The sequence below is a fragment of the Reyranella sp. genome, from assembly GCF_036558665.1.
Taxonomy (GTDB): domain Bacteria; phylum Pseudomonadota; class Alphaproteobacteria; order Reyranellales; family Reyranellaceae; genus Reyranella.
On sequence record NZ_DATBFE010000110.1, the window covers coordinates 1 to 51,500 of the forward strand.

Here is a 51,500-nt window from a genome sequence, read left to right on the forward strand (position 1 = left end):
CGAGTATGTCGGCACCGGCGCTTCCGTTGCCGCCTTCAACACCGAGGTGGCACCTTTCGACGACGTGCGCGTGCGGCGTGCGCTGGTGATGGCGCTCGACCGCAAGAAGATGTCGCAGGTGCTCACCAACGGCCTTGCCCGGCCGGCGACCAATCCGTACGGCGACGGCTCGTGGGTCAAGTGCAAGGACGACGGCGCGCTGCCGTTCGATCCCGACAAGGCGCGCGCGTTGATCAAGGACTACGGCAAGCCGGTCGAGTTCAAGATGCTGGTGACCGCCACGCCGCGCGGCCGCGCCACCGGCCAGGTGCTGCAGCAGCTCTGGAAGCAGGTCGGCGCGAAGATGGAGATCGAGCAGCTCGACCAGGCAGTCATCGTGCCGCGCGCCTTCAAGCGCGAGTTCCAGCTCACGCCCTGGCGCATCGCCGACCTGCCGGACCCGGCGCCGCAGATGTATGCCGACTTCCATACCGGCAGCCCGGTGGCGCTCGCCAACTACTCCGATCCCGAGCTCGACCACCTGCTCGAGCACCTGAACGACACCGCCGACCAGGCGAAGCGGGCGGAGGATTTCTGCGCCATCGCCCGCCTAGTCAATCGCGAAGCGATCTGGTTCTGGTTCTTCCAGAATACCTACTACGCCATCGCCAAGGCGCACGTGAAAGGCATTCCAAAGCTCTACAGCGGTGTCATCGACGTCTCGGGCGCGTGGCTGGACTAAGGCGTGTACTCATGAATTCGCCGATGCGCGACCAGCGGAACGCGGCGAAGCGCCACCACCAATCCCCAGCTCAGGATGACAGCACCGACACAGACGATGCCGGCCTTGGCAATCGGGCCCAGCGCGACCGCGAACAGTGCGAACTGGAGCCAGACGACGATAGGGTAGTGAACAAGATACATGCCGTAGGAACTGGCGCTGAGGCTGTCGAAGACAGGCTGGTGCGCGACCGCAAAGCGACGGAAGAGTCCAATGAAGGCGAAGCTGATTGTACCGCAGCACAGTACGAGTGTGAGGTCGTTCAGAAGCTGCACGGTGAGAGGCAGGGGCCGATGCGCGCCAGCTACCGGCAGGATGAGCGTCACGATGACAGCGAGCCGCAACGCAAAGGCGGCAAGCCCGGCTGAAAGCCAAATCGGCCAGCGCCGCGCCAGCGCGGCAAGAAAACCGGACCCGGTGGCCGAGGCGCCGATCTGGATACCGGCCAGAAAGTAGGCAGCATAGAGCAGCGGGCGGCTCGCCTGGAACGAGAAGGGGCCGAACGTGAGCCAACGCTCCGCGCCGAAGGCCAACTCCATCGGGACATAGACCACTGCCGAAACGACGAGGAGAACAGCAACGAATGCCGGCGGACGACGGTCCAGGCCGAGATGCCACGCGGTCCGCGTGTTCGCGGTGCAGCGGCATCGAACTCCATAAAGCCCGGCTGCGACAGCATCGAAGACGAGCAGCAGCCAGATGAACCAGGCGGGGCCGCTCGGCCAAAAGCCAAGCGATAGCCAGGCGCGGACGTAGGCGAGGAAGCCCGGGTCGGCGCCGGTCACCGCATAAGATGGGTAGTAAGCAACGGGCGCCAGTATTCCCGCGGCGACTGCGAACGGGAGGCCCAGCCGCAAGATCCGATCGCGCAGGAACCTCGCACTCCCTTTCCGCTTCAGGCTTGGCCAGACGAAGAGACCTGAGAGCAGGAACATGAGCGCCATGAAGAACGTGTCGTTGAAGATGGCAAGGAGGTCGAACCCGGCCCAACGTTGGGGATCGACGATCGGCGCAGGCAAGATTCTGAATGTCCTCGATTGCGCAGGCCACATGACCGCATATGCCAGCACCGAATGATGGAGCAGCACGAGGAGGACAACGAACGCGCGCAGGTAGTCGAAGCTGGCATCGCGAGCCTTGGCCTCGGGAAGAGCATTGGCCTCGCCCGCCGGAATCGAGGCTTTGAGTCGCGGGAAGAACGACGCAAGCGCGGGCCGCGTCAGCATCCAGGTGAGCGCCAGGAACACCAGTGCCTGGACGCCTTGTTCGATGCGCATCCACGCGGGGAATGGGCCAGGCAGCGACGCGACGCCGACAAAGCCGACGGTGCCGAGGATCGCAATCCACTTCGCGCGTACATAGGCCCAACGCCGGCCGCGGCGCATCTTCATGCCGCACAACAGCATGAACAGGCTGACGACGAGGATGATCGTCGACCGGACCCAGACCGCCGGCGGAACGCTTTGCCGCAGAGCAAAGGCTACCGAGAGCAGCGAGACGCAAAGGCCGAGATTGATCCATTGTGCACCAATCACGGGCCGAAGCTGGGCGTGAAGCGCACGGGACGGCGTCGTCATGAGGATTGCTTCCGGGTGGCGAGGGCGAAGACTGTTGCCAGTTCCCTGCCATGCAGCTTGACGTCGAGGTCGGGCTCACGCGCCAACAGGGGCGGCACGCCGTCGATGGCCTGGATGATCGTCAGCGCCATCACGCGCGTATTGAAGCGGCGGAATTCACCGGACCGCTGACCAGCGCGCAGCAACTCTTCGAGGTTCGCGGTACGCCCGGCGAGTGACTCGGGACCGATGACCAGGCTGCCGTCGGCGCGGCGCGCGCTCATCGCGATCTCGACGAGGGCGATCAGCTGCTTGCGGTGAGCGTCGATGAATTCCAGGTCGGACTCGATGTAGGCGCGCAATCGTCCGGCCGCGGACGTCTCGGCCAGGATGCGCGGTTCCATATGGGCGCGGCCTGCGGCGACCACCTTCTCGACTATGGCGTCAACAATCTCCTCCTTGTTGGGGAAGTGATAGGTGATGACGCCCTTGCTGACGCCGGCCCGCTTGGCGATTCGGTCAACCGAGGCCTTGGCAAACCCCACTGCGGCGATCGTGTCGATCGCACAGTCGACGATCTGCGCGCGGCGTGCGGTCTCGGTGAACGACCGGCTCTCTGCCGGAACAGATCTGGTTCTAGCACGCATGTACTGATATTAGTACAATTGTACTATTCCGTCAAGGTCGGCGTTCCAGGGCAGCGGAGCTGATCGACCAACGAGTTGCCGCTTCTGATCCTTCCCGGATTTGGTGCGACTTCCGCGCGCGGCGACGAAGGGCACGCGCCCGGCTCCAAGGCGTGCCCGCTGCTTGATTCGTTTGTACCGGCCAAGCCGGGGAGGCGCGGTCCTGCCAGCTTCGACGGACTTTGCGCTAGAGATAGGGCTGCAGCAGGCGGGCGGCGCTGTTGCGCAGGCGCAGTGGCAGCGGATCGGCGTCGAGCGTGGCGAGATCGAGCCGGCGGCCGGTGTGCGTCGCCTCGGCGAGACGGCGTGCAAAGCCGGGATTCTGGATCTCGACATTGAGCTCGAAGTTGAGCCGGAAGCTCCGCGTGTCCCAGTTCGCGCTGCCGATCAGCGACCAGGTGTCGTCGATGGTCATGAGCTTGGAATGATCGAACGGCGGCGGCAGCAGCCAGACCCGGCAACCCGCTTCCAGGAGCGTGCGCATCGGCACGCGACGCGCCCAGTCGAGCACGATGTGGTTGGACTCCTCGGGCACCACGATGTCGACCGCGATGCCGCGCATCGCCGCCAATCCCAGTGCCGTGGTCAGGACCTCGGGCGGCAGGAAATAGGGCGTCACGATCCGGATCGAACGGCGCGCGCAGGAGATCGCGTGCAGCGCCACGAACTCGATCTGCTCGAGATCCTCGTCCGGCCCCGAGGTGATGGCGCGGGCGACGACATCACCGGCTGCGTCGAGATCGGGGAACCAGTCCTCGTCCCCGAGCTTCTCGCCGGTCGTGAACAGCCAGTCGTCGGCGAACACCTCGGCAAGCTGCTCCACCACCGGCCCTTCGATCCGGAAGTGCGTGTCGCGCACCGGATGCGGCGGCTTGGACGCGAGCAGGTTCTCGCGGCCGATATTGATGCCGCCCACGAAGGCGGTGCGGCCGTCGACGATCATCAGCTTGCGGTGGTTGCGCAGGTTCAGGAATGGCATGCGCCAGGGGAAGTACGAATGCAGGAAGCGCGCCACCGGAACCTGCGCCTCGCGCAGACTCCGGTACGCCTCGTTCACGAAATAGCCGCTGCCGATGCCGTCCAGCAGGACGCGCACCTGCACGCCGCGCTGCTTCGCGCGCGCCAGCGCCTCGATGAAGGGCCGGCCGGCGAGATCGTCGCGGAAGATGTAGCTTGCGAGCCCGACGCTGCGCTCGGCCGCATCGATCGCCGCCAGCATCGCGGGATAGGTCTCGTCGCCGTTGCGCAGCAGCTCGGCGTGGTTGCCCGACTCGGCGGGCAGGCCGGTGAGGCGGCCGATCGCATATTCGAGCGGCGTCAGCGGACCGGCCCCGGGATCGCCGGGCGTTGTCTGGTCGACGACGAAGAGGTGCGAACGCTCGCTCCGCAGCCGCCGGGCGCGCCGCTTCACGCGGTTCACGCCCATCGCGAAGTAGAGCAGGCCGCCCACGAAGGGCGACAGCCAGGCGATCCCCATCCACGAGATCGCCGCGCCCACATTGCGCTTGTAGAGCAGGACGTGGATCGTCACCCAGCCCGCGATGACGAGGTGCGCCAGCGCGGCTGCTTCGGTGACGAGCCAGGCGAAGTGGGCGCCGGTCACACTGGGCTTGCGAGGGCGCTCAGGCCGCCGTCGCCTTTATCGCCTTGCCGGTGATCTCGATCATCTCGTCGATCTGGCTCTTCTCGACGATCAAGGGCGGCGACATGGCGATGCAGTCGCCGGTCTGGCGCACCATCAGGCCGAGTTCGAAGGCCTTGACGAAGGCCTCGTAGCCGCGCGCACCCGGCGCGTCCTTGCGGCCTTCGAGGTCGATGCCGGCGGCGAGGCCGAGATTGCGGATGTCGGTGACGCCCGCGCCCTTCAGCGAATGCACGCCGTCCTCCCAGTACTTCGAGAGATCGGCGGCGCGCTGGAACAGGCCCTCGTTCTTGTAGATGTCGAGCACGGCGGAGGCCGCGGCGCAGGCCAGCGGATGGGCGGAGTAGGTGTAGCCGTGGAACAGCTCGACCGCGTTCTCCGGCCCGTTCATCAGCCCGTCGTAGATGTGCTTCCTCACGAACACACCGCCCATCGGCACGGTGGCGTTGGAGATGCCCTTGGCCACCGTCATCAGGTCGGGGATGACGCCGAAATATTCGGCGGCGAAGGCGGTGCCGAGACGTCCGAAGCCGGTGATCACCTCGTCGAAGATCAGGAGGATGCCATGCCGGTCGCAGATCTCGCGCAGGCGCTTGAGATAGCCCTTGGGCGGCGGCAGGTAGCCTGTGGAGCCGGCGCAGGGCTCGACGATCACGGCCGCGATGGTCGAGGCGTCGTGCAGCGCCACGATGCGCTCGAGCTCGTCGGCAAGCTCGACGCCATGCTCGGGCTCGCCGCGCGTGAAGGCATTGCGCCGGGGATCGTGCGTGTGCGGCAGGTGATCGACCCCCGGCAGCATGGCGCCGAACCATTTGCGGTTGTTCACCATGCCGCCCACGGAGATGCCGCCGAAGCCGACGCCGTGATAGCCGCGCTCGCGGCCGATCAGGCGGGTGCGCGTACCCTGCCCGCGCGCGCGCTGCCAGGCGAGCGCGATCTTGAGCGCGGAGTCGACGGCCTCGGAACCGGAGTTGCAGTAGAAGGCGTGGTCGAGATCGCCCGGCAGCATCGCGGCATGGCGCGCCGCGAGCTCGAACGACCTCGGATGGCCCATCTGGAAGGAGGGCGCGTAATCCATCTCGTCGAGCTGCTTCATGATCGCGGCCTTGATCTCCTCGCGGCCGTGGCCGGCGTTGACGCACCACAGGCCCGCCGTGCCGTCGATCACCTTGCGCCCTTCCGGCGTCCAGTAGTGCATGCCCTTGGCCCGGGCCAGCAGCCGCGGGTTCTTCTTGAACTGCCGGTTCGCCGTGAACGGCATGAAGAAGGCGTCGAGGTTGTTGGCGGTGGGCTGCGTGCTGGGCGGCGGCGACATGGCGGGACCTTTGATTGGGGAACGATCGACCCGAATTAATCTATCACCTGTCCCGCGCTGCCACCACGCGGCCCCTTCATCCTCCTTTGAGAAATTCTGGGGCGATGGGGTCAGCCCGGCGGAATGTCGAAATGCAGTACATCTTCGCGTACGCCGAGCTTCTCATAGAGTGCCACCGCCGGATCGTCTCCATAGTCTGCCTGTACGAAGACAACCCAAGCCTGGCGCGTAGCGGCGATGGCCTGCAGGCGCACGATCAGGGCCGTGGCTATGCCGCGTCTGCGATGCGGCTCCGCAACCGCCAAGTCATAGATGTAGATCTCGCGTCGAGCCCTTTCGAACTTGTCGAGTTCATAGGCAACCAGCCCACCCACCACGGCGCCGCGGGCCAACGCGACGAGGGCGATGACGTGATCCTTGCCGAGCAGGTCCCGCAGATAGGTGTCGCTCGGCGGCGCGCCGCCATAGGTCTCCGGGTCGCCGAAGGCCTCGCCGAACAAGGTGTTGAGCTTGCGAAGGAGCGGCGCATCCGACGGCGTCAGACGGCAAATCTCGATGGGCTCGCGCATGCGCCGCGGCTTTCACTTGCTGACGTCGATCACCACGCGGCCGCGGATCTCGCCTTTCAGGATCCTGGGCGCGAGGCGCATCAGGTCGGAGAGGCCGGCGTCGCTCACGGTGCTGTCGAGCTGGTCGAGCGGCAGGTCGCTCGCCAGCCGGCGCCATGCCTCCTCGCGCGGCGCTTTGGGAAGCATCACCGAGTCGATCCCGTACACGGTCACGCCGCGCAGGATGAAGGGCAGGATCGAGCCCGGGAACGCCGCGCCGCCGGCCAGCCCGCACACCGCTGCGGCGCCGCCATACTTCACCTGCGCGAGCGCGCGGGCGAACATCACGCCGGAGACGGTGTCGACCAGGCCGGCATAGCGTTCGGAGAGCAGCGGCCGGTCCGGTGCTTCGGTGAGCTCCTTGCGGTCCATGATGGTCGCGGCGCCGAGCGACATGAGATAGTTCGATTCCCGTGGCCGGCCGGTCGCGGCCACCACCTGATAGCCGAGGCGCGCCAGGATGGCGACCGCGATCGAGCCCACGCCGCCCGCCGCGCCCGTCACCAGCACCTCGCCCGACTCGGGGCGCACGCCATGCTTCTGCAGCGCCATCACGCAAAGCATCGCGGTGTAGCCCGCCGTGCCGATCGCCATCGCGTGCCTCGGGGACAGCGAATGCGGCAGCTTCACCAGCCAGTCGCCCTTGACCCGCGCCCTGGTGGCATAGCCGCCCCAGTGCAGCTCGCCCACGCGCCATCCGTTCAACACCACCTTGTCGCCGGGCCTGAAGCCGGGATGGTCCGACGCCTCCACGGTGCCGGCAAAATCGATGCCGCCGACATGCGGCCAGGTCTTCACCAGCCCGCCACCCGAGGTGAGGACGAGGCCGTCCTTGTAGTTCAGCGTCGAATATTCGACCGAAACGGTCACGTCGCCCGCCGGCAGGCGACTGTCCTCCAGGGTCTCGATGGCGCCGGCGACCTTGCGGTCGGCTCCCTGGGTGAGGACAAGCGCGCGGAACGGCATGGGCGACTCCTGACTGTTGCCATTGGCCAGCGTACGAAACGAAGACCTCCGGGCAAAGGGTGCCAATGATCGCCATTGACTACGATCAATTAATTGATAACAATCATCATATGAACAGAATAGCATTCATTACTGGTGCGACCCGCAATCTCGGTTTTTCGCTGGCCGAGCGTGTGGCGCAGCGGCTCGAGCCATCCGACACTGTGTATCTGACCGGCCGCGATGCCGTTCGCGTTGCGGAGTCCGTTCGGCGCCTCTCGGGTGCGCGTGCGCAAGTGCGCGGCGAAGTGCTCGATGTCTCACAACACGGGGCGGTGGAGCACTTCGCGGCCGTGCTGGCGGAGCGTCATGGCGGCGTCGATATCGTCTTGTCCAATCACTACACGCGGGTGCAGCCGGAGGAGAATCCGGTCGAGGTCATCGATCACTACGTCGAGACCAACAATCTCGGCACCACGCGCGTGCTGCGCAGCTTCGCGCCCCTCCTGCGCGACGGCGGACGGCTGTTCGTCGTCGCAAGCCGCGCCGGCAGCCTGCGCGCCCTGGCGCCGGCGCTCCATGCGCGCTTCCAGAAGCTGCAGTCGCTCGACCACGTCGACCGCGCCATCTGTACCTGGCGCGACGAAGTTCGCAGCGGACAGGCGGCGGGGCGGGCCTGGCCAGCCTGGATCAACATTCCCTCCAAGATCGGCCAGGTCGCCGCGGTTCGCGTACTGGCGGGCCAACGCCGCGCCGATGATTTGCGTCGCGGCATCCTGATCGCGGCGATCTCGCCCGGGTTGATCGACACCGGCGCATCGCGGGCGTGGCTCGACATGCGCGGCGCCGCCGCGCCGGACGAAGTCGCCGGCCCGATCGTGGATCTCGCCCTCGCCTCCGAAACCGATGAGCACTTCTACGGCGAACTCGTCCATGTGGGACGGCAACCGGATCCATTCGGTGCGGTGATGGCAAGCAGGTCGATCGTGCCGTGGACATGAGCGGCCGGCCTAGATCGGCCGCGCGAAAGTCTGTCGGGCGGCGCCTGCCGGGCGAGGAACCGCGCCTTGGCATGCTCGTGAAGCGAGCCGAGCAGGCGATGATCCGCGCCAAGAGCGCGACGTTGAAGACGGTGGGCTTGACCTCGGCGCAATACGTTGCCCTGGTCGAGCTCGATCGGCAGCCGGGAGTCACGGCAGCGACGCTCGCACGCGCCTGCCTGGTCACGCCGCAGGCAATGATGATCCTGCTCAAGACCATGGAGCAGCAGGGTCTTGTCGGCAGGTCGTCGCATCCGCGCCATCCCAATGTGCTCGAGCTGCATATGACCGATGTCGGACGCGAGGCGCTTCAGGCGGCGCGCGAGCGGGTGCAGCCGATCGAGCGGCGCGTCTTCGACGTCTTCTCGGCAAAGGAGCTCGTCGTCTTTCGCGAACATCTGTCGCGCTTCATCGACGCCTTCGAGAAGGAGTAGGGGAAAGTCCGTAATACGGACTTCGGCCACTTTGGCGATGCGCGCCGGCCAGGGTGGCGTAGGTTCGCAGCACACGGAGGAAACGCCCCATGGCCTATCAGTCGATCGAAGTGCGCAAGCTCACGCCCACCATCGGCGCGGAAATCTTCGGGGTCGATCTCGGCAAACCGCTCGGCAACCAGCAGTTCCAGGAAGTGCACGGCGCGCTGATGGAGAACCTGGTGATCTTCTTCCGCGACCAGAAGATGACGATCGAGCAGCACAAGGACTTCGGCCGCCGCTTCGGCCCGTTGCATGTGCACCCCAACGCCCCCATCGCCTTCCCCGAGCATCCCGAGATCCTGGTGATCAAGGCCGACGAGAAGTCGAAGCGCGTGGCCGGCGAGGAGTGGCACTCCGACGTCTCGTGTGATCTCGAGCCGCCGATGGGCTCGATCCTCTACCTGACCGAGGTGCCGCCCGAGGCCGGCGGCGACACGCTGTTCGCCAACATGTACCGCGCCTACGAGACGCTCTCCGAGCCGATCAGGAAGCTGCTGCAGGGGCTGACCGCGCTGCATGACAGCTCCAAGGCGCACTACTACCGCGCCAAGGCGACCGACCGCGACGACATCAAGTTCCCCAACGCCGAGCATCCGGTGGTGCGCACCCATCCGGTGACCGGCCGACAGGGCCTCTACGTCAATCGCGGCTTTACGCTGCGCATCCCGCAGCTCAGGAAGAACGAGAGCGATGCGCTGCTCGAGATGCTCTACCGCCACATCGAGACGCCGGAGTTCCAGTGCCGCTTCAAGTGGCAACCGGGCTCGGTGGCGTTCTGGGACAATCGCTGCGCCCAGCATCACGCGATGTTCGACTACTTCCCGCACCGCCGCTACGGCCACCGCGTGACGGTGTGCGGCGACAAGCCGTTCTACCGGGCGTAGCCCGCCGACGGCGGAAGTTCGATTCCGGCGGGCTTGGCGTCCCGGCCGCAAGCCCGGCACGTCCAGGTGCCGCCTCCGGTGTCGCAATAGCAGTCGACCCGGTCGCGTGAACTCGAGAGACGGAGCACCTCATGACCTGTCGCACGATCGCCCTCGCCGGCGCCCTGACCCTGCTTGCCGCCACTTCCTTTGCACAGCAACCGATGACCTTTCGTCTCGAGAAGGGTGATCGCAATCCCTCCGTCTGCGCCCAGGCCGATGCCTCGATGTCGCGCCCGCAGACGGTGACGATTGCCATGACGTCGCCACCCTCAAGTCGAACGGCGGCATCAACGACAAAGCCAGGATGGTCAGCCCCGGCATCTACAGGACCAGGTGGTCGCTGAGCGGTCTCACCTACGACATCGAAGTCAACACATCCGGCTCACCCGCGACACTGTCCGTGGCCGAACCCAAGCTCGGCTGCAGGTGGTCAGGCAAGGCCGCCTAGGCCGACCGGCATTCGGAGCCCGCCGAGTGAAGAGCCGGTTGTGCGATCTCATGATCCATGGCGGTTCGAAATCGCAGGCGGGAACGGCGGAATATGAGTAGGCTGGCAAACGACAGCTGATGGAGCACCGCGCAAGGACGGCTGATCCAGGGGAGGTGATGCTGTGATCGCAGTGCGTTCAATCGCAATAGCGGTCGTCCTGTTGGCGGCGGCCTTTCACGAAAGGCCGGTCCATGCGCAAGAAGCGGCCCCGCCGAACATGCCACAAGAGCAGTTCGACGCGCTGGTCAATGCCATCAGCAGATCCGTCCTTGAAAAGTTGAAGTCGGAGGGGCTTCCCGCGCAAGGAGCGGCGCCGGCGAAGCCGGCTCCATCCGGCGCCGCTAGCCACGAGGAACCGGACGAGATCTCCCGCTTCCTGCAGCAGGCTGCGACGGTCATGCAGGCAACGCCGGTGTTCGGCGAGCATCTGGCGGCGATCCCGCCGATGCTGGACGAAAGCGCCACGGGCGGACGCGGCCCGGGAAGGCTCCTGCTGGTTCTGACGCTGGCCGTGGCTGGCGCGCTGGTGGCGGAAGCGCTTGTCCGCGCCGCACCTGGAACGCTGCGACACCGGATTGCCGCGGGCGCGGCGGCCGAGCGCGGTCTGCGATCGCTGAACCAGCTCGGACTCCTGGCGCTGCTCGACGGTCTTGCCGTCCTTGCATTCTGGCTCGTCGCCCGCGCCGCAATCGCCACCTGGTTCGCCGGCGCCGGTACGCAGGACCGGTTCGCGGCCGGCATCCTGATGGCGGCCCTCCTCTGGCGCCTCTATGCGCTGGTATTCCGCCTTATCCTGAGGCCCGGGCTGCCCGCGGCACGCTTGTGCAGGATGGACGACCACGAGGCGCGCACCTTGTACCGGCGGGTGTCGGCTGTCCTGCTGTTCGCGATCGCCGGACGCCTGTTGTTCTACGTCGTTGAAACGACGAAGCCTCCGCCCGAGGCCATTGCCGCCAGCCGGGTGCTTACCGCGCCGATAGTCCTGGCCGTCTTCGGATGGCTCGTCGTGCGTTCGAAGGAAGCCGCGCGGCAATGGTTCGGCGGCCTCGGCGTGGTGGCTCCCGTCGCGGGCTTCATCGGCCGCCATTGGGTAGGGCTCGGTGTGTCGTTCTTCACGGCCGCGGTCGCTACCCAGGTGTACGGCGCCATCTCGGAACATCTCGACGTGCCGAAGGCCTTGATACTCACCCTCACCCTGGTGGCAGGCTTGCTGATCTTCGAGACGCTGATGCAGGCGCTGGTACGGCGCCTCGACTCGCAGCTGGCAGGATTCACGCCGGCCGGCGATACGCCCAAGCTGCCCGATGTCATCGCGCGCTGCGTGCGGGTCGCGGTCCTGATCGGCATCGTCGTGGCGATCGCCGAGAGCTGGGTCGTCAACGTGTTTCGCCTGGTTGATGCAAGCGCATGGAAGCAGCTCGCCCGCTCCTCACAAACCGCCGGCATCACCCTCTTCACCGCCTTCGTGCTCTGGGAACTGTTCAACTACGTTGCCAACAACTATGTGGCCCGCAAGACGGCACCCGGCTCCATGGCATCGGCGATGTCCCGGCTCGGCACCCTGATGCCGATGCTGCGCGTGACGGTGGGCATCATTCTGGCGACCGTGGCCATCCTGATCGCGCTGGAGAATATCGGCGTCAACGTCACCCCGCTGCTGGCCGGCGTGTCGGTTCTGGGCCTCGCCCTCTCGTTCGGCAGTCAGACCCTGGTCAAGGATATCGTCTCCGGCATCTTCTACCTGGCTGACGACGCCTTTCGCGTCGGCGAATACATCGCCTGCGACAAGGGCCAGGGCACCGTCGAAAGCTTCACCCTGCGCTCCGTCCGGCTGCGCAATCAGAACGGCCAGGTTCACACGATACCGTTTGGCGATCTGGGCCAGATCTCGAACTTCAGCCGCGACTGGGCGGCTGTGAAATTCGACCTGCGCGTCGCCCGCGACACCGACCTCGAGAAGCTGCGCCAGGCGACGAAGAAGATCGGCGCCGAGATGATGGAAGTGCCCGAGCTGAAAGCCGAGTTGCTGGAGCCGCTGAAGATGCAGGGCGTGGCCGAAGTCGCCGACAACGCCTTGCTCATCCGGTTCAAGTTCACGGCGCGGCCGGGCAATCCCGGAATGATCCAGAACGAGGCGGTGACGCGCATGCTCCGAACCTTGCCCGCTCTCGGCGTCGAGTTTGCGAAGTAGGCCGAATGCCCATCCCGGCGCTTCAGCCACGGGCGGGACAATCGCCCGCACCAGGTTTCAGGCCGTGCGCGCGAGCCGCGTGCGCCAGGCCGAGGGGCTGAGGCCGAAACGCGCGCGGAACCATCGCGAGAAAGCACTGAGATCGGAAAACCCCAGCAGGTCTGCGACCGCGGTCAGCGGTCGCTCCCTGCTCTGCAGGATGCGGGTGGCGATCTCGGTGCGCACCGACTCGAGAATATCGGAAAAAGTCCGGCCCTCTGCGGCAAGCTTGCGATGGAGCGTGCGGCGGTCGACGTCCAGTTGACGCGCGACGTGCTCGATGGTGCAGCGGCCGGCGGGGAGCTGCAGGCGCACGAGCTCGCGCACCTTGTCCTCCATGGTTGCGTTCGGCCGCGCGAGCATCGTCTCGAGCTGCAAGCGCGCATAGCGCGCGAGCGTCGGGTTCGCCGACGGAACCGGGTGATCGAGATCGCGCCGCCGGCAGACGATGCCATTGAAGTCACGACCGAACTCGACACGCGTGCCGAAGATCCGTCGATGCGTTCTGCGATCGGCAGGCGCGTCGTGCGTGAACTGCACGAGCGGTCGCCAGTCCGCGCCAAGCAGCGAGCGCAGCACGCGGTAGAGCACGCCCACCGCCAGTTCGATGCCCTGGCGCACCGGTGCCGGCCGCGTCAGATGCAGTTCGACGCTGACGATCGCATCGTCACCGAGCTCCTCCATGCGGATGAGCATCGCCTCGTTGTGCACGCGTATGTAACGCGCGAGCGCCACCATCGCCTCGCGTACCGTCGGCTCCTGGCAGACCAGCAGGCCGACCGGGCCGAGCACGGCGAGCGAGCGGGTTTCGGCGAGGCGCAGACCGAAATCCTCGACTTTCGCCGCCCGCGCCGACGCTTCGAGCAGTCGTCCGAGCGCACCCGTCGGCATCTTGATGTCGGGGTCGTCGAGGCAGCGGCTGTCGATTCCCACCGCTGCAAGCATCTTCAGCGGCGGCAGCCCTACCGATCGGGCTACCTCCCGATAGGAGGAGAGGCACGCGCTGCGGATCAGGTCGGTCATCGGAAGCCCTGTCCCGAAATGTCAAATGACCGGCCCCCGATTGTCAAACGCCGATGCCGTCGAGGGTCTAAAGCGACACCCACAACCGGCGGCGGGTGAGCGCTTGCCGGACAGCAAATCCGAGGGAAGCGCCCATGTCCGTTGCCTCCGCCGATGCCGGCGTCGAAATCGCCCTGAAACCGCGCGAACACTGGCTGGTGCCGCCCCGGCAGGCCTGGTTCGCCTTCGGCATGGCCTTCCTGCTGATGACCTTCGACTACATCGATCGTCAAGCCGTGGTCGCGATGTTCCCCGCGTTGAAGGCCGCCTGGGGGCTCTCGGACAAGCAGCTCGGTGCGTTGATCTCCTCGGTGTCGATCGCCGTCGCGGTCTTCTCCTTTCCCATCTCGCTGTTCGCCGACCGGTGGAGCCGCGTGAAGAGCATTGCCGTCATGGCCGGATTCTGGAGCATCGCCACGATCGCCTGCGGCTTCACGCGCAACTACGGCCAGCTCCTCGCCGCGCGCAGCATGATCGGGCTCGGCGAGGCCGGCTACGGCTCGTCGGGCGCCGCCCTGCTCACGAGCATTTTCCCCGCCGCGCGTCGCGCCACCGTCCTCGGCGGCTTTCTCTCCGCGGCATCCGTCGGTTCGGTGCTCGGCGTCATCCTGGGAGGTGTCGTCACCGCGCGTTGGGGCTGGGAAGCCGCCTTCGGCGTGGTCGGCATTCCGGGCCTTGTCCTCGCCCTGATGTTCCTGTGGGTCCGCGACTATCGGACGGTGCCGCTGGTCGACGCCGGTGCGCTTAGGATGGGCGCCGCCGCCGTGGTGCGCGCGCTCGTCAAGCCACGCTCGGCTCTGGCCGCTTACCTCGGCGGTGCGCTTCAACTCCTGCCGGTGTCGACATTGCTGGCCTGGTTGCCGAGCTACTTCAACCGCTTCTATGGCCTGAACGTGGAGCAGGCCGGCATGAAATCGGCGATGGTCATTCTGCTGGCCAGCATCGGCATCGTGGTGTGGGGATATGTCGCCGACCGCATGGCGCACGCCAATCGCCGCGCCAAGATGCTGGTCCCCGCCGCCTGCATAGTGATGACCGCCCTGCTGCTCTCGCCCGCCTTCGGACTGGTGCAGCCTGGCGCGATGCAGTTCGCCATGATCCTCGCCGGCGGCTTCATGATGACGGCGGCGGCGGGCTCGCTGCCCTCGGTCGCCATCGACGTCATCCATCCGGGCTTGCGCGCGACAGCCGCGGCGATGGTGACGGTCGTGCAGAACCTGTTCGGGCTGGCCGCTGGTCCGTTCATCGCCGGCGCGCTCTCCGATGCCTTCGGCCTCGGCACGGCGCTCGCCCTGATGCCGCTCTTCTGCCTCGCCTCGGCTGCCGTCGTGATCGCGGGCGCCCGCGCCTATCCCGCCGATCTCGACCGCGCCGACGCCATCCCGGCCAAAGTCGTCGTCTGAAGGAGGAAGCCATGCCCGATACCGTCGATCCGGCCAGCACCACGCCCGTCAGCGACCGTCTTCGCGCCACCGGAAACTTCAATTCGGCGTGGAACGAGATGGCCGACCTCGATCCGGTCTGGCTCGAGAAGTTCCTCGACATGGCGATGACGCCGGTCGCCACGGGTGTGCTCGACCCCAAGACCTACGAGTTCCTGGCCATCGCGGTCGACGCCTCGTGCACGCATCTCTATGCGCCCGGCGTGCGCCGCCATATCCGCAAGGCGCTCGATCTCGGTGCCACCCGGGAGGAGATCCTGGCCGTCCTGCAATGCGTCAGCGTGCTCGGCATCCATTCCTGCGCGCTCGGCGTGCCGATCCTCGTCGAGGAGCTGGCCGCGCGCGAGACCCAGAAGAGTTCGTCCAAGCGTTAGTCCCAACCCCAGCCTCAGGAGACCATCATGCATTTTCTCGACGATTCGCTGTTGCCCGAGAACCAGGAGAAGCTCGTCATCCAGGTCGCGCCTTACGGGCCGGAATGGCTGCCGGGCGACTCCGACGACATCGCCGTCACCGTCAAAGAGCAGGTGCAAAAGGCCGTCGATTGCTACAACGCCGGCGCGACGGTGCTGCACGTCCATGTGCGCGAGGCCGACGGCAAGGGGTCCAAGCGGCTGTCCATGTTCAACGAGGTGCTGGACCGTCTGCGCACGGCCGTGCCGAAGATGCTGCTGCAGATCGGCGGCTCGATCTCCTTCGCGCCCGAAGGCGAAGGCGCCGACGCGAAGTGGCTCAACGACGACACGCGTCACATGCTGGCCGATCTCCAGCCCAAACCCGACCAGGTGACGATCGCCATCAACACCAACCAGATGAACATCTGCGAGCTGATGACCGATGACGACGTGGCCGGGACCTCGCTCGCGCTGCCGGCGTACCAGGAGGCCTATCGCGAGATGTGGATTCCGTCCGGCCCCGCCTTCGTCGCCGAGCATCTGAAGCGGCTGCAGGCGGCCGGCATCCAGCCGCATTTCATGCTGGGCGACGTCGGCCAGTTGGAGACGGTCGAGCGGCTGATTCGCCGCGGCGTCTATACCGGACCTCTGGTCCTGAACTGGGTCGCCATCGGTGGCGGGCTCGACGGCCCCAGTCCCTACAACATGATGGAGTTCATCCGCCGCGTGCCCGACGGCGCGGTCCTTACCCTCGAGACCCTGATGCGACACGTGCTGCCGGTCAACACGATGGCGATCGCCATGGGCCTGCATGTGCGGGTCGGCATCGAGGACAATCTGTGGGGACGACGGGGCGAGCGCATGACCTCGGTGCACCAGGTCGAGCAGGTCGCGCGCATCTCGCGCGAACTCTTCCGCGAAGTCGCGACCGGCGACGATGCCCGGCGCATCTATCAGATCGGCACGCACTACCAGACCGTCGAAGAGACCCTGGCCAATCTGGGCTACCCGCCCAACCGCCGGTCCGGCGAGCGCGGCATCCCGGTCCAGCGCACGAACACCGCTCCGGTACGTCGGGCTGCGTGAAGACTCCAGGACGCGGATGGCGCCGCAGACGTCGGCGCCGTTCGCGGCCTTCCTCCCCTGGGCGGGAGTCCGCAAAGGGGCGGAAGTGATCTGCACGGATGAAACTGGGGTCCGGCACATCGGCGCGCTAGCATCGGCTCCGCGAGGAGAGAGCCATGCCGGTTGCGCGTTGGCGGGTCGTGCTGCGCTGGATCACGATGAAGCTCGCGGCCGGCTGGTGGGCCGTGATCGCGGTGGTGCGCGTCGGCTGGGCATGCCGCGCGCCGATTCTTTCGGTCGCCGCCGGCTTCGGGCTGATCGCCTTCACCGACCAGGCGCGCGACATCGTGATCGCGAGCGGCGCGCCCTCGCTCTACGGCAGTTCCGGCGTCTTCACCGCAGTGCTGTCCTGGGCGGTGTTCGCGTGGTACTGGGCGCGCACCACGCTCGACTACACGTTCGTCTGCCCGCTGCCGGGACCCGACGCGCCGCCCTGGAAGCGGCGCTGGCAAGGCTTCTGGGCGTCGCACGTGCCGCGGCTGGTCGGCTTCTTCGGCATCCTCTCGGTCACGCTGGCGTTCTGGAAGGCCCACACGATCTACGCGGCCGCCGGCGACACGGTTCATGCCGACGCCTTCCGGAGCGATGCCTGGCATTACGCCGCCTACGCCGTCCTCTTCTACGCCATCGTGTGGGTGCGCCGCCCGGCGCTGCTGGCGCTGGTCCAGCGCACCAACCTGGTCTCCTCGCCCGACCTCGCCAACGCGCTCGCGCCTTGCGTCGCGCCCATCCCGCGCCTGGCCGGCTTGCGCAATCCGCTGACGCTTGCTTTCCTGATCCTGTCGCTGGTCGCCTCGCCCGTCTTCTATACCCTGGTCGCGATCGATCCGGTCGGCCTCAGCGCCTTCTTCCACGGCGCGGTGCCGGCGGTGCTGTTCGGGCTTGCGCTGATCGTCCCGGTCACCAGCATGCTGGTGATCCTCTCGGCGCAATTGCACGTTCCCCTGTTCGGCGCGGTGCTCGTCTGGTTCGTAGTCGCGCCCGGCATCCTGGGTGACCTGCACGACGTCCGCACCTGCCGCAGCCTCGCCCACTCGAGCGATCCTGCGCGTCGCTGCACGGTCGCTTCCGACCGGCCGCTGCTCAGGCAGACGTTTTTCGACTGGTGGCAGGCGAACCGGACCATCACCGCGCCGATCGCACCCACCGCGGTCGTGGCGCCGCCGATGGTCGTCGTCGCCACCGCCGGCGGGGCGAGCCGCGCCGCCTTCTGGACCACCCAGGTGCTGGGCGAGATCGCCGCGCGCGAGGAGCATTTCGCCGACCGGCTCTTCCTCGTGAGCGGAGTGTCGGGCGGCTCGCTGGGCGCGGTGACCTTCCGCTCGATCGTCGAGGCCGACCGCCGCGCCTCTTCCAACGGCAAGGGGTCGCCCCGCCTGCCGGACGCCGCGCGCGACGGCGCGAAGTTCATCGAGAACGATTTCCTCGGACCCGCGCTCGCCGCCGGCCTCTATGTCGACCTGCCCTCGGCGATCGGCCTGCCCTTCCTGCTGCCGCCGGCATGGCGGCCCGACGATCGCGCGGCGGCGCTCGAGAAAGCGTGGGAGCACGCCTGGACGCAAAGCGGCATCAGTCAGGGCACGAAGCGCTTCGCCTGGACTGACGGCTTCACGTCAGTGTTCGGCGGCGGCGAGCCCTGGCCGCTGCTGGCGCTGAACGGCACCTCGGTCGAGAAGGGCAAGCGCATCGTCACCTCCAACGTCCGCTTCTGGTCGGGCAGCGCCACCAACCCGCAGAACCTGTCGGGCGGGGTCACCCGCTACGATACTTTCGACATCACCCAGTCCGATCTGCCGATCAGCACCGCCGTCACCATGAGCGCGCGCTTTCCGGTGATCTCGCCGACCGGCGCGATGAAGGACGGGATGGGCAAGCTCTGGGCGCGCGTCGCCGACGGCGGGCTGTTCGAGAATTTCGGCGCCATGACCGCCGACGAGGTGCTGCGCTACCTGGTCGGCCGCGTCTCGGAGGTGCAGAACGGCCAGTATCCGATCGTGCCGATCGCGATCCTGATCAGCAGCGATCCGGCGATCGACCAGTTGCTGCTGCGCCGCGACGGCGTGAAGAATCCGGCTCCGCCCGACTGCCGCCCGACCGCCGAGAACGCGCGGCCGCTTCCCGTGCCGCATCCCGGCAACGGCTGGCCCGAATGCCCGGTCGATGTCAGCAAGAATGCCCGCCTGCTGGTCGATCCGGCCCTCGCCCTCTATGACGGCCGGGTGGCGCGCGGCGAGGCGGCGGCGACGGCGCTGTTCGACCGCATGACCGACTTCCGGCTGCTGGTGCGCGACCGGCTGCTCGACCATGGCGTGGCCGACATCGACGCGCTGCAGGCGCGGCTCGGCCTCGACGACCACACCGACTTCTTCCATTTCCGGCAGTGCCGGCTCGAAGGCATGAAGAGTCCGACCATGAGCTGGCACGATTCGGCCGAGGCATGGGCGGCGATGCGCATCATGCTGGGCCTCGACAAGGAGTCGTCGGGCGCCGTTCCCGATCCGTGTGGCAACCAGGCGGAATTCTTCCGCCTCTGCGTGCGGCTGGCGCGACTCGACGGCGAGACGCCCGACGACCAGGCTGCGACCGACCTCTGCGCCGCGCGCTGGCCCAAACCCGCCGGCTGGACCTGCACGATCGAGCACGACGGCCGCCGTCCCTACTGCCGGCTGGAGTAGCGGCGCGTTGCCGTTCGAGGAAAAGTCCCGGGGCTTCGTCTCGGGATGACAATTGTGATCTGGCGCGAGGGGTGAGATGGCGTGCGGTAGTCCGCGCGCTCCAAGCGCGCGTGCGGTGCGCCTTCGCGAGATTGGAGCTATCGTGTCGCTACTGAACTCCAGGGAAGGAGGGGCCAATGGGCAGAAGCCTGACGCGTCGTACCGTGCTGGCCGCGGGAGCGAGCGTGCCGATCGCCCAACTCGCATCGGCGGCAGATTTCGACTGGAAGCGGTTCAAGGGAACGCCGCTGCGCTTCATGGTGTCGGTGCATCCCTGGACCGAGTGGGCGCAGAAGCAGTTGCCGGCGCTCGAGGCGGAAACCGGGATCAAGATGAATCTGGAAATCCTCTACGAGGACCAGCTGCGTCAGAAGCTGCCGCTGACGCTGCGCTCCGATCCCGGCGCCGTCGACGGCTTCTTCACCCTGCCGTCGTGGGATGGCGCCGCCTTCTCGCGCGCCCACTGGTACGCGCCGCTGGAGCCGCTGATCTCGTCCGACCTCACCGCGCCCGACTGGGATTTCGCCGATTTCTTCCCCAACATCCTGAACATCCACCGGCTCAACGGGCAGTTGCTGGGCATCCCGATTTCGACCGAGGTGCAGGCGCTCTTCTACAACAAGGCGATGCTCTCGGCGAAAGGCATCGCGCCGCCGACCACCCTCGACACGCTGATGGTGGCAGCCAAGGCGCTCAACGATCCCGGCGGCAACGTCGCGGGCTTCGTCACGCGCGGCGATGGCGTGCAGGCGCTCTACACCTTCGCACCGTTCCTGTTCGCCTATGGCGGGCGCTGGCTCGACGACCAGGGCAAGCCCGAGCTTGCCGGCGCGCCCTTCATCAATGCGCTGAAATACTACAGCGACATCCTGCGCTCGGCGGGACCGCCCAATATCCTCGGCATGCAGTGGAAGACCTCCTATCCGCTGTTCCAGCAGGAGCGGGCGGCGATGTTCGCCGACGCGGTCAACTTCCTCGCCTATTTCCGCGACCCTTCCCAATCGAAGATCGTCGACAAGGTGGCGATGGTGCCGGTGCCGGCGGGGCCGGCAGGCAGCCATTCGACAGTGATTGCCTGGGGGCCGGCCATCGCCGCCTCGTCGAAGAAGCAGCAGGCGACCTGGTACGCCATCCAGTGGCTCACCTCCAAGCGCAACATGCTGGCGGCGAGCCTCGCCACGACCCTGCCCTCGTCGCGCAAGTCGGTCTACACGGCAGACGACTATGTGAAGGCGGCGCCCGCCGGAGTGATCGACATCGTGCAGAGCCAGGTTCCCAACGCGGTGCCCAACGGCGCCAATCCGCTGGTCGTGCAGGTGCCCGAAACGCGGGCTGCGATCGGCCAGGCAATCGTGGCGGCGCTGCGCGGCGAGGACGTGACCAAAGCCGCCAACGAGGCGCAGAAGCAGGTGCTGGCGATCATCAATGGCTGACGTCGTCGCGTCGCCCATCGAGGCGCTGCCGCAGCGGCGGCGACGGGACTGGTCGGGCGAGCTCCTGAGCCTGCCGGCGCTCCTCGCCATCCTGTCGGTGATGGGATTTCCGCTGCTCTATCTCGGCTGGATGAGCCTGCATCGCTGGTCGATGGTGGGCTTCGAGGCGCCGCGCTTCGTCGGTCTCTCCAATTTTGCCCAGCTCGCCCACGACGAACGGTTCGTCGCTGCGCTCGGCCGCACCTTCTGGTTCACGGCCCTCGGCCTCGCCTCCAACCTGCCGCTGGGGCTCGGCATCGCGCTCCTGATGCATGAGCGCTTCCCGGGCCGCGGCATCTGCCGCGCCATCCTGATTCTGCCCATGGTCGCCACGCCCGCGGCGATGGGGCTCGTGTGGGTGATCATGCTCGATCCCACGCTGGGCATCGTGCGCTACCTGCTCGGCGTGATCGGCATCAGCCAGCCGCCGCTCTGGCTCGCCGATCCCGACATCGTCGTGCCCACCCTGGTCGCCGTCGATGCCTGGATGTGGACGCCGATGGTGGCGCTGATCTGCATCGCGGGCCTTGCCGCGCTTCCCACCGAGCCGTTCGAGGCCGCCCTGGTCGACGGCGCCTCCGCGCTGCAGCGCTTCCGCTACCTGACGCTCCCGATGATGCTGTCGACCTTGACCGTGGCGGCGATGCTGCGGCTGATGGATCTCCTGAAGCTGATCGACATCGTCTATGTCATGACCGGCGGCGGGCCGGGGCATCTTTCGGAAACCCTCAACCTCTACAACTACCTGGCGGCGCTTTCCTACGACAAGATCGGCTATGGCTCGGCGATCGCCCTGGTGCTGTTCGCGATCGTGATGGCCTGCACCCTCGTGCTGATCCGTCTGCGGAGGCCGGCGTCGTGACCCGCCGGCGGCGCCGGCAGCTCGGCTTCGCGGTCGCCGGCTGGACCGTGACCCTCGTCCTTGTCGCGCCGTTCCTGTGGATGGTGCTGGGCTCGTTCAAGACCACCGTCGATTTTCTCGCCTTTCCGCCGGTCTTCGTCTTCGTGCCGACCCTCGACAACTATCGCCAGGTGCTGGCCGACAATTCCTTCCTGCACTACACGCTCAACAGCACGATCGTGGCGGCCGGGGCCACCGGCGTCGGGCTGGTGCTGGGCATTCCCGCCGCCTATGCGCTGGCGCGCTACCGGCGCACCGGGATCGGCGTCGTCCTCCTGCTGGCGCGCATGGCGCCCGGCATCGCCTTCCTCATTCCGCTGTTCGTCATGTTCCTCAAGCTCCAGCTCGTCGGCAGCTACGCGAGCCTGATCGCCAGCCACCTGATCTTCACCCTGCCGCTCACGGTGTGGATGATGGTCGGCTTCATCGAAGCCGTCCCCATCGAGATCGAGAAGGCGGCGCTGATCGACGGCTGCTCGTTGCCCGGCGTGTTGTTGCGCATCATCGTGCCGCTGACGGCGCAGGGAATCGCGGCGACGGCAATCCTCGCTTTCATCGCGTCGTGGAACAACTTCCTGTTTGCCCTGGTGCTCGCCAACGAACGGACCAAGACCCTGCCGGTCGCCGTGCTGAGCTACATCGGCTACAACTCCATCCAATGGGGCGCCCTGATGGCCGCGGCGACCCTCGTCACCATGCCGGTGCTCGTGCTGGCGCTCTGCGTGCAACGCTACATCGTGCGTGGGCTCGTGGCCGGCGCCGTGACGGGGTGAGAAATGACGAGGGATGCCGGCGCCACGGGCTGGATCGTCGCCGCAGCGCTCTCCGGCGCGCTCTCGGTGATCGCCGGCGCCTTCGCCGCGCACGGGCTCGATGCCGGCAGCGAAGCCGGCGCACGGGCACGTCAATTGCTGCAGACGGGCAGCCACTACGAGGCCGTCCATGCCCTCACGATCCTCGCCGTCGCCGCGCTTGCCACCGCGCGGCTGAACGCGCGGCTCGCCGTGGCGGCACAGGCCCTGTTCCTTGCCGGCAGCATCCTCTTTCCCGGCGCCCTCTATGTTCTCGCGCTGGATGGCCCGCGCTGGTTCGGCGCCGTCGCGCCGGTCGGCGGTCTCGCCTTCATCGCGGGCTGGCTCGCGCTCGGCGCGGCGGCGCTCGGCAAGCGCTGACCGCCCGCGCCCGGCCCCGCAGACCGCCAGCGTGGCGCGGACGCGGGACGTCTCCGGACGGCGAGCCTCTCGATCGCCGCCGTGGCGCCGAGGACCAGGGCGAGGAAGAGCATGGGCTCGATCGAATATCGGATTCGCTGCGCCTCCGCGCCGTTGATCACGTTCGGCACGATCGCGAACAGCAGGACGGCGAGCACCGGGAAGACACCGTCCGCGGTGGCCTGCCTCTTGCGGCAATAGCCGAGCAGATCGGCCATCCCCTTGGCGACGATGATCGCCAGTCCGCCGACGACGAGGAGGGCATGGAGGAAGGACATTTGCCCGAAATGATCCGACAGGTGCGCCAGACCTCCCCGGTTTGCCGACGGTCGATCATCGTAGAGCAGCAAGGCGCTCCAGAAGTCGGCATAGGGCTTGAACGGCACCGCAAGCGTCGGATGTTCCCATGACGGCATGGCAAGAAAGCTCTTCACGCTCGAGGCGACATGGCGGAGATAGACCTCGGGATGGAGCCGCAGCAACCTGAAGGCGTCCCGGCCCAGCGCCTGCGAATATTCCACCATGGCGATGTTGTTGAAATTGACCTTGCCGTCCGCTCGCCGCACGACGCACAGCGCCTCGTCCTTCGCCTCGCTTTCCGCGCAGCCCCTTGCAAACGCCGTCCAGCCTTCGAAGACCCGCGGCGTCCCGATCGCCACGCGCATGGCTTCGGAAAATTCGCCCCGGCGGGCTCTCGCCGCCATGTCCCCGGCCACCTCCGGATAGGATGGCTTCTCGGTGGGCGCGAGCATCATCATGCTGGCGAAGTTCACACCCTGCCAGGAGCTTGCCGAGAAGGTGCCGAACTCCCGCAGATTCTTGACATACATCGCCGTCACGGCGGCGACCGCCACGACCGCGACGGCGAGCGCACGGGTCTGCCGCCCGTGGCGATAGCTGGCGATCCCCCAGACCGCGAACAGCGCCACCGCGATCCAGCCCAGGTGAAACAGCGAGCGCAGCAGAGCCAGCACGACGAGGCAGGCGGCCAATGCCGTGAATGACGCGACGCGGCGCTCCTCGAAGAACCTGCTGGCAAAGAACATGGCGCACAGGAGCAGCGTCGCTTCGAGGTGGGGATAGAAGAACAGGTTCTCGTAGGTCAGGATCTGCGGCAGGATCCCGAACAGGAAAGCCGCCGCCCCCGCGGACGCCGGGCGCACTCCATAACGCCGCAGGAAAAAATAGACGATCGACACCATGATCGCCGAGCAAGACAGGAAAAGCGCCTGCAGGAAGATCGGACCGGCGCTCCCCGGCATGGCAAGGGAGAGCGCGTACAGCCCGTTCAGGAGCGGTGGCTGCATGTGCAGGAGGTAGAGCGAGCGAAGCGGCGCCTGCCGCAAGGTCTCCGCATCGAGGAGCTGCCAGAAGTTCCAGGGTATGACGAATGGAGCGTCTGCGTAGCTGCGTCCGAGCCAGCGCGCTGCGGCGCAAAGCAACAGCGCCATCCAGAACGGTGATTCGCCCATGAGCTGGCGAAAGCGCAAACCTGGTTGCGGCGGCATTTCTGCACTTTACACGGACAAATGATTCAGTGGATCGGAGCCGGGGCTGATCACGCCCAGCTTCTGTCGGCAAGCAGCGTCGTGCCCTGACGGACGAAGACGAGGTCACCCTGACGCAGGCGATCGTCCCGGGTACGGCCGCTGAGCGCGGCGATATCGAACAGCTCGAATCCCTTGGAGTCGAAGAAGCAGATGATCTGTGGAATGGTCGGCTCGCCCGTTTGCTGGAAGAACGAGACCTCGATCAGGACAACCTCGACCAGGGGAAGCGTCGCGGACGCGCCGCTCAGCGCCAGGAGCTCGTGGCCCTGCAGGTCGAGCTTCAGCAGGATCCGGTCATCGGCCGTGACCGTGGCGGCGAACAGATGATCGAGCGTGGTCGCTTCGACATCGGCGCTCGCAGGCGAGCGATTCACGTCCCAGGCGATATGCGCTCCCGTGCCCGGTGTTTCACCGCACACCATTCGCACGGTTCCCGCCGCGGCCGAAAGGGCGACGGGATGGAAAACGAAGCCGTGCTCGACGCCCAGTCTCTCGAGCGGTGCGCAACAGGCGGGCTGCGGCTCGACCATGTGGATGCGAGCTCCCGGGAAAAGGCGCTTCGCCGCCAGCGCGAACGATCCGAGATAGGCGCCGCCATCGATGATCAACTGCGGTCGAAAGCCAAGCCGGCGAAGCTGGCCCAGGCAGTGCTCGATCGCCTGGAAGCGGTTGAGATTGCTTCTGGTGACGCGATAGGGAGTCCGCGCCAGAAGCCATTTGGCAATGTCTATCACCATGACGATGCGAAGGCCTTCATATGAGCCATTATCAGCGCCGCGTCACAATCGTGTCCATGTCGCAGCACCCGAGCAGGGTCCGCGGGCAGCGTCCACGAACAGCGTCCACGAACAGCGTCCACATGGGCCCGCTTGCCAAGCGCGGCCCCGATGCCCAACTTTGAGCGACCATGTCGGTTGTCTTCACTCTCCTTCCCCACCGCTCCGTCATCGCCGTTGGCGGCGAAGATCGCGCCGCGTTCCTGCAGGGGCTGATCTCCAACGACACGACCAAGGTCGCACCGGGCCGCGCGATCTGGGCGGCGCTGCTGACGCCGCAGGGCCGGTTCCTGAACGACATGTTCGTGGCCGACGGCGGCGACGGCACGCTGTTGATCGAGACCGAGCGCGAGCGCGCGACGGCGCTGGCGAAAAAGCTCGCGCTCTACAAGCTCCGCTCCAGGGTCACCGTCGAAGATCGCGGCACTGCCATGGAGGTCGCGGTCGCCTTCGGGCCGGGCGCCGACGAGTTGGCACCGCTGCGAGGCGCGACCGCGTTCGTCGATCCGCGCCTCGGCGAGCTCGGCGTGCGCGTGCTCGCGCCGGCGGGGCGGGCGGCCGCATTGCTGGCCGCACGCGGCTCCGAGCGAGTGCCGGCCGAGGCCTACGAGCGGCTGCGCCTCTCGCTCGGCGTGCCCGACGGCAGTCGCGATCTGCGGCCCGAGAAGGCGCTGCTGCTGGAAAGCGGCTTCGACGAGCTGAACGGCGTCGACTGGCAGAAGGGTTGCTACATGGGCCAGGAGCTGACGGCCCGCACCAAATATCGCGGACTTGTGAGGAAGCGACTGCTGCCCGTGAAAGTCGAAGGACCCCTGCCCGCGCCCGGCTCGCCGATCGAGCACGACGGCCAGGAGGTGGGCGAAATCCGCTCCGGCGCCGGCGATCGTGCGCTGGCCCTGCTGCGCCTGGAGGCGGTGCGGGCCGCCGGCGAGCTGACTTCGGGCCCGTCGCGCATCTGGCCGGAAATCCCCGCCTGGATGCGCCTGCCGGAACCCGCGGACTGACTGCTGCAGCGCAGAAGATTGCGCCACTGGAGCGGCGCGCCCCCAGCGACTAAGGTCCCTCCCCGGTTTTGCATACTGAGGGAGCGGCGCCCGTGAAGCTGATCAACCCCAATCCGTTCACCACGCGGCCCGAGATCGTGGGCACGTTCGGCGTCGTGACCTCCACGCACTGGATCGCGACCGCGGTCGGCATGGGCATCCTCGAGAAGGGCGGCAATGCGTTCGACGCCGCCGTCGCCACCGCCTTCACGCTGCAGGTGGTCGAGCCGCATCTCTGCGGGCCGGGCGGCGATGTGCCGCTGATCCTGAACAGCGTGAAGCGCGGCAAGACCGAGGTGGTCTGCGGCCAGGGCACCATGCCGGCCGGCGCCAGCATCGCGCACTACAGGAGCCTCGGCCTCGACCTCATTCCCGGCACCGGCCTGCTGGCCGCCTGCGTGCCCGGCACTTTCGACGCCTACATGCTGCTGCTGCGCGACTACGGCACGATGCAGCTGGCCGACGTGCTCTCGCCCGCCATCGGCTATTTCCGCGACGGCCATCCGCTGGCCGAGCGCGCCTCGGCCACCATCGCCACCGTCGCCGACAATTTCCGCGAGCACTGGCCGACCTCGGCCGCTGTCTTCCTCCCCGAGAACGAGGTGCCGAAGCCGGCCTCGCTGTTCCGCAACGTCGCCGCGGGCAACACCTACGCCCGCATCCTGAGGGAGGCCGAGGCGGTTGGCGGCGGACGGGAGGCGCAGATCGAGCGCGCGCGCGACATCTGGCGCCAGGGCTTCGTCGCCCAGGCGATCGACAAGTTCTGTCGCACCCAGGAAGTGATGGATGTCTCGGGACAGCGCAACAAGGGCGTGATGACCGGTGACGATCTCGCCAGGTGGCAGGCCACGGTCGAGGCGCCGCTCACTTATGACTACGGCCGCTACACCGTCTGCAAGGCAGGCCCATGGACGCAGGGACCGGTGGTGCTGCAGCAGCTCGCGTTGCTCAAGGGCTTCGATCTCGACGGCATGGATCCGACCAGCGCCGACTTCATCCATCTGCAGGTCGAATGCCTCAAGCTCGCCTATGCCGACCGCGAGGCGTTCTACGGCGATCCCGACTTCGTCGAGGTGCCGATGCAGACGCTGCTCTCCGACGCCTACAACGCCGATCGCCGCAAGCTCGTCGACAGGGCGACGGCCAGTCTCGAGCTGCGGCCGGGCAAGGTCGAGGGCTATGGCGGCGTGGTGAAGCTGCGCCGCGCCGACGGCGCGCGCACCGCCGTGGCGGCGAGCGGCGCCGGCGAGCCGACCGTCGGCCGCATGGGCCAGACCAGCGGCGACACCGTGCACTTCGACATCGTCGACCGCGACGGCAACATGATCTCGTCGACTCCCTCGGGCGGCTGGCTGCAGGGCTCGCCGGTGATCCCCGAGCTCGGCTTCCCGCTCGGCACGCGTGGCCAGATGTTCTGGCTCGAGGAGGGCCTGCCGGGCTCGCTGGCGCCGGGCAAGCGGCCGCGCACCACGCTGACGCCGACGCTCTGCCATCGCGACGGCGAGCCCTACATGGTGTGGGGCTCGCCGGGTGGCGACCAGCAGGACCAGTGGGTGACGCAGCATTTCCTGCGCCACGTCCATTGCGGCATGAACCTGCAGGAGGCGATCGACGCGCCCGCCTGGCACAGCGAGCACTTCCCCTCCTCGTTCTGGCCGCGCACCGCGCGCCCCGGCGTGCTGGTGCTCGAGGGCCGCGTGCCGCAGGCGACGGTGAACGAGCTGAAGAAGCGCGGCCACGAGGTCGAGATCAACGACCAGTGGTCGGAAGGCCGCCTCACCGCCGCCAGCCGCCAGGATCCGTGGCGCAAGGCCGCCGCCAACCCGCGCGGCATGCAAGGCTACGCGGCGGGGCGTTAGAGGATGAACCTCTTCCGGACCGCGAGTCTCCGGCTCGCTCATGACGATGAGCGCGCAAGGTGCGCGCGGTCCGGAAGAAGAGTCCGAACCGCCCGCTCATGACCTGGTCGATCATCATTCATGACAAGGCGACCGGCCGCATCGGCATTGCGGTCGCGACCAGGTTCTTCGCCGTCGGCGCGCGGGTGCCGCATGTCGAGCCGGGCAAGGGCGCTGTCTGCACCCAGGCGCTCACCAATCCGCTCTACGGCCCGCGCGGCCGGCAACTCCTCCGCGACGGCGTCGGCGCCGCCGACGTCGTGCGCCTTCTCACCGCACCCGATGAAGGCCGCGAGCATCGGCAACTGCACGTGCTGGGTCCCGACGGCAGGTTTGCCGCGCGCACCGGCGCCGACTGTATCCCGTGGTGCGGCCACTGGATCGGCGACGAGTTCTCCGTTGCCGGCAACATGCTGGCGGGCCCCGGGGTGGTGGGCGAGACGGTGCGCGTGCTGCGTGAGCGGGCGGACCTGCCGCTGCCGCAGCGCCTGATCGCCGCGATGAAGGCAGGCGAGGCCGCCGGCGGCGACATGCGCGGCAAGCAGTCGGCCGCCCTGGTGATCTGGGGCAACGAGGAATATTCCGAGCTCGATCTGCGCGTCGACGATCATGTCGAGCCGTTGCCGGAGCTGGAGCGGCTCGAAGCCGTGAGCCGCGAGCACTGGACGAAGTTTCGCGCCTTTCTGGCAACGCGCGAGAGTCCGGCCGGCGTCTTCGACCGCGCGAAGATCATGGCAGCCGTAGCTGCATCCGATCAAGGGAGCCCGACGACGGAGCGTCGATGAGCGGACCGTTGCTCGAGCTCAGGCAGCTTGCCGTCAGCTTCGCCACCGACGACGGCACCGTGCGCGCCGTCGACGGCATCGACCTCGCCCTGCAGCGCGGCCGCACGCTGGGGCTGGTGGGCGAATCGGGTTGCGGCAAGAGCGTCACCTCGCTCGCGGTGATGGGCCTGCTGCCGCCGGAGAACTCCAGCGTGACTGGCGAAGTGCGGTTCGAGGGCCGTGATCTGCTGGCGGTCGACCGGCGCGAGATGCGCGACCTGCGCGGCGCACGCCTCGCCATGATCTTCCAGGAACCGATGACGAGCCTCAACCCGGCCTTCACGGTCGGCGACCAGATCGTCGAGGCGATCCGCCGCCACAGCGATGCGTCGCCGGCCGAGGCGCGCGCCAAGGCGATCGAGATGCTCAGACGCGTGCGCATCCCCAGCCCCGAGAAGCGTATCGACGACTATCCGCACAAGCTCTCGGGCGGTCAGCGCCAGCGTGTGATGATCGCCATGGCGCTCGCCTGCGGGCCCGACCTCCTGATCGCCGACGAGCCGACGACGGCGCTCGACGTCACCATCCAGGCGCAGATCCTCGACCTGATGCGCGGGCTGCGGCGCGACACCGGCACCGCCATCATCCTGATCACGCACGATCTCGGCGTGGTGGCGGAGATGGCCGACGACGTCGCCGTCATGTACGCCGGGCAGATCGTCGAGCGCGCGCCGGTCGCGACGCTGTTCGCACGCCCCGAGCATCCCTACACGGTCGGGCTCCTGGGCTCGATCCCCAAGCTCGACCGCAAGCGCGAGCGTTTGCCCTCGATCGAGGGCCGCGTGCCCGACATGACGCAGCCGCCGGACGGCTGCCGCTTCGCCGCACGCTGCCCCTTCGTCCAGCCCGCGTGCCGCGATCGCGTGCCGCCGCTCACCGAGATCGCCGCCGGCCATCTCGCGCGCTGTCGCCGCGCCCCGCTCTCGCAGGTGCTGTCATGAGCCGGGAGATTGCGCCATCAACGAGGAGCATCGGCAAAGATCGGCGCGCTTCTGCATGCTCCTCGCCCCGGGCAGGGGGTGAGGGAGATGAGCGCGCTGAGCTCCTCCGATGAACGCGCTCCTCCAGGTCCAGGGACTCGTGAAGCACTTCCCGGTCGCGGGCGGCGTGTTCGGGCGCACGTCGGGCTACGTGCGCGCGGTGGACGGGCTCGATTTCGAGGTCGAGGCGGGTCGGACGCTGGCGCTGGTGGGCGAATCGGGCTGCGGCAAGTCGACGGTGGGTCGACTGGTGCTGCGGCTGATCGAGCCCACCGCCGGCCAGGTCCGCTTCGAGGGCGAGGATTTGCTGGCGCTCGACGCCGCTTCAATGCGTGCGCGCCGCCGCCGCCTGCAGGTGATTTTCCAGGACCCCTACGCGAGCCTCAATCCGCGCATGACGGTGGGCGCCATGCTCGCCGAGCCGCTGATGCTGCATGGTCTGGCCGGCGACGACGCCGGCCGCCGCGCACGCGTCGCCGAGCTCCTGGAGCTGGTGGGACTGCGGCCCGAGCATGCGCGGCGCTACCCGCACGAATTCTCCGGCGGCCAGCGCCAGAGGATCGCGATCGCCCGCGCGCTCGCGGTCGAACCGCGGCTGATCGTGGCCGACGAGCCCGTGTCGGCGCTCGACGTCTCGATCCAGGCGCAGGTGATCAACCTGATGCGCAGCCTGCAGAAGCGCTTCGGGCTCGCCTACATCTTCATCAGCCACGACCTCGCGGTGGTGAAGCACATCGCCGACCGCATCGCGGTGATGTATCTCGGCAGGATCGTCGAGACGGCGGCCGGCGACGAGCTGTTCGCCAACCCGCGCCATCCCTATACTCGTGCCCTGCTTTCGGCCGTGCCGCTGCCCGATCCCGCACTGGTGCGCGAGCGCGCGCTGCTGGAAGGCGACATCCCGAGCGCCATCGCGCCGCCGCCCGGCTGTCGCTTCCACACGCGCTGCCCTTTCGCGCGCGAGTCCTGTCGCCGCGATGTGCCGGCTCTCGCGGACGACGGCACGGGGCATGCAACGGCATGTCCATGGTGGCCCGACTTCCCCCCGGCGCCGACGCTCGAAGCGGGCGGCGGCCAAGACCAAGACCGCATCAGACTCGACCGCCTGCAGGCGGCGTTCGTTCCACAGGAGGCATCATGACCATCATCGTTCGCCGGCTGGCGCTGGCGCTGCTGCTCTCGGCGGCCGCCGTCGGCAGCGCCGCAGCCCAGAGCAACCTCCGCATCGGCCTCGCCGAGGATCCCGACGTGCTCGATCCGACGCTGGCGCGCACCTATGTCGGGCGCATCGTCTTCGCCTCGATGTGCGACAAGCTGTTCGACATCGACGAGAAGATGAACATCGTGCCGCAGCTCGCGCTCAGCCATCAGACGTCGGAGGACGGCAAGACCGTCGTCATCAAGCTCAGGCCCAACGTGAAGTTCCACGACGGCGAGGACTTCAATGCCGACGCCGCCAAGTACGGCCTCGAGCGGCACCTCGGCATGAAAGGCTCGTTCCGCAAGCCCGAGATCGCGGCCATCGACTCGATCGAGGTGGTCGATCCGCTCACTCTCAAGTTGCATCTGAAGCAGCCGTTCGCCCCGCTGCTCGCCCAGCTCACCGACCGTTCCGGCATGATGGTGGCGCCCAAGGCCGCCGAGGCCGCAGGCGACAAGTTCGGCCTGCATCCGGTCTGCGCCGGTCCCTACAAATTCGTCGAGCGCGTGCAGCAGGACCGCATCGTGGTCGAGAAGTTCGCCGACTACTGGAACAAGGACAAGGTCCATATCGACAAGATCACGTATCTGCCGATCGTCGATTCGACCGTGCGTCTTGCCAACCTTCGCTCGGGCGGACTCGACCTGATCGAGCGCGTGCTCGCGACCGACATCAAGACCGTGCGCGAGGACAAGAAGCTCAAGCTCAGCAAGGCGGTGTCGCTGGGCTATCTCGGCCTCACCATCAACATCGCCAACGGTCCAAAGGCCGACAATCCATTGGCCAAGGATGCCCGCGTGCGCCAGGCGCTCGAGCTTTCGATCGACCGCGAGGCGCTGAACCAGGTCGTGTTCAACGGCGAGTTCGTGCCGGGCAACCAGTGGATCAGCCCGCAGAACCCGTATTATCAGCAGAAGTTCCCGATCCCCAAGCGCGACGTCGCCAAGGCCAAGGCGCTCTTGAAGGACGCGGGCGTGACGACGCCGCTTTCGATCGACTTCATGGTACCGAACGGCGTCGAGCTTCGGCAGGTGGCGGAAGTCGTGCAGTCGATGGCGGCCGAGGCCGGCTTTGACCTCAAGATCCGCCTCACCGAGTTCGCGACCTCTCTGAAGCAGGCCGAGGAAGGCAACTTCCAGCTCTACCTGATCGGCTGGAGCGGCCGCACCGATCCGGACGGCAACTCCTACTCCTTCCAGGTCTGCAACCAGCCGCTGAACAACGGCAAGTACTGCGACAAGGAGGTCGACGCGGCGCACCAGGAGGCACGCGTCGGCGCCGATCTCGCCACGCGCAAGGCGGCCTACGAGAAGGTGGCGGCCAAGGTGCTGAACGGCGGCGGCCCGATCATCTACCTCTATCATCCGCAGGTGCTGGTCGCGCATACCGACAAGCTCGAGGGCTACGTGCAGATGCCGGACGGGCTGGTCCGGGTGGTCGGGCTGACGCTGAAATAGCGCAAGGCCTTCGCGACGCCCATGCTCGCCTTCCTTACCCGCCGGCTGCTGCAGATCGTGCCGACGATCGTGCTGGTCTCGATGCTGATCTTCGGGCTGCAGCAGCTCCTGCCGGGCGATCCGGCGCTGATCATGGCCGGCGAGGAGCGCGATCCGGCGGTGCTGGCGCAGATCCGCCAGCAGTACCGCCTGAACGATCCCGTGCCGGTGCGCTACCTCTTCTGGGCCAGGGGCGTGCTGGCGGGCGATCTCGGCGAATCGATGCGCCTCAAGAGCCCCGTTGCGAGCCTCGTCGAGGAGAAGCTGCCGGTGACGCTGCAGCTTGGCGCCATGGCGCTCCTGTTCGCACTCGGCATCGGCATTCCTGCCGGCATCGTCTCGGCGGTCAAGAAAGAGACGGCGTGGGACTACGGCGCCAACGTGTTCGCGCTATGGGGGCTCAGCACGCCCAACTTCTGGCTCGGCATCCTGCTGATCTTCCTGTTCTCCGTGACGCTCCACTGGCTGCCGGCCTCGGGCTACGTGCCGCTGGGGGAGGACTGGCGGCAGAGCCTCGGCACCACCATCATGCCGGCTTTCGTGCTGGGCAATGCGCTGGCCGCCGTGCTGATGCGGCACACGCGCGGTGCCATGCTGCAGGCGATGGGGGCGGACTACGTGCGCACTGCGCGCGCCAAGGGCCTGCAGGAGAGCCGCGTCGTCTTGAAGCACGCGCTGCGCAACGCCATGACGCCGGTGATCACGCTGGGCGCGCTCGAGTTCGGCACCCTGCTTTCGGGCGCGGTGCTGACCGAGCAGGTCTTCACGATCCCGGGTTTCGGCAAGCTGATCGTCGATGCGGTGTTCAATCGCGACTACGCCGTGGTGCAGGGCGTCGTGCTCGTGACCTCGACGATCTACATCACGCTCAACCTGCTCGCCGACATCGCCTACATGCTCGTGAACCCGCGGTTGCGCGGATGACGGGCGGAGATCGATCCTTTCGGGGCGCGGGATTCCAGCCCGCTCATGATGATGACCGAGCCAGAGGCTCGCGGTTCACATGACCATGACCGTCGTTTCCGCCGACATCGCGATCGCCGCGCGCGAAGAAAACCCGTGGGCACGGGCATGGCGGCGGCTGCGGCGACGCAAGGGTGCGCTGGTCGGGCTCGGCATCGTGGTGCTGTTCATCGCCATCGCCGTGCTGGCGCCATGGGTCGCGCCCTACGACCCGGTCGCCACGAGCTGGAGCCTGGTGCGCAAGCCGCCGTCGTGGACGCACTGGTTCGGCACCGACGAGGTCGGCCGCGACGTACTGTCGCGCATCGTCTGGGGCGCGCGCGCCTCGCTCGGCGCCGGCCTCGTCTCGGTCAGCATCGCCGCGGGCTGCGGCGTGCCGCTCGGCCTGCTCGCAGGCTATGCCGGCGGCTGGATCGACGCGGCCCTGTCGCGGCTGGTCGACGCCATGCTCGCCATCCCGTTCCTGATTCTCGCCATCGCACTCGCGGCGTTCCTGGGGCCCAGCCTCGGCAATGCGATGATCGCGATCGGCATCACCGCGACGCCGGTGTTCGTGCGGCTGACGCGCGGCCAGACGCTTGCCGCCAAGGTCGAGGACTATGTCGAGGCGGCGCGCGCCGTCGGCAACCCGCACTGGCGCATCGCGCTGCGCCACGTGCTGCCCAACATCGTGCCGCCCCTCCTGATCCAGGTCTCGCTCGCGATCGCGGGCGCCATCATCGCCGAGGCGGCGCTCTCCTTCCTCGGCCTCGGCCAGCAGCCGCCGTCGCCATCATGGGGCAGCATGCTCAACACCGCGCAACGCTTCATCGGCCAGGCGCCGTGGATGGCGATCTGGCCCGGCGTCGCGATCTTCGCCGCCGTGCTCTCCTTCAACCTGCTGGGCGACGGCCTGCGCGACGCGCTCGACCCACGCCACAAGTAAGCAAGGCGCCGATCGATCTAGTTCGGCAGACCGGTATCGATGCCCTCGAAGGCCGCGCCGGCGGCGACCGTGGTCGCCTTCTCCTCGACCAGCATCTGTGCCACGGCGAGGAAATGGACCAGTTCGCCGTCGTCCAGCCGCTCGGCCTCGCCGATCAACTCGCGCACGCCGTGCCACACCCGGAACAGGGCCGCCGCCCGCTTCTTTTCGGACAACGCCTGACGCCCACGTCGCCGACGCGCGTTCGGCTCGACGACGAAATCGAAGACTCCCATTCACGCTCCCGCTTGCACTTCCCTGTTCTCCCCGCAGGTCAGTGTAGCGGGCGCGGCGAGCGTCGTCTGCCTTCAGTTCGACACGGTACCGTGCGGCATACCGGTGGAGTCGAGCTGGCCGTCGCGGCGCAGGACCACCGCTTCGGGCGCCTCGATCTCGGGCAGCGGCTTGCTGGGATCGACCGCCTTCACCATGGCGACGATGCGCTTGGGCTCGGCGCCCGCCTCCTCCGGCACCAGCCGGCGCCAGCCCTGCTTCTCCCAGTAGCCGACGTCGCGCGGCAGCGCCTGGGCATAGAGCAGATTGCAGCCGCGGGCCTGCGCCTGCGCCCGGCAGCGCTCGAGCAGCATGCCGCCGATATTGTGGCCGCGGAAGCGCTGGATCACCGCCAGCCGCTCGGGCATGGCGAAGGACTGGAACCAGCGCAGCCGGACCGCGCCCGCCGGTTCGTCGCCGACGTAGGCGATGACGTGGGTGGCGCCGAAATCGTGGCCGTCGAACTCTTCCGAGAACGGCACGTCGAGCTCGCCGATGAAGCAGGCCGCGCGCACGGCGAAGGCCTGCAGCGAGTCCTCCATCCTCATGGCCAGCTTGGTGGTGACGAGTTCGCCACCGATCGATTGGGCGATGGGTCTCATGTCGGGTCCCCTCAATTCGTGACGCGCGCCGCGTGCGGAGCATGCGGATTGGTGGCGCCGCGCACCGCCGACTTCTCCAGGATGCCCTCGACATCGAGGCCGTCCTCGGGCCGGTTCATGATCATGGGCTCGGTCGACAGGCAGACCGCGTCCGCGGCCGGCGGCAGCTCGCAATAGACGGCGTAATATTCATGGTCGGAGAACTTGAAAACGCGCTCGTCGACGCGACGGAAGCCCTCCTTCTCCATCATCGCCATGTGCCGCTTCTGCAGGTGCAGATAGACCTTGGTGAAGCCCTTGCGGCGGGCGAAGTCCTTGCACCACGAATTGATGGCGTGATGAACGCCGAGGCCGCGGTAGCGCTTCAGCACCACGCAGCGCTCGAACTTGCAGAAGGACTGGAACCAGCGCAGGCGCATGGAGCCGGCGGGTTCGCCGTCGACATACATGATGATGTGGGAAGCGGCGTAGTCGTTGCCGTCGAACTCCTCCCAGTACGGGCACGCCTGCTCGCCCATGAATACGGCAGCCCTGAGCGCGAAGCACTGCATGAGCTCGTCGGACGTCGACGCGAGCTTGATCGTGACGACGGGCTTGCCCGCCATCGCCGCCGACCTGTGTTCAGCCATGTCATATCCCCTCGGTAAGTACTCCGTTGTCATTCCGGAAGCGGCGCCCCCCAGCCACTACTACCGGAACGTTGACGGACAATTGTGTGAGAACGTCGGTCACCACACCCGAAGTCATTCCCTTCGCACCCCTACGGATGGCCGTGGCCGAGACCCTGTCACGCCGCAGGATGCGCCACGGATAAATCCATCCACATTCATCATAGATTTGCCGCACGGTCATGCCGCCGGCGTCGCTCCCGTGCAGGCCATGCAGGCGCATGCCGGGATTGGCCTTCTTGACGGCCGCGATCACACCCTGGAAGCCCTTGCTGTTGTATGTGTCGCGCATGAAGGTCACCTCGACCTTCGAGCCGATGCCGGCCTCGGCCACCGCGAGCTCGATCAGCGCCTTGCGCGTCTCCGGCGGAAGAAATTTGTTGCCGGACGGAAAATAGTCGACGTTCACATCGGCCTTTTCGGTCTTCTCGTAGACCTGGAAGCCGTCCTCCAGTCGCGCGACGCGCAGATATCCCTTGCGGAAGGCGTCGGCATGGATCCGCGGCACCAACGTCGGATGGACGATGACCTTGTCGAGCCTGCGCTCCTCGATCGCCCGGCGCAGGATCAGGAGATGGGTGTTGTGGAACGGGTTGAAGGTGCCGAAGAACAACCCGATGCCGCCCCGGGGCGCGAGCAGCGAGCGCAGGTCCGACAGAACACCAATGCCGAAGAACAGCGCGCCGAGCACGAAGCCGACCACCAGGAACGCCTCGCGCGCGAACGGAAGGCCGGCGGTGCCGAACGCGGCCAGCGCCAGGTTGATCGCGACGCCGACCAGGACGTTCCGGTTGGCATCCCCGATGCCGCGCTGGAAGAGATACATCGCCAGATACTGGGCGCCCTGCGAGGCGAGCGACGTCACGAGCGCCGCCATGGCGACGCCGCCCACGGACGCCATGCCAGTCCGGTTCAGCGCTCCACCCGAGAGCATGATCCAGAACACCGCAAGGTTGAAAATGTATTGCGGGATGAACCGCCCGAGCCGCCCGCCCGTGACAAAGCCGGTCTTGTTGTTGGCCCAAAGTTCGGCCTTGTTGCTGAGCTTGCTGTAGGTCGGAAGGAATACCCCGGTGAATACTGACACACCGATCAGGGCGGGGTTGTTCCAACTGCCATGCGCGTACGCATAGCTCAGGTACGAAAGCAGGCCGACGAACGCCCCGATGCGCGTCGATGGACTGCGCAAATAGCGGCCGATCTTGTCACCCAGGCCGGAGAAGCCTGTCGATTTGCCGTCCGTGCTGACCACGGCCACCACAGTACCCCGTTTCGAACGTCAACCGGGAAAACTACCAAGGATTGATTGACTAACGAATGCGAGGACTAGATACAGGCCGTCGGGACGATAACCGGCGACTGAAAAAATCCGGCTAGTGCCCTACAAAAGAGACAGAAAACGACATTCCACAAGTAATGGTGTAGGATAAAGCATATGGCATTCTCAAAGTAAATGTTCTGCTCCAAGCCCTATTGTATCGATTGTTTCCTATGACGATTGGTTCTCCGCGCAAGACCAAGGTTCCGAATATTCTCGGCGACTGGGACGACGTGCGTTTCTTCCTCGCCGTCGCCAAGACCGGCAGCTTCAGCGCCGCTGCGACGCAGCTCAACACCAAGCAGACAACCGTCGGTCGTCGGATCCAGGCGCTCGAACGGCGGCTGGGCGCCAAGCTCTTCGACCGCCACCGCCACGGCATGGAAGTGACGCCGGCGGCGCGCGGCGTGCTCGTCCAGGCCGAGTCGATGCTGTCGAACGCCACCTCGATCGAGCGCCATCTCGCCGGCCTCGACCGCGAGATGGCCGGCGTGGTGCGCGTGGCGGCAACGGAAGGCCTCGCGGCGCAATGGCTGGTGCCGCGCCTCACCGAGTTGCGCCGCATGCATTCGGACATCCTGGTGCAGGTGATCGTCGGCGATCAGGTGCTCGATCTCGCGACCCGTCAGGCCGACCTCGCCATCCGTTTCTTTCGCCCGACCTCGAACCAGCTCGTCGCCGCGCGCGTAGGGCAGTTCGCCATGTCGATCTTCGCCGCTCCCGCCTATGTCGAGCAGTACGGCATGCCCCAGCGGCTCGACGATCTGCGCGAGCATCACATCGTCGACCACACGACGCTGCACAGCCTGCCCGCCATGAAGGCCTGGACCGAGGTGGTGGAGCGCAGCCACAACGTGGTGCTGCGCACCAATTCCTCGCACTCGGCCATCGAGGCGGTGAAGGCCGGCTGGGGCCTCTCGGTGTTCCCCGGCTACAGCAGCAAGACCGTGAACCTCAACCCGGTTCCGATCGACCTCGGCATCACCCGTGACATCTGGCTGGTGAGCCACGAGGAGACCAACAAGGGCGCACGCATCCGCGCAGTGATCGACTACATCCGCGACCGCTTCCGCCAGGACGAGCGCGAGTGGTTCAGCCTGCCCATCCACCGCTCGATGGTGGCGGCGTAGCTCAGGGGCCGCGGTCGAGGCTGGCCGCGCCGAGACGCCGGTAGCGCCAGATCGCGACCGATCCGAGCCAGGTCGCGATCATCAAAACGATCACCACCAGGCCGATCTCGTTGAGATGTGCGGCCGCCACGTGCGCCGCGCTCCAGAACCGGCCGTCGAGGCCGAGCCGGTCGCCCAGCAGGCCGAGGAGCTCGATGCCGCCGATCGACACCGCCACCACCACCGACAGGAAGGTGATCACGAGGTTGTAGTAGAGCTTGCGCACCGGATTGACGAACGCCCATTGGCAGGCGCCCAGCATCAGCACGCCGTCCGTCGTGTCGACCAGCGACATGCCGGCGGCGAACAATGCCGGGAACACCAGGATCGACCAGAGCGAGAGGCCCTTGGTCGTTTCGCTGGCGGCAATGCCCAGCAGCGAGACCTCGGTCGCCGTGTCGAAGCCCAGCCCGAACAGGAAGCCGAGCGGGAACATGTGCCAGCTTCGCGTGATCAGGCGGAACAGCGGCTGGAACAGGCGAGCGAGCAGGCCGCGGTTCATCAACAGAAGATCGAAGTCGTCCTCGAGATAGCGGCCGCCGCGCCGCACGTGCCTGAAAGTGCGCCAGACCGCCTGCAGGATCACGAGGTTCACCGCCGCGATCGTGAACAGGAACAGCGCCGAGAGAACGGTGCCCACCAGCGAACCGATCTCGTGGAACGCCTCGAAGCGCCGCGCAATCAGCGTTGCGGCCGCCGCGACGCCCGCAGACGCCAAGGCCACCACCGTCGAATGGCCGAGCGCAAAATGGAAGCCGACCAGCAACGGCCGCTGGCCGGCCTGCACCAGCTTGCGCGTCACGTTGTCGATTGCCGCGATATGGTCGGCATCGACCGCATGGCGCAGGCCGAAGCCCCAGGCGAGCAGTGCCGCACCGAGCAGGGCCGGGTGATCGCGGAACGCGATTACCGCCCACCCCCAGGCCGCGAGATTGCCCGCGATCAGGAAGGCATAGAGGGCGAAGAGGGAGGGACGCTTCATTCGTCGCCGATCGCCCCCTCACCCAACCTCTCCCCCGCGCGGGAGAGAGGAGGAAGAAGCCGAACGCTCTCTTTCATGCTCCTCCCCCAACGGAGGGAGAGGAGGAAGAAACCGAAGGCTCTCTCGTGCTCCTCCCCCCCAACGGCGGGAGAGGTTGGGTGAGGGGGAGTGATGAACACAGCTACAGCGCCGCCCTAAGCTTGTCGGCGACGGCCTCGATCGCCTTCATGTCGCCGGGCGCCGGCGTCCAGTTGAGGGAAACGTCGTCGCCCACCCGGCGCGGCATGACGTGGATGTGGAGGTGCGGCACGGACTGGCCGGCGGCGCTGCCGTTGGCCTGCACGAGGTTCATGCCCTCCGGCGCCAGCACCTTCATCGCGGCCTTCGCCACCTGCTGCGCCGTGCGCGCCACCGCCGCCAGCATGTCGGCGGGAATGACATCGACCGTCGGCCAGTGGCCCTTGGCGACGGCCAGCGCATGGCCGGGATTCACCGGGTTGATGTCCATGAAGGCGAGCGTGCTCTCGTCCTCGAGGAGCTTGAAGCAGGGCAGCTTGCCCGCGACGATCTTGCAGAACACGCAATCGGCGTCGGTGGGATGGCTCATCGCGGTCTCTCCAGGGCGTTGCTCAGCTCGCGCAGGCGCTCGAAAGGCTGCCCGCCTGCCGGCAGCGCCGCATCCAAGCCAAGGATGGCCAGTCTTGCAAGGCCGCGCGTGCCGTAGCGTTCGCGCAGCGCTTCGCGCACCCAGCCCTCGCTCTGGCGATGGCGCGCGACGGCAAGCCGGCCGGCCTGCGAAAGATGCGCGCGATGCGCGTCGAGCGCCGCCATCAGCTCCGCGACGCCGGCGCCGCTTCGGGCGGAGACGGCAAGCGTCCTCAGCGGCCAGTCGCGCGGCTCGGCACCGCCAAGCGAGAGCGCCCCGGCGACATCGACCCGCGCCTTTTCCGCCGCCGCTCCGATATCCGCCTTGGTGACCGCGATCAGGTGCGGGATCTCGACGATGCCGGCCTTCATGAATTGCAGCGAATCGCCCGAACCGGGCTGGACGCAGAACAGCACGGTGTCGGCGACGCCGGCGACGTCGGTCTCGGACTGGCCGACGCCCACCGTCTCGATCAGCACGCGGTCGAACAGCGCGCGCATCACCACCATGGCGGCGAGCGTCTGGTCGGCGAGTCCGCCCAGGCGATCGCGCGCCGCCATCGATCGCACGAAGCTGCCTTCGTCCGCCGCATCGGTGACGATGCGCACGCGATCACCGAGCAGCGCCCCGCCGCTCGCCTTCGAGGAGGGGTCGACCGCAATCACGCCGACCGTGAGGCCGGCCTTGCGCCAGCCCGCGATCAGCGCCGCGCACAGCGACGACTTGCCGACGCCCGGCGGACCCGTGATGCCCACGACGTGCGCGCGCGGACGGCGCCACGCCTCGTCGAGCAGCGCCTGGGTCGAAGCCGCGTCCGGATCGCGCTCGAGCCCGGCCAGGACCCGGGCGAGCGCGCGCTTGCTGTTCGCCTGCGCGCCCGGCCGCAGCGCCGCGAGGGTCATTCCGTCTTGAGCGCGCCGCCCAGCGCCGCCTGCGCCGCCGCGAGCCGCGCGATCGGCACGCGGAAGGGCGAGCACGACACGTAGTCGAGGCCGGCCTTGTGGCAGAAGAACACCGAAGCCGGATCGCCGCCATGCTCGCCGCAGATGCCGAGCTTGAGGCTGTTGCGCGTGCGCCGGCCACGCTCGCGCGCGATCTCGATCAGTTCGCCCACGCCCTCGGTGTCGAGCGAGGCGAAGGGATCGTGCTCGAGAATGCCCTTCTGCCGGTACTTCTCCAGGAACGAGGCCGAGTCGTCGCGGCTCAGTCCGAACGTCGTCTGCGTGAGATCGTTGGTGCCGAAGGAGAAGAACTCGGCGGTCTCGGCGATCTCGGCGGCGCGCAGCGCCGCGCGCGGCAGCTCGATCATGGTCCCGACCATGTATTCGAGCTTCTCGCCCGACATCTGGCTCACCTCCGACGCGACCTGGTCGACCACCGTCTTCATCAGGTCGAGTTCCTTCTTGGTCGCCACCAGCGGGATCATGATTTCGGGTATCACGGTCTTGCCGTGCTTCTTCTGCACCTCGGCCACGGCTTCGAAGATGGCGCGCGCCTGCATCTCGTAGATCTCGGGATAGGAGATGCCGAGCCGCACGCCGCGATGGCCGAGCATGGGATTGAACTCGTGCAGCTTGTGGGCGCGCGCCTCGATCTCCTTCACGTCGACGCCGAGATCCCTGGCGACCTGCTCCATGTCGCCATCGGTCTTGGGCAGGAATTCGTGCAATGGCGGGTCGAGCAGGCGGATCGTCACCGGCAAGCCGGCCATGATCTCGAACAGCTCGACGAAGTCGCGGGCCTGCATGGGCTGGATCTTGGCGAGCGCGGTGCGCCGGCTCTTCTCGTCGTCGGCCAGGATCATCTGGCGCACCGCGACGATGCGGTCCCCCTCGAAGAACATGTGCTCGGTGCGGCAGAGGCCGATGCCCTCGGCGCCGAACTTGCGGGCCTGCGCCGCATCGGCCGGCGTCTCGGCGTTGGCCCGGATGCCGAGCCGCCGCATCTCGTCGGCCCACTCCATCAACTCGGCGAAGTCGCCCGACAGCTCGGGCTGCACGGTCGGCACTACGCCCAGCATGATCTCGCCGGTGCCGCCGTCGAGCGTGATCTGCTCGCCCGCCTTCACGGTCGTGCCGCGCACCGAGAGCGTTCCGGCCTTGCCGTCGATGCGCACGTCGCCGGCGCCGGCGACGCAGGGCTTGCCCATGCCGCGCGCGACGACGGCGGCATGGCTGGTCATGCCGCCGGTCGAGGTCAGGATGCCCTCGGCGGCATGCATGCCGTGGATGTCCTCGGGCGAGGTCTCGCGGCGCACCAGGATCACCTTCTCGCCGGCGCGCGCCTGCTTCTCCGCCTCGTCGGCCGAGAACACGACCTTGCCCGAGGCGGCGCCCGGCGAGGCGGGCAGGCCCTTGGCGATCACCTTGCGTTGCGCCTTCGGATCGAGCGTCGGATGGAGGAGCTGGTCGAGCGACGCCGGCACGATGCGCGCGACGGCCTGCTTCTTGTCGATCAGCCCCTCGCGCACCATGTCGACGGCGATCTTGAGCGCGGCCTTCGCCGTGCGCTTGCCGTTGCGCGTCTGCAGCATGTAGAGCTTGCCGCGCTGGACGGTGAACTCGATATCCTGCATGTCGTGATAGTGCTTCTCCAGCGTCTGGCGCACGCTTGCGAGCTGGCCGAAGACCTCGGGCATCACCTCTTCCATCGCCGGCGCGTCCGACTTCTGCGCCTTCTTGCCCTCGACCGTGAGATGCTGCGGCGTGCGGATGCCGGCCACGACGTCCTCGCCCTGTGCGTTCACGAGATACTCGCCGTAGAAGAGGTTGGTGCCGGTGGAGGGATCGCGCGTGAAGGCGACGCCGGTCGCGCAATCGTCGCCCATGTTGCCGAACACCATGGCCTGCACGTTCACCGCCGTGCCCCAGCTCTCGGGGATCGAGTGCAGGCGGCGGTAAGTGATGGCGCGCTGGTTCATCCACGAGCCGAACACGGCGCCGATCGCGCCCCAGAGCTGCTCGCGGGGCTCCTGCGGGAAGGGCTTGCCGGTGCGCTTCTCGACGATCTTCTTGTACTCGCCGACCACCGAACGCCAGTCATCGGCCTTGAGGTCGGTATCCATGTGGATGCCGAGATCCTCCTTCCTGAGCTCGAGCGCCTCCTCGAAATAGTGATGGGCGACATCGAGCACGACGTTGGAATACATCTGGATGAAGCGGCGGTAGCTGTCCCAGGCAAAGCGGTCGTCGCCCGACGACTTGGCAAGCCCCAGGACAGTCCTGTCGTTCAGCCCGAGGTTCAGGACGGTGTCCATCATGCCGGGCATCGAGGCGCGTGCGCCCGAGCGCACCGAGACCAGCAGCGGATTGTCGGGGTCGCCGAACTTCGCCCCCACGATCTTCTCGACGGTGCCCAACGCCTTCTCGACCTCGTCGCGAAGCTCGGACGGATAGCTTTCCCGATTGGCGTAATAGTAGGTGCAGACTTCGGTTGTCACCGTGAAGCCCGGCGGCACCGGCAGGCCGAGGCTCGACATCTCCGCAAGATTGGCGCCCTTGCCGCCCAGCAGATTGCGCATGTCGGCGCGGCCCTCGGCTGCACCGTTTCCGAAGCTGTAGACCCACTTGCCTGCATTCTGATCCGTCTTGCGGGCGGTGTTCTCTGCCATCTCTTCAGCCCTCGATCCTCGAAAAATCCGCCACCGCGTCCATGGTGGCCCGAATCTGGTTGAGCAACTTCAACCTGTTCAGTCGCAGCTCCGGCTTGTCCAGCACGTTCACTGTGACCTTGTCGAAAAACGCGTCGATCGGCGCACGCAAGCCGGCGAAAGCCTGCATCGCGCCGGAGAAATCCTCGCGTTCCAGGGCAGGCTTCACCGCCTGCTCGACGGCCGCCAGCGCCGTGGCAACGCTTTTTTCCTCCGCTTGTTCCAGCAGCGCGGGATCGGGCGTGCCGGCAAGTTTCGCGCCGAGACCCTTTTCCTTCTTCTCCTCGGCGCGCACGATGTTTGCAGCGCGGCCATGGGCGACGAGCAGATTCCTGCCCGCGTCCGTGCCGAGGAACGACTGCAGAGCCTCGACGCGCGCCAGCAGGCGCACGAGGTCGTCCTCGTGGCCGACCGCGAACACCGCATCGACGACGTCGTGCCGCACACCCTGCTCGCGCATCTGCACCTTCAGCCGGTCGGCAAAGAAAGCGAGCAAGTCGTCTTCTTTCACGAACTTCCCGAGCGGCAGCCGCAACTTGTTCTCGACGATGATGCGGATCACGCCGAGTGCCGCACGTCGCAGGGCATAGGGATCGCGCGAACCGGTCGGCTTCTCGCCGATCGACCAGAAGGAGACGAGCGCATCGAGCTTGTCGGCCAGCGCCACCGCGATCGACACCGGCGCGGAGGGACAGCGGTCGCCCGGCCCGGCCGGCGCATAATGGTCGCCGATCGCCTCGGCGACGGCCGGCGGCAGCTTCTCGGCCAGCGCATAGTAGCGGCCCATGACGCCCTGCAGCTCGGGGAACTCGCCCACCATGCCGGTCACGAGGTCGGCCTTGCAGAGTTCCGCCGCCATCATGATCGGCACCTTGTCGCTGCCGGGCACGTAGTCGGCGAGCGCCGTGGCGAGCGCGGCGACGCGCTGTACGCGGTCGGCCTGCGTGCCGAGCTTCGCATGGAAGACGATGTCCCGCAGTGCCGGCAGCCGTTCCTCCAGCCGCACCTTGCGATCCTGGTCCCAGAAGAACTTGGCGTCGGAAAGACGGGCGCGCAACACGCGCTCGTTGCCATCGACGATGGTCTTTCCGCCATCTCGCGCCACGTTGTTGGCAACCACGACGAAGCGGTCGGCAAGGGCGCCGTCGCTCTTTGTCGTGGCGAAATAGCGCTGATGCGTCTTCATGGAAACGATCAGCACTTCCGGTGGCACATCCATGAATTGGGCGTCGATCGTGCCCAGGAGCGGCACCGGCCATTCGACCAGCCCCGCGACCTCGTCGAGCAGCGCCTCGTCCTCCTTCAGCGCCACCTGCGCCTCGCGGCAAAGCCGGCGCGCGCCGTCGAGGATGATCTTCCTGCGCTCGGCCGGATCGAGCACCACATGCGCGTCGCGGAGCTTGGCGGTGTAGTCGGCGAAGCTGGCCACCTTGATCTCGCCGTGGCCCAGGAAACGATGACCGCGCGTGGTGTCGCCGAACCTGATCGGCGCCATCTGGCCGCCCGGCGCGACCTCGCCCGCCAAGACCTTGCCGTCGAACAAGGCGATCACCGACTGCAGCGGGCGCACCCATTGCATCGTGCCGCTGCCCCACTTCATCGATTTCGGCCAGGGCAGCGTCTTGATCGCTGCGTCGATGACGGCCGGCAGCGCCTCGGCCGTCGGTCCGCCCTTCTTGCGGATGACGGCGAACCAGAATTCACCTTTGCCCGACTCGCGCTTCTCGGCCTGGTCGAGCGAGGCGAGGCCCGCGCTCTTCAGGAACCCCTGGATCGCGGCGTCCGGCGCACCGACGCGCGGTCCGCGCTTTTCCTCGCTGACATCGGCGCGCGCCACCGGCAGCCCCTCGACCACGAGCGCGAGCCGCCGCGGCGTCGCGAAGGCGCGCGCCTCGCCGAACTCGAGGCCCACCGCCTTCAGCCCGTCGCCCACCAGGCGCTTCAGATCCTCCGCCGCGCGCGCCTGCATGCGCGCCGGGATCTCCTCGCTCAGGAGCTCGAGAAGCAGCTCAGCCATGCCAATCACTCCCTCCCCATTCACACGGGGAGGTGCCCGCGCAGCGGGCCGTGGGGTCACGGGCATCGAAGGGGATTTCATGACCCCTCCGGCCCTTCCGGCCACCTCCCCATATGAATGGGGAGGGTGATGAAAACGCCAGCGCACTCATTCTACGCCGCCACCTTCTCGACCTGCGTCGCGAGCCAGGCCTCGCAACAGGCCTTGGCGAGCGTGCGCACGCGCAGGATGTAGCTCTGCCGCTCGGTCACGCTGATGACACCGCGCGCATCGAGGAGGTTGAAGCAGTGCGAGGCCTTGATGCACTGCTCGTAGGCCGGCAGCGGCAGTTGCTTGCCGATCATCCGCCCGCATTCCCTCTCGGCGTCGGCGAAATGCCGGAACAGCATCTCGGTGTCGGCGTGCTCGAAATTGTAGGCCGACTGCTCCTGCTCGTTCTGCAGGAACACGTCGCCGTAGCTGAGCGGCACGTCCGAGTCGGGCGAGTTGAAGGGCAGCTCGTAGATCGACTTCTTGTCGAAGAGATACATCGCGAGCCGTTCGAGCCCGTAGGTGATCTCGCCCGCGACAAGGTCGACCTCGATGCCGCCCACCTGCTGGAAATAGGTGAACTGGCTGATCTCCGAACCGTCGCACCACACTTCCCAGCCGAGCCCCCAGGCGCCGAGCGTCGGGCTTTCCCAGTCGTCCTCGACGAAGCGGATGTCGTGCAGGCCGGTGTCGATGCCGATCGCCTCGATCGAGCCCAGGTAGCGTTCGAGAATGTCGGCTGGCGAGGGCTTCAGGATCGCCTGGAACTGGTAGTAGTGCTGCAGGCGCATGGGATTGTCGCCGTATCGCCCGTCCTTTGGGCGGCGCGAGGGCTGCACATAGGCCGCGTACCAGGGCTTTGGCCCCAGCGCCCGCAACGTGGTCGCCGTGTGGAAGGTGCCCGCGCCCATTTCCATGTCGTAGGGCTGCAGGATCACGCAACCCTGGCGCGCCCAGTAATCCTGCAGGGTGAGGATCAGCTCCTGAAAGCATTGCGGCCGGGCGCGGACCGCCGGGGGCTTGGACACGGACATCCTCGGACGAAAGAAGGCCTTGTCTTTCCGCGACTTAGGCCGTTTTTGCGGTGCGGCAAAATAGGTGCCACCCCCAATCGGGTCAAGCATCCATCCTTTGACATACCTCCGGCTTTCGCATGATTGATTTCGAGCGTGCGCCGGACGGCCGAATTATGCTGGTCAAGGTCGGAAGGTCGGCGCGACCGAGCCGCTTTGCCGGCTACGCGGTCACGTCCGCAGAGGCTTGGGCACGAACGAGATCATGGTCTTGGCGCGCTCGATGAGACCGGTCACGGGCAGTCGGGGCGGCCGCACTTGCCGGCGGAGAGCGAGACGTAGGCGCCGCAGACGCGGCACTGGCGTGTCTCCTCGACCGGCGGGCCACCCGATGTCGAGCCGGCCGAGGGCGGAGTTGGCGAAGCCGGTGCGCGACGGCTGGTCGCGGGTGGCGGCGCGCCGTTGCTCCCGCGCAGCACGCCGAACCAGCGGCGCACCATGCCCCAGACCATGTAAGCCGCGATTGCGAATACCGCGACTTTCAGCAGCAATCCCATGGCGCCTCTTTGCGGGCCGCGCACAATCCGGTCAAGCGCGCTATATGTCCGTCCCATGAATGGAATGGAAGGCCGGCCGCTCGATCTGTTCGTCGTGGGCGGCGGCATCAATGGCGCAGGCATCGCCTGCGACGCGGCGGGCCGGGCCCTCACGGTCGGCCTCTGCGAGATGAACGACTTCGCGAGCGCCACCTCCTCGGCCTCGACCAAACTGATCCACGGCGGCTTGCGCTACCTGGAGCACTACGAGTTCCGGCTGGTGCGCGAGGCCTTGACGGAGCGCGAAGTGCTGCTGGCCAAGGCGCCGCATCTCTCCCGGCCGATGCGCTTCGTGCTGCCGCACGAGCCGCATCTCAGGCCGCGCTGGATGCTCAGGATCGGCCTCTTCCTCTACGACCATCTCGACTGGCACATGACGCTGCCCAAGTCGCAGGCGGTCGATCTGCTGCACTCGAAGTACGGCGTCGGGCTGAACGGCAGCTTCCGGAACGGCTTCGTCTATTCCGACGCCTGGGTCGACGACGCGCGGCTGGTCATCGCCAACCTGAAGTCGGCGCGCAACATGGGGGCGCACATCCTCGCCCGCCATCGCTGCGTGGCAGCGCGCCGCACGAGCGACGGCAAATTGTGGGAAATCGAGCTGTTGGCGCCCGGCGGACAGGCGGTGAAGCTGCAGGCGCGCGGATTGGTGAACGCGGCCGGCCCGTGGGTGAAGCATTTCCTCGACGAGCAGGCGCACGTGCGCACGCCCAAGCGCGTGCGGCTGATCAAGGGCAGCCACATCGTCGTGCCACGCCTGCACGAGGGCGAACACGCCTTCATCCTGCAGAACAGCGACAACCGCATCGTGTTCGTGATCCCCTACGAGCGGAACTACTCGCTGATCGGCACCACGGACATCGCGGTCGAGGCGAGCGAGAAGCCGGTCTGCTCAGCCGACGAGATCGCCTATCTCTGCGACATCGCCGGCCACTACATGAAGAAGCCGGTCGTGCCGGCCGACGTCGTCTGGACCTACTCGGGCGTGCGCCCGCTGTTCGACGACGGCGACGACGATCCCTCGGCCGTCACCCGCGACTACCATCTCGAGGTCGATGCGCCGGAGGGAGGCGCGCCGATCCTGTCGGTGTTCGGCGGCAAGATCACGACCTACCGCCGCCTCGCCGAGCACGCGCTGGAGGACCTGCGCAAGTTCTATCCGGCGATGGGCGCGGCGTGGACCGCGCACAAGCCGTTGGCCGACGGCGAGCTTGCCGACGCGCCTTCCTTCGACGAGGCGTTCGACCGTTTCGCCGCGGGCGCCGCCGCTGCCAAGCCCGGCCTGCCGAAGGAGCTGGTGCGCGTGCTGGCACGGCGCCACGGCACCGGCCTCGACGACCTTCTCGAAAACGTGAAGACGACAGAAGATCTCGGCCGCTTCTTCGGCGGCCATCTCTACGAGGCCGAGGTCCGCTACCTGATGCGCGACGAATGGGCGGTCGAACCCGACGATGTCCTGTGGCGGCGCACCAAGGAGGGCCTCGGCATGACCGCCGAACAGCGTGCCGCCTTCGCGCAGTGGATGTGCGGGCTGCGACCGAACGCTTGAGGATCATCCTCTTCGGGACCGCGAGCCTCCGGCTCGCTCAAGGCGCATATGAGCGAGCGAGACGCTCGCGGTCCAAAAGAATGCACGGGAACGTTTGGCGGGATCGGGCCGTACAGGGGGTGTGGGAGAGTCCTGCACCCTTTGGAGCTTTCGATGACCGTCCGTCCCCTCTTTCTGGCCGTGCCGACCGCCCTCGTGGCGGCGGCCGGTTTTGCCTGGCTGACCTCGGCCTCCGCCTTCGACGGTGGGTTCGCGGGCGCGCCGCAGGTCGCCCAGGCAGGTCCGCCGGCCGCTCCGGCTCAACCGCCGGCGGCCGGCGGCCCGGAGCAAGCGAGGCATCATCAGCGCTCGCCGCAGAAGGCGTGCGTGGAGCACCTCGCGCGCCGCATCGGCAATCGCGCCTACCTGAAGGCGCGGCTCGACCTCAAGCCCGAGCAGATGAGCGCCTGGAACGCCTTCGAGAAGGCGGCCGACGAGGCGAGCGCGAAGGAGAAGACGTTCTGCGCGGGCCTGCCGGCCGAGATCAAGACGCCGCAGAACTTCGCCGAACGGTTCACCCTGCACGAGAGCCGGATCAAGATGCGGGCCGACACGCTCGAGGCGGTGAAGCCGTCGCTGCTCGCGCTCTATGCGGCGCTGACGCCCGAGCAGAAGGAGATCCTCGACCGGCCGACGATGGAACGTCACGGACGCATGCGCCACCGCCACGGGTGATCTTTTGGACCGCGAGCTTCCAGCTCGCTCATGAGATCATGAGCGCGCAGGATGCGCGCGGTCCGGAAGAACTGAGGCGGGCCTCCCCCTCTCCTCACCTCTCCCCCTCCGGGGGAGAGGAACATGAAAAAGAAATACTGCTCTCCGATTCTTTCTCCTCGCCCCCTTGGGGGGAGAGGATGGGAGAGGGGGCTGCGTCACCAGTCGCTGGCGCGGACCATCTTCATCAGCTCGTCGGCCATGGTGAGCGCGGTGAGCACGCCGGTCTTGGGATTGTCGGGCATCGAGCGGCCGAGCCGCTCGAGCCGCAGCTCGCCCGAATCGCTCACCACTTCGAGCCGGCTCGCATTGGTGCCGGGCGGCAGGGTCGGATCGGCGACCAGCTCGATGTCGGTGCGGTCGAGCCCCGCGCCGCAGAGCGCCACCGTCACCGCGAGATTGGCGTTCTTGGGATAGAGCCGTCCCGCGTCGGCCGGCGTGCCGCGGAAGATCACCGTCGGCTCGCTGATCGCGGGCAGGTCGAAATCGGTCTCGGCCGGCGTGCCGCTCCAGGCGTGCGGCGGCTTGATCGAGGTGTATTTCACGCGCTCGAGCTTGCCGAGCCGCATCGCCAGCAGCCCGTCGAGCCCGGCGATCGCGCCTGCCGGCAGCCGCAGACGCGCGCCGCTCCTGGCGGCCGCCGCGACGTGCCTCTTCCAGAGCTTCGGATCACCGTAGGCGCCGGTCGCGATCACCATGAGGTCGATGCCCTTGGCGAGGATCGCCTCGCCCCAGTCGCGCACCGCCTGCTGGCTCGCCGCCTCGACCACGACGTCGGGCTTGAGCTTGAGCAGCGCCGGCAGCGTCTCGACGACCGCGACCTTGCGCCCGACCTTCTTCTGCGTCGCCTTTGCGCGGCCCGGCCGCACCAGCACGCCGACGATGTCGATCGCGGGCTTCTTCTCGGCGAACACGTCGAACAGCATCTGGCCGATCGCGCCATGGCCGATCAGCGCGATCCGCAGTCGCTTCTTCTTGTTCCTGCTCTTGCTTCCGGCCATCGCCTCCCCCGCGCGCGTCACCGCGCGACTATAGCGGCGGGGTGCGGGCCTTGCGACCCCGGGAGGGCGCGGCTATAACCCGCCTCCCGAGCGGGAAGGACTGCGCGCGCGCTGACGGAGTGTAGCTCAGCCTGGTAGAGCACTAGCTTCGGGAGCTAGGGGCCGGAGGTTCGAATCCTCTCACTCCGACCAATCGGGCGATCCAGAAACGACGCGTCGCAAGATGCGTCGTTTCTCTTTTTGGCGAAGGTTGCCGGCGGACATTTGGCGCATGCCTTGCGCCAAACCAGAATTGTTTTCGCGGGACAATGCCGAGGGACCTTTCACGTTTACCGCTCGGCGGCGCGGATCGTGCCCGAAGCCCCGACTTCGTGCTGTCGCAATGTCGTCCCGCGACGGCGACGGCGGGGCACATTTTGTAGCTACAACAAATATTGAACGGCGCGCCTTTATTGTAGTAACATTAAAATCGTGAAGATCGAATTCGACACCGTCAAGCGTCAGGCGACCCTTGTGGCCCGGGGGCTCGACATGGCAGCCGCC

At 67.3% G+C, this 51,500-nt stretch carries 47 protein-coding genes and 1 tRNA gene; 26 read left to right on the top strand and 22 right to left on the bottom strand.

Features of this window, described 5'->3' with window-relative positions:
* Positions 1–721: ABC transporter substrate-binding protein (locus tag VH499_RS16775; RefSeq protein ID WP_332053889.1), on the top strand; the 721-nt coding region annotated here is incomplete at its 5' end.
* Here VH499_RS16775 and VH499_RS16780 read toward each other — a convergent pair.
* The 6 genes from VH499_RS16780 to VH499_RS16805 form a co-directional block, all read right to left on the bottom strand.
* On the bottom strand, positions 718–2,151 hold the full coding sequence (locus VH499_RS16780; protein ID WP_332053890.1) for an acyltransferase: 1,434 nt from the start codon (positions 2,149–2,151) through the stop codon (positions 718–720). The two genes, VH499_RS16775 and VH499_RS16780, sit on opposite strands and share 4 nt — an antisense overlap.
* A 182-nt stretch (positions 2,152–2,333) precedes the next feature.
* Positions 2,334–2,963: a TetR/AcrR family transcriptional regulator gene (locus VH499_RS16785; RefSeq protein ID WP_332053891.1), complete on the bottom strand. Its 630-nt coding sequence runs from the start codon at positions 2,961–2,963 to the stop codon at positions 2,334–2,336.
* Between the two features lie 226 nt (positions 2,964–3,189).
* The gene (locus VH499_RS16790) at positions 3,190–4,605 is read right to left on the bottom strand and encodes a phospholipase D-like domain-containing protein (protein ID WP_332053892.1); all 1,416 of its coding nucleotides are present in this window, start codon (positions 4,603–4,605) and stop codon (positions 3,190–3,192) included.
* 19 nt (positions 4,606–4,624) lie between these two features.
* Complete coding sequence (locus VH499_RS16795) at positions 4,625–5,959, bottom strand: aspartate aminotransferase family protein (RefSeq protein ID WP_332053893.1); 1,335 nt, start codon at positions 5,957–5,959, stop codon at positions 4,625–4,627.
* Between the two features lie 110 nt (positions 5,960–6,069).
* The gene (locus tag VH499_RS16800) at positions 6,070–6,528 is read right to left on the bottom strand and encodes an AAC(3)-I family aminoglycoside N-acetyltransferase (protein WP_332053894.1); all 459 of its coding nucleotides are present in this window, start codon (positions 6,526–6,528) and stop codon (positions 6,070–6,072) included.
* A gap of 12 nt (positions 6,529–6,540) precedes the next feature.
* The gene (locus tag VH499_RS16805; protein WP_332053895.1) at positions 6,541–7,533 is read right to left on the bottom strand and encodes an MDR family oxidoreductase; all 993 of its coding nucleotides are present in this window, start codon (positions 7,531–7,533) and stop codon (positions 6,541–6,543) included.
* Between the two features lie 110 nt (positions 7,534–7,643).
* Here VH499_RS16805 and VH499_RS16810 point away from each other — a divergent pair, with 110 nt between their 5' ends.
* The 5 genes from VH499_RS16810 to VH499_RS16830 all read left to right on the top strand — a co-directional run bounded on the left by VH499_RS16810 (position 7,644) and on the right by VH499_RS16830 (position 12,635).
* A complete protein-coding gene (locus VH499_RS16810; RefSeq protein ID WP_332053896.1) occupies positions 7,644–8,513 on the top strand; it encodes an SDR family NAD(P)-dependent oxidoreductase in 870 nt (289 codons plus the stop codon).
* 71 nt (positions 8,514–8,584) lie between these two features.
* Positions 8,585–8,986, top strand: a complete 402-nt coding sequence (locus tag VH499_RS16815; RefSeq protein WP_332053897.1) for a MarR family winged helix-turn-helix transcriptional regulator — start codon at positions 8,585–8,587, stop codon at positions 8,984–8,986.
* 89 nt (positions 8,987–9,075) lie between these two features.
* The gene (locus VH499_RS16820) at positions 9,076–9,912 is read left to right on the top strand and encodes a TauD/TfdA dioxygenase family protein (protein WP_332053898.1); all 837 of its coding nucleotides are present in this window, start codon (positions 9,076–9,078) and stop codon (positions 9,910–9,912) included.
* Between the two features lie 346 nt (positions 9,913–10,258).
* Positions 10,259–10,402, top strand: a complete 144-nt coding sequence (locus tag VH499_RS16825; RefSeq protein WP_332053899.1) for a hypothetical protein — start codon at positions 10,259–10,261, stop codon at positions 10,400–10,402.
* Between the two features lie 172 nt (positions 10,403–10,574).
* Positions 10,575–12,635 (top strand): mechanosensitive ion channel family protein, encoded by a 2,061-nt coding sequence (locus VH499_RS16830; protein ID WP_332053900.1) that lies wholly within the window; start codon positions 10,575–10,577, stop codon positions 12,633–12,635.
* Between the two features lie 57 nt (positions 12,636–12,692).
* Here the strand turns inward: VH499_RS16830 and VH499_RS16835 are convergent, their stop codons facing one another.
* Positions 12,693–13,697: an AraC family transcriptional regulator gene (locus VH499_RS16835; RefSeq protein WP_332053901.1), complete on the bottom strand. Its 1,005-nt coding sequence runs from the start codon at positions 13,695–13,697 to the stop codon at positions 12,693–12,695.
* 134 nt (positions 13,698–13,831) lie between these two features.
* Here VH499_RS16835 and VH499_RS16840 point away from each other — a divergent pair, with 134 nt between their 5' ends.
* The 8 genes from VH499_RS16840 to VH499_RS16875 all read left to right on the top strand — a co-directional run bounded on the left by VH499_RS16840 (position 13,832) and on the right by VH499_RS16875 (position 22,957).
* Entirely contained in the window at positions 13,832–15,139 is a 1,308-nt protein-coding gene (locus tag VH499_RS16840; RefSeq protein ID WP_332053902.1) for an MFS transporter, read from the top strand.
* Between the two features lie 11 nt (positions 15,140–15,150).
* Positions 15,151–15,552: a carboxymuconolactone decarboxylase family protein gene (locus VH499_RS16845; RefSeq protein ID WP_332053903.1), complete on the top strand. Its 402-nt coding sequence runs from the start codon at positions 15,151–15,153 to the stop codon at positions 15,550–15,552.
* 27 nt (positions 15,553–15,579) lie between these two features.
* Positions 15,580–16,659: a 3-keto-5-aminohexanoate cleavage protein gene (locus tag VH499_RS16850; protein ID WP_332053904.1), complete on the top strand. Its 1,080-nt coding sequence runs from the start codon at positions 15,580–15,582 to the stop codon at positions 16,657–16,659.
* A 155-nt stretch (positions 16,660–16,814) separates the two neighbouring features.
* Positions 16,815–19,373 carry a hypothetical protein gene (locus VH499_RS16855; RefSeq protein ID WP_332053905.1) on the top strand — a complete coding sequence of 853 codons (2,559 nt, stop codon included), beginning with the start codon at positions 16,815–16,817 and terminating at the stop codon, positions 19,371–19,373.
* A 176-nt stretch (positions 19,374–19,549) separates the two neighbouring features.
* Entirely contained in the window at positions 19,550–20,845 is a 1,296-nt protein-coding gene (locus tag VH499_RS16860; protein ID WP_332053906.1) for a sugar ABC transporter substrate-binding protein, read from the top strand.
* A complete protein-coding gene (locus VH499_RS16865; protein ID WP_332053907.1) occupies positions 20,838–21,746 on the top strand; it encodes a sugar ABC transporter permease in 909 nt (302 codons plus the stop codon). The genes VH499_RS16860 and VH499_RS16865 overlap by 8 nt, the downstream gene beginning before the upstream one ends.
* A complete protein-coding gene (locus VH499_RS16870; RefSeq protein WP_332053908.1) occupies positions 21,743–22,558 on the top strand; it encodes a carbohydrate ABC transporter permease in 816 nt (271 codons plus the stop codon). Before VH499_RS16865 ends, VH499_RS16870 begins: the two co-directional genes overlap by 4 nt.
* 3 nt (positions 22,559–22,561) lie before the next feature.
* Complete coding sequence (locus tag VH499_RS16875; protein WP_332053909.1) at positions 22,562–22,957, top strand: DUF423 domain-containing protein; 396 nt, start codon at positions 22,562–22,564, stop codon at positions 22,955–22,957.
* Here the strand turns inward: VH499_RS16875 and VH499_RS16880 are convergent.
* Positions 22,843–24,504 (bottom strand): hypothetical protein, encoded by a 1,662-nt coding sequence (locus VH499_RS16880; RefSeq protein ID WP_332053910.1) that lies wholly within the window; start codon positions 24,502–24,504, stop codon positions 22,843–22,845. The genes VH499_RS16875 and VH499_RS16880 overlap by 115 nt on opposite strands.
* A gap of 50 nt (positions 24,505–24,554) precedes the next feature.
* The gene (locus VH499_RS16885) at positions 24,555–25,283 is read right to left on the bottom strand and encodes an FkbM family methyltransferase (RefSeq protein ID WP_332053911.1); all 729 of its coding nucleotides are present in this window, start codon (positions 25,281–25,283) and stop codon (positions 24,555–24,557) included.
* A gap of 170 nt (positions 25,284–25,453) precedes the next feature.
* Between VH499_RS16885 and VH499_RS16890 the strand changes: the two genes are divergently transcribed.
* From VH499_RS16890 to VH499_RS16925, 8 genes are all read left to right on the top strand, one after another.
* Entirely contained in the window at positions 25,454–26,326 is an 873-nt protein-coding gene (locus VH499_RS16890) for a folate-binding protein (protein ID WP_332053912.1), read from the top strand.
* A gap of 92 nt (positions 26,327–26,418) precedes the next feature.
* On the top strand, positions 26,419–28,224 hold the full coding sequence (locus VH499_RS16895; RefSeq protein ID WP_332053913.1) for a gamma-glutamyltransferase family protein: 1,806 nt from the start codon (positions 26,419–26,421) through the stop codon (positions 28,222–28,224).
* A gap of 98 nt (positions 28,225–28,322) precedes the next feature.
* The gene (locus VH499_RS16900; protein ID WP_332053914.1) at positions 28,323–29,048 is read left to right on the top strand and encodes a DUF1028 domain-containing protein; all 726 of its coding nucleotides are present in this window, start codon (positions 28,323–28,325) and stop codon (positions 29,046–29,048) included.
* The gene (locus VH499_RS16905) at positions 29,045–30,028 is read left to right on the top strand and encodes an ABC transporter ATP-binding protein (protein WP_332053915.1); all 984 of its coding nucleotides are present in this window, start codon (positions 29,045–29,047) and stop codon (positions 30,026–30,028) included. Before VH499_RS16900 ends, VH499_RS16905 begins: the two co-directional genes overlap by 4 nt.
* Before the next feature lie 109 nt (positions 30,029–30,137).
* Positions 30,138–31,208: a dipeptide ABC transporter ATP-binding protein gene (locus VH499_RS16910; RefSeq protein WP_332053916.1), complete on the top strand. Its 1,071-nt coding sequence runs from the start codon at positions 30,138–30,140 to the stop codon at positions 31,206–31,208.
* Positions 31,205–32,725 carry an ABC transporter substrate-binding protein gene (locus VH499_RS16915; protein WP_332053917.1) on the top strand — a complete coding sequence of 507 codons (1,521 nt, stop codon included), beginning with the start codon at positions 31,205–31,207 and terminating at the stop codon, positions 32,723–32,725. Before VH499_RS16910 ends, VH499_RS16915 begins: the two co-directional genes overlap by 4 nt.
* A 21-nt stretch (positions 32,726–32,746) precedes the next feature.
* Positions 32,747–33,688 (top strand): ABC transporter permease, encoded by a 942-nt coding sequence (locus VH499_RS16920; RefSeq protein WP_332053918.1) that lies wholly within the window; start codon positions 32,747–32,749, stop codon positions 33,686–33,688.
* A gap of 85 nt (positions 33,689–33,773) precedes the next feature.
* Positions 33,774–34,652: an ABC transporter permease gene (locus VH499_RS16925; protein WP_332053919.1), complete on the top strand. Its 879-nt coding sequence runs from the start codon at positions 33,774–33,776 to the stop codon at positions 34,650–34,652.
* 17 nt (positions 34,653–34,669) lie between these two features.
* On the opposite strand, the gene VH499_RS16930 is transcribed toward VH499_RS16925, so the two are convergent.
* From VH499_RS16930 to VH499_RS16945, 4 genes are all read right to left on the bottom strand, one after another.
* Positions 34,670–34,927, bottom strand: coding sequence for a hypothetical protein (locus VH499_RS16930; protein WP_332053920.1), 258 nt, complete (start codon positions 34,925–34,927; stop codon positions 34,670–34,672).
* A 72-nt stretch (positions 34,928–34,999) separates the two neighbouring features.
* Positions 35,000–35,566, bottom strand: coding sequence for a GNAT family N-acetyltransferase (locus VH499_RS16935; protein WP_332053921.1), 567 nt, complete (start codon positions 35,564–35,566; stop codon positions 35,000–35,002).
* A gap of 11 nt (positions 35,567–35,577) precedes the next feature.
* Positions 35,578–36,195 carry a GNAT family N-acetyltransferase gene (locus VH499_RS16940; protein ID WP_332053922.1) on the bottom strand — a complete coding sequence of 206 codons (618 nt, stop codon included), beginning with the start codon at positions 36,193–36,195 and terminating at the stop codon, positions 35,578–35,580.
* A 1-nt stretch (position 36,196) separates the two neighbouring features.
* The gene (locus VH499_RS16945) at positions 36,197–37,492 is read right to left on the bottom strand and encodes a hypothetical protein (RefSeq protein WP_332053923.1); all 1,296 of its coding nucleotides are present in this window, start codon (positions 37,490–37,492) and stop codon (positions 36,197–36,199) included.
* Between the two features lie 233 nt (positions 37,493–37,725).
* Here VH499_RS16945 and VH499_RS16950 point away from each other — a divergent pair, with 233 nt between their 5' ends.
* The gene (locus tag VH499_RS16950) at positions 37,726–38,682 is read left to right on the top strand and encodes a LysR family transcriptional regulator (protein WP_332053924.1); all 957 of its coding nucleotides are present in this window, start codon (positions 37,726–37,728) and stop codon (positions 38,680–38,682) included.
* A 1-nt stretch (position 38,683) separates the two neighbouring features.
* Here VH499_RS16950 and VH499_RS16955 read toward each other — a convergent pair whose 3' ends face one another.
* The 7 genes from VH499_RS16955 to VH499_RS16985 all read right to left on the bottom strand — a co-directional run bounded on the left by VH499_RS16955 (position 38,684) and on the right by VH499_RS16985 (position 47,615).
* A complete protein-coding gene (locus tag VH499_RS16955) occupies positions 38,684–39,703 on the bottom strand; it encodes a HoxN/HupN/NixA family nickel/cobalt transporter (protein WP_332053925.1) in 1,020 nt (339 codons plus the stop codon).
* A 181-nt stretch (positions 39,704–39,884) separates the two neighbouring features.
* The gene (locus VH499_RS16960) at positions 39,885–40,310 is read right to left on the bottom strand and encodes an HIT family protein (RefSeq protein ID WP_332053926.1); all 426 of its coding nucleotides are present in this window, start codon (positions 40,308–40,310) and stop codon (positions 39,885–39,887) included.
* Positions 40,307–41,251, bottom strand: coding sequence for a methylmalonyl Co-A mutase-associated GTPase MeaB (locus tag VH499_RS16965; protein ID WP_332053927.1), 945 nt, complete (start codon positions 41,249–41,251; stop codon positions 40,307–40,309). Before VH499_RS16965 ends, VH499_RS16960 begins: the two co-directional genes overlap by 4 nt.
* Positions 41,248–43,959: a pyruvate, phosphate dikinase gene (ppdK, locus tag VH499_RS16970; protein ID WP_332053928.1), complete on the bottom strand. Its 2,712-nt coding sequence runs from the start codon at positions 43,957–43,959 to the stop codon at positions 41,248–41,250. Before ppdK ends, VH499_RS16965 begins: the two co-directional genes overlap by 4 nt.
* A 4-nt stretch (positions 43,960–43,963) precedes the next feature.
* Positions 43,964–46,015, bottom strand: coding sequence for a glycine--tRNA ligase subunit beta (glyS, locus tag VH499_RS16975; RefSeq protein ID WP_332053929.1), 2,052 nt, complete (start codon positions 46,013–46,015; stop codon positions 43,964–43,966).
* A gap of 152 nt (positions 46,016–46,167) precedes the next feature.
* A complete protein-coding gene (locus VH499_RS16980) occupies positions 46,168–47,079 on the bottom strand; it encodes a glycine--tRNA ligase subunit alpha (protein WP_332053930.1) in 912 nt (303 codons plus the stop codon).
* A 272-nt stretch (positions 47,080–47,351) separates the two neighbouring features.
* The gene (locus VH499_RS16985; protein WP_332053931.1) at positions 47,352–47,615 is read right to left on the bottom strand and encodes a hypothetical protein; all 264 of its coding nucleotides are present in this window, start codon (positions 47,613–47,615) and stop codon (positions 47,352–47,354) included.
* Positions 47,616–47,670: 55 nt separating this feature from the next.
* Between VH499_RS16985 and glpD the strand changes: the two genes are divergently transcribed.
* Positions 47,671–49,203, top strand: a complete 1,533-nt coding sequence (gene glpD, locus VH499_RS16990) for a glycerol-3-phosphate dehydrogenase (RefSeq protein WP_332053932.1) — start codon at positions 47,671–47,673, stop codon at positions 49,201–49,203.
* 153 nt (positions 49,204–49,356) lie between these two features.
* Positions 49,357–49,917 (top strand): Spy/CpxP family protein refolding chaperone, encoded by a 561-nt coding sequence (locus VH499_RS16995; protein ID WP_332053933.1) that lies wholly within the window; start codon positions 49,357–49,359, stop codon positions 49,915–49,917.
* Positions 49,918–50,114: 197 nt separating this feature from the next.
* Here the strand turns inward: VH499_RS16995 and VH499_RS17000 are convergent, their stop codons facing one another.
* Positions 50,115–50,978, bottom strand: a complete 864-nt coding sequence (locus tag VH499_RS17000) for an aspartate dehydrogenase (RefSeq protein ID WP_332053934.1) — start codon at positions 50,976–50,978, stop codon at positions 50,115–50,117.
* 94 nt (positions 50,979–51,072) lie between these two features.
* On the opposite strand from VH499_RS17000, the gene VH499_RS17005 reads away from it, so the two are divergent.
* Positions 51,073–51,149 (top strand) — tRNA-Pro (locus tag VH499_RS17005).
* Here the strand turns inward: VH499_RS17005 and VH499_RS17010 are convergent.
* On the bottom strand, positions 51,138–51,500 hold a 363-nt coding region (locus VH499_RS17010), incomplete at its 5' end, for a hypothetical protein (RefSeq protein WP_332053935.1). The two genes, VH499_RS17005 and VH499_RS17010, sit on opposite strands and share 12 nt — an antisense overlap.

Excerpts from the sequence above, each read along its gene's own strand:
- VH499_RS16805 (WP_332053895.1), bottom strand. The coding sequence starts at position 7,533 with ATGCCGTTCCGCGCGCTTGTCCTCACCCAGGGAGCCGACCGCAAGGTC.
- VH499_RS16820 (WP_332053898.1), top strand. The coding sequence starts at position 9,076 with ATGGCCTATCAGTCGATCGAAGTGCGCAAGCTCACGCCCACCATCGGC.
- VH499_RS16915 (WP_332053917.1), top strand. The coding sequence starts at position 31,205 with ATGACCATCATCGTTCGCCGGCTGGCGCTGGCGCTGCTGCTCTCGGCG.
- VH499_RS16835 (WP_332053901.1), bottom strand. The coding sequence starts at position 13,697 with ATGACCGACCTGATCCGCAGCGCGTGCCTCTCCTCCTATCGGGAGGTA.
- VH499_RS16855 (WP_332053905.1), top strand. The coding sequence starts at position 16,815 with ATGCCGGTTGCGCGTTGGCGGGTCGTGCTGCGCTGGATCACGATGAAG.
- VH499_RS16930 (WP_332053920.1), bottom strand. The coding sequence starts at position 34,927 with ATGGGAGTCTTCGATTTCGTCGTCGAGCCGAACGCGCGTCGGCGACGT.
- VH499_RS16845 (WP_332053903.1), top strand. The coding sequence starts at position 15,151 with ATGCCCGATACCGTCGATCCGGCCAGCACCACGCCCGTCAGCGACCGT.
- VH499_RS16825 (WP_332053899.1), top strand. The coding sequence starts at position 10,259 with ATGGTCAGCCCCGGCATCTACAGGACCAGGTGGTCGCTGAGCGGTCTC.
- VH499_RS16840 (WP_332053902.1), top strand. The coding sequence starts at position 13,832 with ATGTCCGTTGCCTCCGCCGATGCCGGCGTCGAAATCGCCCTGAAACCG.
- VH499_RS16795 (WP_332053893.1), bottom strand. The coding sequence starts at position 5,959 with ATGTCGCCGCCGCCCAGCACGCAGCCCACCGCCAACAACCTCGACGCC.
- VH499_RS16875 (WP_332053909.1), top strand. The coding sequence starts at position 22,562 with ATGACGAGGGATGCCGGCGCCACGGGCTGGATCGTCGCCGCAGCGCTC.
- VH499_RS16865 (WP_332053907.1), top strand. The coding sequence starts at position 20,838 with ATGGCTGACGTCGTCGCGTCGCCCATCGAGGCGCTGCCGCAGCGGCGG.
- VH499_RS16995 (WP_332053933.1), top strand. The coding sequence starts at position 49,357 with ATGACCGTCCGTCCCCTCTTTCTGGCCGTGCCGACCGCCCTCGTGGCG.
- VH499_RS16980 (WP_332053930.1), bottom strand. The coding sequence starts at position 47,079 with ATGTCCGTGTCCAAGCCCCCGGCGGTCCGCGCCCGGCCGCAATGCTTT.
- glyS (WP_332053929.1), bottom strand. The coding sequence starts at position 46,015 with ATGGCTGAGCTGCTTCTCGAGCTCCTGAGCGAGGAGATCCCGGCGCGC.
- VH499_RS16940 (WP_332053922.1), bottom strand. The coding sequence starts at position 36,195 with ATGGCTGAACACAGGTCGGCGGCGATGGCGGGCAAGCCCGTCGTCACG.
- VH499_RS16985 (WP_332053931.1), bottom strand. The coding sequence starts at position 47,615 with ATGGGATTGCTGCTGAAAGTCGCGGTATTCGCAATCGCGGCTTACATG.
- VH499_RS16860 (WP_332053906.1), top strand. The coding sequence starts at position 19,550 with ATGGGCAGAAGCCTGACGCGTCGTACCGTGCTGGCCGCGGGAGCGAGC.
- VH499_RS16920 (WP_332053918.1), top strand. The coding sequence starts at position 32,747 with ATGCTCGCCTTCCTTACCCGCCGGCTGCTGCAGATCGTGCCGACGATC.
- ppdK (WP_332053928.1), bottom strand. The coding sequence starts at position 43,959 with ATGGCAGAGAACACCGCCCGCAAGACGGATCAGAATGCAGGCAAGTGG.
- VH499_RS16905 (WP_332053915.1), top strand. The coding sequence starts at position 29,045 with ATGAGCGGACCGTTGCTCGAGCTCAGGCAGCTTGCCGTCAGCTTCGCC.
- VH499_RS16955 (WP_332053925.1), bottom strand. The coding sequence starts at position 39,703 with ATGAAGCGTCCCTCCCTCTTCGCCCTCTATGCCTTCCTGATCGCGGGC.
- VH499_RS16950 (WP_332053924.1), top strand. The coding sequence starts at position 37,726 with ATGACGATTGGTTCTCCGCGCAAGACCAAGGTTCCGAATATTCTCGGC.
- VH499_RS16900 (WP_332053914.1), top strand. The coding sequence starts at position 28,323 with ATGACCTGGTCGATCATCATTCATGACAAGGCGACCGGCCGCATCGGC.
- glpD (WP_332053932.1), top strand. The coding sequence starts at position 47,671 with ATGAATGGAATGGAAGGCCGGCCGCTCGATCTGTTCGTCGTGGGCGGC.
- VH499_RS16960 (WP_332053926.1), bottom strand. The coding sequence starts at position 40,310 with ATGAGCCATCCCACCGACGCCGATTGCGTGTTCTGCAAGATCGTCGCG.
- VH499_RS16780 (WP_332053890.1), bottom strand. The coding sequence starts at position 2,151 with ATGAAGATGCGCCGCGGCCGGCGTTGGGCCTATGTACGCGCGAAGTGG.
- VH499_RS16850 (WP_332053904.1), top strand. The coding sequence starts at position 15,580 with ATGCATTTTCTCGACGATTCGCTGTTGCCCGAGAACCAGGAGAAGCTC.
- VH499_RS16890 (WP_332053912.1), top strand. The coding sequence starts at position 25,454 with ATGTCGGTTGTCTTCACTCTCCTTCCCCACCGCTCCGTCATCGCCGTT.
- VH499_RS16785 (WP_332053891.1), bottom strand. The coding sequence starts at position 2,963 with ATGCGTGCTAGAACCAGATCTGTTCCGGCAGAGAGCCGGTCGTTCACC.
- VH499_RS16815 (WP_332053897.1), top strand. The coding sequence starts at position 8,585 with ATGCTCGTGAAGCGAGCCGAGCAGGCGATGATCCGCGCCAAGAGCGCG.
- VH499_RS16925 (WP_332053919.1), top strand. The coding sequence starts at position 33,774 with ATGACCGTCGTTTCCGCCGACATCGCGATCGCCGCGCGCGAAGAAAAC.
- VH499_RS16910 (WP_332053916.1), top strand. The coding sequence starts at position 30,138 with ATGAACGCGCTCCTCCAGGTCCAGGGACTCGTGAAGCACTTCCCGGTC.
- VH499_RS16965 (WP_332053927.1), bottom strand. The coding sequence starts at position 41,251 with ATGACCCTCGCGGCGCTGCGGCCGGGCGCGCAGGCGAACAGCAAGCGC.
- VH499_RS16935 (WP_332053921.1), bottom strand. The coding sequence starts at position 35,566 with ATGAGACCCATCGCCCAATCGATCGGTGGCGAACTCGTCACCACCAAG.
- VH499_RS16885 (WP_332053911.1), bottom strand. The coding sequence starts at position 25,283 with ATGGTGATAGACATTGCCAAATGGCTTCTGGCGCGGACTCCCTATCGC.
- VH499_RS16880 (WP_332053910.1), bottom strand. The coding sequence starts at position 24,504 with ATGCCGCCGCAACCAGGTTTGCGCTTTCGCCAGCTCATGGGCGAATCA.
- VH499_RS16800 (WP_332053894.1), bottom strand. The coding sequence starts at position 6,528 with ATGCGCGAGCCCATCGAGATTTGCCGTCTGACGCCGTCGGATGCGCCG.
- VH499_RS16810 (WP_332053896.1), top strand. The coding sequence starts at position 7,644 with ATGAACAGAATAGCATTCATTACTGGTGCGACCCGCAATCTCGGTTTT.